This is a genomic window from Halobacterium sp. CBA1126 (genome assembly GCF_009741975.1).
Lineage (GTDB): Archaea > Halobacteriota > Halobacteria > Halobacteriales > Halobacteriaceae > Halobacterium.
Window position 1 is genome coordinate 1 of record NZ_WPCF01000007.1, and the last position, 45351, is coordinate 45351.

The 45351-nt window shown below is 69.7% G+C and carries 44 protein-coding genes, 1 tRNA gene and 5 pseudogenes; 30 read left to right on the plus strand and 20 right to left on the minus strand.

Features of this window, described 5'->3' with window-relative positions; genetic code table 11:
* Together GJ634_RS01700 and GJ634_RS01705 are read left to right on the plus strand one after the other, a co-directional pair.
* On the plus strand, positions 1 to 764 hold a 764-nt coding region (locus tag GJ634_RS01700), incomplete at its 5' end, for an electron transfer flavoprotein subunit beta/FixA family protein (RefSeq protein WP_157500208.1).
* Positions 761 to 1738, plus strand: coding sequence for an electron transfer flavoprotein subunit alpha/FixB family protein (locus GJ634_RS01705; protein WP_157500209.1), 978 nt, complete (start codon positions 761 to 763; stop codon positions 1736 to 1738). The genes GJ634_RS01700 and GJ634_RS01705, both read left to right, overlap by 4 nt.
* A gap of 15 nt (positions 1739 to 1753) precedes the next feature.
* Here GJ634_RS01705 and GJ634_RS01710 read toward each other — a convergent pair whose 3' ends face one another.
* Positions 1754 to 2983 carry an acyl-CoA thioesterase/BAAT N-terminal domain-containing protein gene (locus tag GJ634_RS01710; protein WP_157500210.1) on the minus strand — a complete coding sequence of 410 codons (1230 nt, stop codon included), beginning with the start codon at positions 2981 to 2983 and terminating at the stop codon, positions 1754 to 1756.
* A 326-nt stretch (positions 2984 to 3309) separates the two neighbouring features.
* Between GJ634_RS01710 and GJ634_RS01715 the strand changes: the two genes are divergently transcribed.
* Positions 3310 to 4152, plus strand: coding sequence for a polyprenyl synthetase family protein (locus tag GJ634_RS01715; RefSeq protein WP_157500211.1), 843 nt, complete (start codon positions 3310 to 3312; stop codon positions 4150 to 4152).
* Here the strand turns inward: GJ634_RS01715 and GJ634_RS01720 are convergent.
* Positions 4149 to 5246 carry a DUF373 family protein gene (locus GJ634_RS01720; protein WP_157500212.1) on the minus strand — a complete coding sequence of 366 codons (1098 nt, stop codon included), beginning with the start codon at positions 5244 to 5246 and terminating at the stop codon, positions 4149 to 4151. The genes GJ634_RS01715 and GJ634_RS01720 overlap by 4 nt on opposite strands.
* A gap of 119 nt (positions 5247 to 5365) precedes the next feature.
* On the opposite strand from GJ634_RS01720, the gene GJ634_RS01725 reads away from it, so the two are divergent.
* Positions 5366 to 6361, plus strand: a complete 996-nt coding sequence (locus GJ634_RS01725) for a radical SAM protein (RefSeq protein ID WP_157500213.1) — start codon at positions 5366 to 5368, stop codon at positions 6359 to 6361.
* A 156-nt stretch (positions 6362 to 6517) separates the two neighbouring features.
* Here the strand turns inward: GJ634_RS01725 and GJ634_RS01730 are convergent, their stop codons facing one another.
* Together GJ634_RS01730 and prf1 are read right to left on the minus strand one after the other, a co-directional pair.
* The gene (locus tag GJ634_RS01730) at positions 6518 to 6787 is read right to left on the minus strand and encodes a hypothetical protein (RefSeq protein ID WP_157500214.1); all 270 of its coding nucleotides are present in this window, start codon (positions 6785 to 6787) and stop codon (positions 6518 to 6520) included.
* A gap of 333 nt (positions 6788 to 7120) precedes the next feature.
* Entirely contained in the window at positions 7121 to 8371 is a 1251-nt protein-coding gene (prf1, locus tag GJ634_RS01735) for a peptide chain release factor aRF-1 (RefSeq protein WP_157500215.1), read from the minus strand.
* A gap of 137 nt (positions 8372 to 8508) precedes the next feature.
* Between prf1 and GJ634_RS01740 the strand changes: the two genes are divergently transcribed.
* The gene (locus tag GJ634_RS01740; protein ID WP_157500216.1) at positions 8509 to 9351 is read left to right on the plus strand and encodes a MinD/ParA family protein; all 843 of its coding nucleotides are present in this window, start codon (positions 8509 to 8511) and stop codon (positions 9349 to 9351) included.
* 147 nt (positions 9352 to 9498) lie between these two features.
* On the opposite strand, the pseudogene argS reads toward GJ634_RS01740, so the two are convergent.
* Positions 9499 to 11252: pseudogene (gene argS, locus GJ634_RS01745) on the minus strand (arginine--tRNA ligase).
* A 66-nt stretch (positions 11253 to 11318) separates the two neighbouring features.
* On the opposite strand from argS, the gene twy1 reads away from it, so the two are divergent.
* From twy1 to ribB, 3 genes are all read left to right on the plus strand, one after another.
* Positions 11319 to 12323, plus strand: a complete 1005-nt coding sequence (gene twy1 / locus GJ634_RS01750; protein WP_394350862.1) for a 4-demethylwyosine synthase TYW1 — start codon at positions 11319 to 11321, stop codon at positions 12321 to 12323.
* A gap of 67 nt (positions 12324 to 12390) precedes the next feature.
* Positions 12391 to 13098: a DUF120 domain-containing protein gene (locus GJ634_RS01755; protein WP_157500218.1), complete on the plus strand. Its 708-nt coding sequence runs from the start codon at positions 12391 to 12393 to the stop codon at positions 13096 to 13098.
* Positions 13082 to 13744, plus strand: a complete 663-nt coding sequence (ribB, locus tag GJ634_RS01760) for a 3,4-dihydroxy-2-butanone-4-phosphate synthase (RefSeq protein WP_394350863.1) — start codon at positions 13082 to 13084, stop codon at positions 13742 to 13744. The genes GJ634_RS01755 and ribB overlap by 17 nt, the downstream gene beginning before the upstream one ends.
* 18 nt (positions 13745 to 13762) lie before the next feature.
* On the opposite strand, the gene GJ634_RS01765 is transcribed toward ribB, so the two are convergent.
* Positions 13763 to 14203, minus strand: coding sequence for a hypothetical protein (locus tag GJ634_RS01765; RefSeq protein ID WP_157500220.1), 441 nt, complete (start codon positions 14201 to 14203; stop codon positions 13763 to 13765).
* 123 nt (positions 14204 to 14326) lie between these two features.
* Entirely contained in the window at positions 14327 to 15778 is a 1452-nt protein-coding gene (locus GJ634_RS01770; RefSeq protein ID WP_157500221.1) for a Na+/H+ antiporter NhaC family protein, read from the minus strand.
* 143 nt (positions 15779 to 15921) lie between these two features.
* Between GJ634_RS01770 and GJ634_RS01775 the strand changes: the two genes are divergently transcribed.
* Entirely contained in the window at positions 15922 to 16848 is a 927-nt protein-coding gene (locus GJ634_RS01775) for a branched-chain amino acid transaminase (protein ID WP_157500222.1), read from the plus strand.
* Here GJ634_RS01775 and GJ634_RS01780 read toward each other — a convergent pair whose 3' ends face one another.
* On the minus strand, positions 16849 to 17457 hold the full coding sequence (locus GJ634_RS01780) for a DUF502 domain-containing protein (RefSeq protein WP_157500223.1): 609 nt from the start codon (positions 17455 to 17457) through the stop codon (positions 16849 to 16851).
* Between the two features lie 48 nt (positions 17458 to 17505).
* Positions 17506 to 18345, minus strand: a complete 840-nt coding sequence (locus GJ634_RS01785; RefSeq protein WP_157500224.1) for a proline dehydrogenase family protein — start codon at positions 18343 to 18345, stop codon at positions 17506 to 17508.
* Positions 18346 to 18435: 90 nt separating this feature from the next.
* Here GJ634_RS01785 and GJ634_RS01790 point away from each other — a divergent pair.
* From GJ634_RS01790 to GJ634_RS01825, 8 genes and pseudogenes are all read left to right on the plus strand, one after another.
* Positions 18436 to 18979, plus strand: a pseudogene (locus GJ634_RS01790) (CDP-2,3-bis-(O-geranylgeranyl)-sn-glycerol synthase).
* Positions 18980 to 19312: 333 nt separating this feature from the next.
* Positions 19313 to 19753, plus strand: a complete 441-nt coding sequence (locus GJ634_RS01795; protein WP_157500225.1) for a hypothetical protein — start codon at positions 19313 to 19315, stop codon at positions 19751 to 19753.
* The gene (locus GJ634_RS15805) at positions 19750 to 19944 is read left to right on the plus strand and encodes a helix-turn-helix transcriptional regulator (RefSeq protein ID WP_331713943.1); all 195 of its coding nucleotides are present in this window, start codon (positions 19750 to 19752) and stop codon (positions 19942 to 19944) included. The genes GJ634_RS01795 and GJ634_RS15805 overlap by 4 nt, the downstream gene beginning before the upstream one ends.
* A gap of 42 nt (positions 19945 to 19986) precedes the next feature.
* Positions 19987 to 20508 carry an orotate phosphoribosyltransferase gene (pyrE, locus tag GJ634_RS01805; RefSeq protein ID WP_157500226.1) on the plus strand — a complete coding sequence of 174 codons (522 nt, stop codon included), beginning with the start codon at positions 19987 to 19989 and terminating at the stop codon, positions 20506 to 20508.
* Between the two features lie 96 nt (positions 20509 to 20604).
* Positions 20605 to 21318: a phosphoribosyltransferase family protein gene (locus tag GJ634_RS01810; RefSeq protein WP_157500227.1), complete on the plus strand. Its 714-nt coding sequence runs from the start codon at positions 20605 to 20607 to the stop codon at positions 21316 to 21318.
* 131 nt (positions 21319 to 21449) lie between these two features.
* Complete coding sequence (locus GJ634_RS01815) at positions 21450 to 22886, plus strand: NCS2 family permease (protein ID WP_157500228.1); 1437 nt, start codon at positions 21450 to 21452, stop codon at positions 22884 to 22886.
* Positions 22887 to 22935: 49 nt separating this feature from the next.
* Positions 22936 to 23181, plus strand: a complete 246-nt coding sequence (locus GJ634_RS01820; protein ID WP_331713944.1) for a glutathione S-transferase N-terminal domain-containing protein — start codon at positions 22936 to 22938, stop codon at positions 23179 to 23181.
* A gap of 61 nt (positions 23182 to 23242) precedes the next feature.
* Positions 23243 to 23611 (plus strand): STAS/SEC14 domain-containing protein, encoded by a 369-nt coding sequence (locus GJ634_RS01825; RefSeq protein ID WP_157500230.1) that lies wholly within the window; start codon positions 23243 to 23245, stop codon positions 23609 to 23611.
* A gap of 4 nt (positions 23612 to 23615) precedes the next feature.
* Here GJ634_RS01825 and GJ634_RS01830 read toward each other — a convergent pair whose 3' ends face one another.
* Positions 23616 to 24578, minus strand: coding sequence for a transcriptional regulator (locus GJ634_RS01830; protein WP_157500231.1), 963 nt, complete (start codon positions 24576 to 24578; stop codon positions 23616 to 23618).
* Between the two features lie 129 nt (positions 24579 to 24707).
* Between GJ634_RS01830 and GJ634_RS01835 the strand changes: the two genes are divergently transcribed.
* Both GJ634_RS01835 and GJ634_RS01840 read left to right on the plus strand, forming a co-directional pair.
* On the plus strand, positions 24708 to 25970 hold the full coding sequence (locus GJ634_RS01835; protein WP_157500233.1) for a tRNA(Ile)(2)-agmatinylcytidine synthase: 1263 nt from the start codon (positions 24708 to 24710) through the stop codon (positions 25968 to 25970).
* 93 nt (positions 25971 to 26063) lie between these two features.
* A complete protein-coding gene (locus GJ634_RS01840) occupies positions 26064 to 26279 on the plus strand; it encodes a hypothetical protein (protein WP_157500235.1) in 216 nt (71 codons plus the stop codon).
* Here GJ634_RS01840 and GJ634_RS01845 read toward each other — a convergent pair.
* Both GJ634_RS01845 and GJ634_RS01850 read right to left on the minus strand, forming a co-directional pair.
* A pseudogene (locus GJ634_RS01845) lies at positions 26280 to 27163 on the minus strand (pyridoxal-phosphate dependent enzyme).
* A 188-nt stretch (positions 27164 to 27351) separates the two neighbouring features.
* Positions 27352 to 28308, minus strand: coding sequence for a succinylglutamate desuccinylase/aspartoacylase family protein (locus GJ634_RS01850; RefSeq protein ID WP_157500237.1), 957 nt, complete (start codon positions 28306 to 28308; stop codon positions 27352 to 27354).
* 85 nt (positions 28309 to 28393) lie between these two features.
* Between GJ634_RS01850 and GJ634_RS01855 the strand changes: the two genes are divergently transcribed.
* A complete protein-coding gene (locus tag GJ634_RS01855) occupies positions 28394 to 28681 on the plus strand; it encodes a hypothetical protein (protein WP_157500239.1) in 288 nt (95 codons plus the stop codon).
* A 50-nt stretch (positions 28682 to 28731) separates the two neighbouring features.
* Positions 28732 to 29328, plus strand: coding sequence for a hypothetical protein (locus GJ634_RS01860; protein WP_157500241.1), 597 nt, complete (start codon positions 28732 to 28734; stop codon positions 29326 to 29328).
* Here GJ634_RS01860 and GJ634_RS01865 read toward each other — a convergent pair whose 3' ends face one another.
* Positions 29329 to 30522: a potassium channel family protein gene (locus GJ634_RS01865; protein ID WP_157500243.1), complete on the minus strand. Its 1194-nt coding sequence runs from the start codon at positions 30520 to 30522 to the stop codon at positions 29329 to 29331.
* A gap of 173 nt (positions 30523 to 30695) precedes the next feature.
* Here GJ634_RS01865 and citZ point away from each other — a divergent pair, with 173 nt between their 5' ends.
* Entirely contained in the window at positions 30696 to 31832 is a 1137-nt protein-coding gene (gene citZ, locus GJ634_RS01870) for a citrate synthase (protein WP_157500245.1), read from the plus strand.
* A 207-nt stretch (positions 31833 to 32039) separates the two neighbouring features.
* Positions 32040 to 33269, plus strand: coding sequence for a threonine ammonia-lyase (gene ilvA, locus GJ634_RS01875; protein WP_157500247.1), 1230 nt, complete (start codon positions 32040 to 32042; stop codon positions 33267 to 33269).
* Here ilvA and GJ634_RS01880 read toward each other — a convergent pair whose 3' ends face one another.
* A complete protein-coding gene (locus GJ634_RS01880; protein ID WP_157500248.1) occupies positions 33270 to 34112 on the minus strand; it encodes a hypothetical protein in 843 nt (280 codons plus the stop codon).
* Positions 34113 to 34204: 92 nt separating this feature from the next.
* On the opposite strand from GJ634_RS01880, the pseudogene GJ634_RS01885 reads away from it, so the two are divergent.
* From GJ634_RS01885 to thsB, 5 genes and pseudogenes are all read left to right on the plus strand, one after another.
* Positions 34205 to 34586, plus strand: a pseudogene (locus GJ634_RS01885) (RidA family protein).
* On the plus strand, positions 34587 to 34775 hold the full coding sequence (locus GJ634_RS01890; RefSeq protein ID WP_157500250.1) for a hypothetical protein: 189 nt from the start codon (positions 34587 to 34589) through the stop codon (positions 34773 to 34775). It begins immediately after the preceding pseudogene.
* 46 nt (positions 34776 to 34821) lie between these two features.
* A tRNA-Ser gene (locus GJ634_RS01895) sits at positions 34822 to 34903 on the plus strand.
* A gap of 308 nt (positions 34904 to 35211) precedes the next feature.
* Positions 35212 to 35433 carry a TRAM domain-containing protein gene (locus GJ634_RS01900; protein WP_157500251.1) on the plus strand — a complete coding sequence of 74 codons (222 nt, stop codon included), beginning with the start codon at positions 35212 to 35214 and terminating at the stop codon, positions 35431 to 35433.
* Between the two features lie 170 nt (positions 35434 to 35603).
* Positions 35604 to 37274 carry a thermosome subunit beta gene (gene thsB / locus GJ634_RS01905; RefSeq protein WP_394350864.1) on the plus strand — a complete coding sequence of 557 codons (1671 nt, stop codon included), beginning with the start codon at positions 35604 to 35606 and terminating at the stop codon, positions 37272 to 37274.
* A gap of 336 nt (positions 37275 to 37610) precedes the next feature.
* On the opposite strand, the gene lrp is transcribed toward thsB, so the two are convergent.
* Positions 37611 to 38072: an HTH-type transcriptional regulator Lrp gene (gene lrp / locus GJ634_RS01910; protein ID WP_157500253.1), complete on the minus strand. Its 462-nt coding sequence runs from the start codon at positions 38070 to 38072 to the stop codon at positions 37611 to 37613.
* A 124-nt stretch (positions 38073 to 38196) separates the two neighbouring features.
* On the opposite strand from lrp, the pseudogene glnA reads away from it, so the two are divergent.
* Positions 38197 to 39572, plus strand: a pseudogene (glnA, locus tag GJ634_RS01915) (type I glutamate--ammonia ligase).
* Positions 39573 to 39659: 87 nt separating this feature from the next.
* Here the strand turns inward: glnA and GJ634_RS01920 are convergent.
* The 5 genes from GJ634_RS01920 to GJ634_RS16340 all read right to left on the minus strand — a co-directional run bounded on the left by GJ634_RS01920 (position 39660) and on the right by GJ634_RS16340 (position 44735).
* Complete coding sequence (locus GJ634_RS01920) at positions 39660 to 40829, minus strand: YihY/virulence factor BrkB family protein (protein WP_331713945.1); 1170 nt, start codon at positions 40827 to 40829, stop codon at positions 39660 to 39662.
* Between the two features lie 49 nt (positions 40830 to 40878).
* Entirely contained in the window at positions 40879 to 41997 is a 1119-nt protein-coding gene (locus GJ634_RS01925) for a tRNA (guanine(26)-N(2))-dimethyltransferase (protein ID WP_157500257.1), read from the minus strand.
* A gap of 207 nt (positions 41998 to 42204) precedes the next feature.
* Positions 42205 to 43509 (minus strand): malate synthase AceB, encoded by a 1305-nt coding sequence (gene aceB / locus GJ634_RS01930; protein WP_157500259.1) that lies wholly within the window; start codon positions 43507 to 43509, stop codon positions 42205 to 42207.
* A 46-nt stretch (positions 43510 to 43555) separates the two neighbouring features.
* Positions 43556 to 44611 (minus strand): oxaloacetate decarboxylase, encoded by a 1056-nt coding sequence (locus GJ634_RS01935; protein ID WP_157500261.1) that lies wholly within the window; start codon positions 44609 to 44611, stop codon positions 43556 to 43558.
* Complete coding sequence (locus tag GJ634_RS16340) at positions 44604 to 44735, minus strand: hypothetical protein (protein WP_269449504.1); 132 nt, start codon at positions 44733 to 44735, stop codon at positions 44604 to 44606. The genes GJ634_RS01935 and GJ634_RS16340 overlap by 8 nt, the downstream gene beginning before the upstream one ends.
* Before the next feature lie 236 nt (positions 44736 to 44971).
* On the opposite strand from GJ634_RS16340, the gene GJ634_RS01940 reads away from it, so the two are divergent.
* Entirely contained in the window at positions 44972 to 45310 is a 339-nt protein-coding gene (locus GJ634_RS01940) for a hypothetical protein (RefSeq protein WP_331713946.1), read from the plus strand.
* Positions 45311 to 45351: the final 41 nt, after the last annotated feature.

Sequence of the window (45351 nt, forward strand, 5' to 3'; positions counted from 1 at the left end):
AGGACGACTTCGAAATCTCGGGCACGGAGGTCGAGGAGCAGTTCCTCGACTACGACCTCAACGAGTGGGACGACTACGCCGTCGAGGAGGCCGTCCAGCTCGCGGAGGGCCGGCGACGACGTGGGAGGGTCGTCGCGGTCTCCATCGGTCCGGAGCGCAGCGAGGAGACGATTCGGATGGCGCTCGCGAAGGGCGCCGACCGCGCGGTCCGCGTCTGGGACGACGCCATCGAGGACGTCGAACTGCTGGACGTGGAGACGAAGGCCGAACTGCTCGCGGCCGTCGTGGAGGCCGAGGACCCCGACCTCGTGCTCTCGGGCGTGCAGGCCAACGACGACAGCTTCGGCGCGACCGGCGTCGCGCTCGCGGAGACGGTCGGCGTCGAGTGGGCGGCGGTCGTGAACGCCCTCGACACCGAGGCGGTGCTCGATGAGGGCGTCGCCTCGGTCCGCCGCGAACTCGAGGGCGGCGTCGAGGAGCTCACGGACGTGGAGCTCCCGGCCGTGCTCACCATCCAGACGGGCATCAACGAGCCGCGGTACGCCAGCCTCCGGGGCATCCGGCAGGCCCAGTCGAAGGAGATCGACGTGCAGAGCCTCGCCGACCTCGGGCTCGGCGCCGAGGACGTCGCGTCGAGCCTCGACGTCACGGCGATGTACGAGCCCGAGACCGAGAGCGACGCCCGGTACCTCGACGGCGACGCCGGCGAGCAGGCCGCGAAGCTCGCTGACGTCCTCCGCGAGAAGGGGGTGGTCGGCGAATGAGCGCCGACGTCCTCGTCGTCGCCGACCACCGGCGCGGGGAGCTCCGGGACGTCAGCCTCGAACTGCTGACCGCGGGCCGCGAGCTCGCGGACGCCGCGGGCGGCGACCTCCACGCGGCCGTGATTTCGGGGAACGTCGAGTCGTTCGCCGACCGGCTGAACCGCGAGGGCGTCGACCGGATTCACACCGTGGACTACGGCGAGGAGTTCAACCACGACGTCTACGTGCAGGCCGTCGAGGCGCTCGCCGGCGACCTCGACCCCGAGTTCCTCGTCGTGCCGAACAGCGTCAACGGGCTCGACTACGCGCCCGCCGTCGCCACGCGGCTCGGCCGCCCGTACGTCTCCGACGCCGTCGACCTCGACTACAGCGAGGGCACGCTCGAGGTCACCCGCGAGATGTACGGCTCGAAGGTCGAGACGACAATCGACGTCGCCGAGGGGCCGTTCGCGGTCTCCATCCGGGGCGGCGAGTGGCCGCCCGCGGACGGCGTCGGCGACGCCGAGGTCTCCGCGTTCGACGTGACCGTCGACGAGGACGCGGTGCGGTCCAACGTGAAGGGCTTCGAGGAGGTCGGCGGCGGCGACGTCGACATCACGGACGCGGACTTCCTCGTCTCCATCGGCCGCGGCATCGAGGAGGAGGAGAACCTCGAACTCGTCGAGGAACTCGCCGAGGTGACCGGCGCCACCCTCTCGTCGTCGCGTCCCATCGTGGACAACGGGTGGCTGCCGAAGAACCGGCAGGTCGGGCAGTCCGGCAAGCAGGTCACCCCGGACGTCTACCTCGCCATCGGCATCTCGGGCGCGGTCCAGCACGTCGCCGGGATGAAGGGCGCGGACACCATCATCGCGGTGAACACAGACCCGAACGCCCCCATCTTCGACATCGCGGACTACGGCGTCGTCGGCGACCTCTTCGACGTCGTGCCCGCGCTCATCGAAGAGTTCGGCGGCGAGCCGCCGAACGTCTGAGCTAATTCTTCTCCGCTAACTGTTCTGCAGTCCGTCTTCGAGCGTATCCAGCACTGCCGGCCACGCGTCTTCGCTGGCGCGGACGGTGCCGCGCGGGGTGCCGCCGACGCGGTCGACGTCCGCGATGCCGCCGAGCGGCGCGTACGGCGTGCCGATGAGGTGACCGCAGTTCTCGTAGCTGCGGTGCTCGTAGCCGTGGGGGAAGTCGTGGGCGTCGAGGCGGTCGACGACGGCGTCGGAGAGCCGGCTGGCGTTCCAGACGCGGTCGTCCCGCCCGGAGAGCAGCAGGACGGGGCCGGCGGCGTTCTCGACGGGCGGGACGGTCCCGGCGAGGTCGCGGTCGTCGAGGTCGGTGGCGGCGGGGCGTCCGTCGGCCTCGATGTGGGGGACGGGGTCGCCGTCGCGCGTCCACGCGGGTTCGCCGCTGGGGGTGTCCCACGGGACGCCGCTGCCGGCGTAGGCGACGACGGCGCCGACCCAGTCGCAGTAGGCGGCGAGCAGGAGCGCGAACTCGGCGCCGCGCGAGGCGCCGACGAGGCCGACCCGACTGCCAGCGACGTCGGACTGGTCGCGCAGCCAGTCGGCGCCGTCGTCGCCGTACGACAGCGGGACGCGCTCGAGTTCGTCCGGGAGCGCGTCGTGGGCCTCGCCGAAGTACGTGAGCGCGAGGGCGGCGTACCCGTGGGTCGCGAGCAGTTTCGCGGTGCCGTCGCCGCGGCGGCCGCCGGCGCCGTGGAGCTCTATCACGCCGGGGTGGGGGCCGTCGCCCGGCGGGAGGTAGAGCGTGCCGACGAGGCCGTCGCGCTCGACGGGCCGTACTTCGACGTCGGCGTCGTGGAGGACGCGCGTGACGGTCCGGGTCGTCTCCGCGTCGTCGGCGGTCGCGCGGAGGGTGACGTCGACGTGCTGGCGTCCGCTGAGCCGCGCGAACGGCGCGTCTGTGTCGCTGCGCATCGACCACAGCCACCCCATCGGTTCGACGCCGTCGTAGCTCCCGGCGTCGGGCGCGTGCTCGGTGCAGTCGACGACGCCGTCGCCGTCGGCGGTGAACGTCGCTTCGGAACTCCACTCGACGCCGTCGACGTCTTCGAGCGACGCCGCGAGCGTCACTGGCTCGCCGGGCTCCGCGCCAGTGACGCGGACGGCGATGGGTTCGTCGCTCGGGCTGGCGTCGCGGGCCTCGATGGCGAGCGACCGGTCGGCAGCGTCGCGCGTAGTCGCCGCTGGCTGTCTGTCGTCTGTCATGGTGTCGTGACGGTCTCGGCTGGCGTGCGATGCGATGGACCAGAGTGTGCGTGGTGCTGTGACGACTCTTCTGGCTATACGGGCGTCCGCAAAAAGAATTATGAAAAATATTGAGTTTCTTCTTCACTTACATATTCGCAGCGCGCCGCAAAAGAACTTTTTCGGGATTCGTTGACAATTCCGTCTGGAGAGGACAGTTCGGCGCTGGCTGCGGCCGGTCGAGCGCCGTCGCCGGCTGGGTTCTGTCGGCCGAGAGCCGACGCGTACGCGGCGCGGACTGCCGAATCCCGTCACGTATTTCCGCGCGAGTCCCCGACTGTCGGGTAATGGAGTACGTGGAGGCGCACCGCGCCGCCATCGAGCAGCGGCTCGCCGAGACCGTCGCGGCCGTCGAGCCCTCGGAGCTCAGCGACGAGCTCGAACACGTCGTGCTGGCGGGCGGCAAGCGCGTGCGGCCGACGCTCACCGTCCTCGTCTGCGAGGCCGCGGGCGGGGACAGCGAGGACGCCATGGACTTCGCGGTCGGCGTCGAACTCGTCCACAACGCCTCCCTCGTCGTCGACGACATCATCGACCAGTCCGCGCTCCGCCGCGGGAAGGCCAGCGCGTGGGCGGAGTTCGACCACGGCCCCGCGCTCGTCGCGTCGAACGGCCTGCTCGGGGAGGCGTTCGCCCTGTTCTCACGGGACCCCCGGGCGATGGAGTGCGTCACGGACGCGCTCGTGGAACTCGGCGAGGGCGAGGCCATCGAACTCGTCGACCGCCCGGAGACCGAGGCCGAGTACATGGAGCTCGCGCGCCGGAAGACGGGCGCGCTGTTCCGCGCGGCGGCCGAGCTCGGTGCGGTCGCCGCGGACGCCGACGGCCGCTCCGTGGAGGCGCTCGGGGAGTACGCCGAGCGCGTCGGCGTCGCGTTCCAGATCCGGGACGACGTCCTCGACGCCACCGCCGCCAGCGAGGACCTCGGGAAGCCGGCGGGCATCGACGAGGAGCTCGACCGGCCGAGCATCGTGCAGGTGACGGACCGCTCGCCCGCGGAACTGAACGCGCTCGCCGAGCGGGAGAGCGAGCGCGCGATGGACGCCCTCGACAGCCTCGACCTCCCCGCCGGGGAGGCTTACGACTACCTCGAGTACCTCGCTGAGTTCGTCGTCTCGCGGGAAGCCTAGGCGGCGTCAGGGCCGCCCTTCCGGTCCGCGCGCCACGACTCGACGACCGCGAACGTCAGCGTCGACAGCACGCTCACCAGCGTCCCCGCCGTCAGCACCGCCGCGAGTTCGGTGAGCGTGACGTACCCGAGGAAGTACGCCGACAGCATGTGGAGGACGGCGGCGATGGAGAGCACGTAGAAGGGGGCGTTGAGGTACCGCCAGCGGAACCGGTCGGCGAGGTACTCGTCGGTCACCTGTCCGAGACTCGTCGTGAGGCCGGCCGCCGCGAACCACCGGACGGCGCCGTACGTGAGCGCCGCGACGACCGTCGATGGCGCCAGCGACCCCGCGGTCGCCTCGCGGACGGCCGAGAGTTCGTTGACGCCCTCGACGCCGCCGATGACGAGCAGCGCGGCCGCGACGACGTACGTGATGAGCGTGACCCGGCCCGTGTACAGCCCCGAGCGCACGCGCTCGACGGCCTCGTCGACGGTGGACTCGAGACCGAGCCCGCGGAACAGCGCGTACAGGCCGACCGCCGCCGAGGAGACGCCGAGCACCGCCCCCGGCAAGCCGAGCACGTCCGCGAGCACCGCCAGCGGGTAGATGAGCAGGAGGATGCCCAGCGGCACCAGTAGCGTCCCGCGGGTCTCGGGGTCGTTCATCACCTGCTTGAGCGTGTAGTACATCGACTCGAGGTCCTGGGCCTGCCGCACGACCACGCGCTTGACGGCGTCGATGGGCACCCGCGAGCGGATGACCGGGACGACGGACTCGTCCTGGGCGCCGTCCGTGACGACCACCGCGCGAACGGGGTCGTCGCTCTGGACGCTCGCCAATACTTCGTCGACTTCGCGGCCGACCTTCCGGTTGGCGGCGACGTCCCCGCGTTCGAGGCCCGTGACGGCGGCGACCTCTACCTCCTCGTCGGTGCTGTACTGGTCGTGGAGGTGGACGCCCTCGAAGAGGACGTTCACGTCGCTGTCCTCGGGGTCGGCTTCCGCCAGCGACACCGCGGCGTGTTCGACCTCGTTGCGCCCGACCACCGGCGTCGGCACGCCGGTCTTCCGGCCGAGGTCGTCGTCGAGGTCCACGCACAGCACGAGCAGCATTCGCCGAACGGTACGGGAGGGCGGTATAACTGCTTTCGGGAGCGCCGGCCGAACCGGACGTCCGTCAACCCGGATTCGCACGCTTTTTCAGCCCTCGGGGAGTAGACGTGTTCCAACGAATGATTTCGAAGGGCTGCGAGCAGTGCGCGAAGGGCGGGAAGATGGTGCTCTTCGTCTACGGGTACTGCGACCAGCGCGACTGCTTCTACTGCCCGCTGGGCGAGAACCGGAAGAACGTCCAGCAGGTGTACGCCAACGAGCGTCCCGTCGAGGACGACGAGGACATCGTCCAGGAGGCGAAGCTGATGGACGCGCTCGGCACCTCGATTACGGGCGGCGAGCCGCAGGAAGTGCTGGACCGCACCTGCCGGTACCTCCGCCTGCTGAAAGACGAGTTCGGCGAGGACCACCACACGCACCTCTACACGGGCATCACGGGCGGCCGCGAGAACGTGCGCCGCCTGAGCGAGGCGGGCCTCGACGAGATCCGGTTCCACCCGCCGTACGAGCAGTGGGGCGACCTCCACGGCACCGAGTGGGAGGAAATCCTCTACACCGCCCGCGAGGAGGGCCTGACGCCCGCGTTCGAGATTCCCGGCATCCGCGCGGAGCCGGAGTTCCTCGAGTTCCTCGACGAGGGCGCCGCGGAGTTCTGCAACGTCAACGAGTTCGAGATGAGCGACGGGAACTACGAGCGCATGCAGGAGGCGGGCTACGAGCTCCAGGAGGACCACATGAGCGCGGTCGATGGCTCGAAGGAGGCCATCCTCGAGGAGATGGCCGACCACGAGAAGGTGTACTTCTGCACGAGCGTCTTCAAGGACGCCGCCCAGCACCGCTCGCGCCTGAAGCGCATGGCGCGGAACGTCCGCCGGGAGTTCGACGACGTCACCGAGGACGGCACGCTCGTCTACGGGAAGACCACTGTCAGCCCGCAGCGCATCCGGGACCTCGGCGTCCCCGAGGAGTTCTACACGGTGAAGTCCGACCACGTCGAGGTGGCGTGGTGGCTGCTCGAGGAGATGGTCGAAGAGGGGGACATCGACAGCGGCGAGATCGTCGAGCAGTACCCGACGTACGACGGGCAGGTAGTCGAGCGGACGCCGCTGGCGTAGCGGGCTTTTTTAGCGTAGATTTTTGCGGCCGAGCGCAGCGAGGCCGGAAAAAGGTACACGTGGCAGGTAGTCGAGCGGACGCCGCTGGCGTAGCTCCACGTCTCTTCTCCGGTACTCTCTGACGTCGAAAAGCGGTCGCAGCGGCCGGCCCGCGCTTCAGGTCGAGATCGGGTCGCGGTGCCAACCGGGGTCGTGGCCCGTGCGCTCGATGAGGTCCGAGCGGCAGGCCGGACAGAAGTCGGGAACGGACGAGTCGCTCCGGGGAACGTACACCGCGCCGCCACACTCCACGCACGCGTCGTCGACGACGGTCGCACAGTCCGCGCAGACGTTGAAGTCGTCGACTGTCAAATCTCGAAGGGGTTCGAGTTGTTTGTCCAGGACGTACTCGTCGATGACCGTCTGACAGTTTTGGCACGGTTTCATGGCGATGCGTCTTGTCCCATGTGACCGAGTGGCAAGTACCTGTCCCTGCCGGCGAAACGGCGGTCCGGTGAACTGCCGCGGAGGAAGCATCCGCGAGCGGGGGTTCTCTGAACCCCCGCGAAGCGGTTCACTTCGCGACCGAGCGTAGCGAGGGAGCGAAGGCCGACGACTGAACGGAGTCGTTCGAGAGAGCGAAGCTCTCTCGTGATGACGAGAGACGCCGCTGGCGTCTCTCGAACCACGAAGCGAAGTGAAGGCGGAGTGCTTTTTCCGCAAGTTTTTGCCGAACGGGGGTCGCCTGCGGCGACCCCCGTGCAGCGCAAAAAGTGCGCCTTAGACGCCCGTGCTGTACCGCAGCAGGCCGGCGATGCCGCCGAAGGCGGTGAGCAGCTGTTCGCCCTTCTCGAAGTCGGTGGAGATGAAGTGGGTGTCCGTGCCGCGCTGTTCGGCGATCTCCATGAGGTGGTCGATGGCGTCGTCGCGCTCGTCGACTTCGGCGTCCTCGCCGCACTCCGAGCAGGTGTGTTCGGGGGTGTCGGCGCGCTGGCTGACGAGTTCGCGTTCCTCGTGGCCGTTCGGGCACTCGTAGGTGACGACGTCCTTCCGGAGGTCCTCGGAGATGAGCAGCGTCTCCACGGAGCCCATGACGAGGTTCTTCCGCGTGGGCTCGAAGCCGTAGGTGGCGAGGTCGCCGCCGTTGAGCTCCTGGAAGAACTCCTCCATGTCGGACTTGTCGTCCATCAGGTCGGCTTCCGCGAGCGTGTCCTGCGCGCGGTCGACGAGCTCCTTCAGGCCGGACTCGTCGGTGTAGGAGACGTCGAACTTCCCGAGGACGTGGTCCTGGAGCTCGTGGTGGAGGTAGTCGCCGTCGAGGAACTCGTCTTTCGTCGGCGACGGGCCGCCGACGAGGATGCCGTCGAGTTCGTGGCGCTTCGGGACGAAGAGGTCGTCGGCCATCCCGGCGACCTCCTGGTAGAAGTTGTCGATGGCTTCCAGCCGGAGGCGGGCGAACCGCTGTGCGGACTGGCCGCCCTTCCGCTGCTTGCCGGGGACGAGGCTGGACGCGGACTTGACGGCCTCGATGCGCTTGCCCTTCAGCCAGCCGACGTTGGCTTCGCGGCGATCGAGGACGATGAGCCCGTAGAGGCCCTTGTCCCCGAGCATCTCCTCGAGGGGTTCGGTGAGGAACTCGTCGTCACAGTGGTAGCGGAACGACTGGATCTCCTGTGGCGGGGACTCCAGGACCTCCGTCACCATCTCCGTGCGGCCGCCGCCGGTGTCGACCGCGCCGGAGAAGACGACGAGGCCGTTCTCGGGCGGGAACGTGTCGTAGTACCGCAGCCGGTCCTTGATTGACTTCAGCGCGTCCTGGACGTTCGTCCGGGTCTGCTTGGACTTGATGTTGGAGGCTTCCGAGTGCTCCTGCGTGACGTGGGCGACGACGTCCGAGATCTGCTTGTCCGGGGGGATGTAGATGGTCACCAGCTGGGTGCCGCTCCCGGTGTAGTCCTTCAGGTCCTCGATGACCTTCTGGAACTCGTACTTCCGGCGGTCCTCGGACGGTGCGCCCTCCTGCTCGCTCATTACCCGGAGATAGCCGGCGTGCGCGTAAGTAACCTTTGACCTCCGGGTTTCGGGGCGCCGGCCAGCGGCGGGGCGTCGGACGCTCGCACGCCGAATCCCGCCCAACGCTTTAAGGCCCGCTCTGCGTACGCGGGAGTATGACTGGACGCGTGTTCGCCGTCGCCTCCGGGAAGGGCGGCGTCGGCAAGACGACGACTGCCGTGAACCTCGCGGCGGTGATGGCGGAGGCGGACCGCTCGGTCGTGCTCGTGGACTACGACCTCGGGATGGCGAACGTCGGCGCCGTCCTCGACGTGGAGCCCGCGGAGGCGACGCTCCACGACGTGCTCGCCGGGGACGCGGACGCGCTGGACGCCGTAGCGGAAGCGCCCGGGGAGTTCGACGCGATGGTCGGCGGCACGGACATCGAGGACTTCGGGCGCGCGGACCCGTCGAAGCTCCGCGAAGTCGCCGAGGACCTCCGCGAGGAGTACGACGTCACCATCGTGGACACGGGCGGCGGCCTCAGCCACGACACGACCGTCCCGCTCGGCCTCGCCGACGACGTACTGTTGGTGTCGACGCCGCAGGTCGCGGCGCTGGAGAACACCGCGAAGACCCTGGACCTCGTCGAGCGCGTCGGCGGCGACGTCGAGGGCCTGATTCTGACCCGGGTCGGCGGGGCGGCCGTCGACGTCGACGAGGCCGTCGAGCGCGTCGACGCGCCGCTGCTCGGGACGATTCCCGAGGACGGCGCGGTCGCCGACAGCGAGGCGGCGGGCGAGCCGCTGGTCGTCTACGCGCCCGAGAACCCGGCCGCGCAGTCGTACCGGGAACTCGGCTACGAGCTCCTCGGCGAGTCGCCGCCGGTGTCGTTCCGGGACGGCGACGAGGACGGCGAGGTGTCCGCGGGCGCGGCGTTCGCGGAGGTCGCCGACGAGCAGGCGGAGGCGGACAACGAGTCGCTGCTGTCGCGGCTGACGGGCGGCCGGCTCGGCTGAACGGGAACAATTAAGCGAGTACGGCCGCGGAGTGTCGACCATGGCAAACGAGAACTCCGTCTCGACCGGCTGGCTGGTCGTCTACGTCGTGGTCGCGTTGCTCGTCGTCTACGGGTCGCTGGTGTTCGTCGGCGCGCTGTAACTGTTCTACATCGACTCCGGGGCTTCGATGCCGAGGACGTCCAGCGCGTTCGCCAGCGTGCGCCGCGCCGCGGTCACGAGCGCGAGGCGCGCGGCCGCCACGTCGTCGTCGACGTCCTCGCCGAGGACGTGCCGCGAGCGGTAGAACGCGTTGAACACGTCCACGAACTCGCGCGCGAACGTCGCGACCTGGTGTGGTTCGCGTTCGGCGGCGGCTTCCTCGACGACGCCCGGGAACCGCGCGATGGCCTTCAGGAGGTCGCGCTCCTCGGGCGTGTCGAGGAGGCCGGCGTCTAGTTCGGGCTTGAGGCCGTCGGCTTCCGCCGCGATGCCGCAGGCGCGGGCGTGGGCGTACTGGACGTAGGGCGCGCTCTGCCCCTCGAAGTCGAGGGCGTCCTCCCAGTCGAACGTGATGGCCTTCGTGGGCTGCTTGGAGACGATGTCGTAGCGCACCGCGCCGATGCCGACCTGCCGGGCGATGCGTTCGACGTCCTCGTCGGTGAGGTCGTCGCCGCGGATGCGGTCGTCCAGCCGGGAGCGGACGGCCTCCTCGGCGCGCGCGACGGCCTCGTCGAGCAGGTCGTCCATGTCGACGCCCGTCCCCTGCCGGGTGCTCATCGACTCGCCGCCCGGGAGGTTCACCCACGCGTAGAACACCTCTTCGAGGCGGTCCGTGTCGTTCCCGAGGATGTCGAGGGCGGCGTTGAGCTTGTTCGCGTGCAGCTCCTGGTCCTCGCCGAGCACCGTGATGGCGTAGTCGAACGCCTCGAACTTCCACTCGTGGTGGGCGAGGTCCCGCGTCGTGTACAGCGTGGTGTCGTCCGAGCGCAGGAAGACGAACGACTGCTCGATGTCCCACGCTTCGAGGTCGAGCTGCCACGCGCCCTCCTCGCGGAAGGCGTGCTCGGAGTCCCGGAGGTCGTCGACGACGTCGTGCGTGGAGCCGTCACGGAGGAACCGCGTCTCCTTGACGAACTCGTCGAACTCCGCGGGGAGGCGCCCGAGGGTCTCCCGCATCCCGCCGAGCACCTGGTCGACGACGGTCTCGACGCGCTCGTAGGTCTCCTCGTCGCCGGCGTCCAGCCCCTCGATGATGGCCGCAATCTCTTCTTCGGCCTCCTCGACGGCCTCGGGGTCGCCCTCCTCGAGGAACTCGTTGCCCTTCCGGTAGTAGCGCACGAGCTCGTAGTCGGGCTTCTCGCGCTCGGGCTCGGGGAGGTCGCGCTCGTCGAAGGTCTCGTACGCCCACGTGAACACGGCCATCTGGCGGCCGGCGTCGTTGACGTAGTACTCGCGGGTGACGTCGTGGCCGGCGTAGTCGAGGACGCGAGCGAGCGCGTCGCCGAGAATCGGGTTGCGGGCGCGGCCGACGTGGACGGGCCCCGTGGGGTTCGCGCTCGTGTGCTCGACGACGACCGACTGGCCGGTGTCCGGGAGCCGGCCCCACTCCTCGGACTGGGCGTCGGCGAGCGCGCCGTCGAAGTACGCCTCGCTGGGCGAGAAGTTCACGTACGGGCCCTGCGTGGACGCCTCGGCGACGTACTCGGCGTCCGAGAGGTCGACGCGTCGGCGATTTCGGCGGCGACCTCCGGCGGCGGCGCCTGCGCCTCGCCGGCGAGTCGGAACGCCACGCTGGACGCGAGCACGGCGGGCACGTCCGCGGGCGGTTCCTCGATGCCGAGGTCCTCGGTCGGGTAGCCGAGGTCGCCGAGGGCGGCGTCGAGGGCCGCCTCGACTTCGCGGCGGAAAGCGATGAACATGCTCGCCCGTTCGACGCGACGGCTAAAGGGATTTCCGAAGCGGCCGGGCGCGCTCGCTTCCGGGGGATGGGGCCGAGCGCCACGCTTTTCCACGCGCTCGGCGAACGCAGTGGTATGCCGAAGCAGGTGGACGACCCGGACTACCACCACGACAACCATACCGCCGCCCAGACCTGCGGGTGGACGGCGAACTCCCTGCGCGGCGAGGGCACCTGTTACAAGCACGCGTTCTACGGCATCCGCTCGCACCGCTGCATCCAGATGACGCCCGTGGTGCGGTGCAACGAGCGCTGCGTGTTCTGCTGGCGCGACCACGCCGGCCACACGTACGAGCTCGACGGCGTGGAGTGGGACGACCCGGAGGCGGTCGTGGACGCCTCCATCGAGCTCCAGAAGAAGCTCCTCTCGGGGTTCGGCGGCAACGACGACGTTCCGAGAGAACGCTTCGAGGAGGCGATGAACCCCCGCCACGTCGCCATCTCGCTGGACGGCGAGCCCACGCTGTACCCGTACCTCCCGGAGCTGCTGGAGGAGTTCCACGACCGCGGGCTGACGACGTTCCTCGTGTCGAACGGCACCCGGCCCGAGGTCCTCGAAGAGTGCGACCCGACGCAGCTGTACGTCTCCGTGGACGCCCCCGAGCGCGCGACGTTCGACGACGTCGTGGGCGCGACCGAGGACGACGCGTGGGAGAAGCTCGTGGACACGATGGACGTCCTCCGGGAAAAGAAGGCGACGCGGACGGTGCTGCGGACGACGCTCGTCGGCGGCGAGAACATGCAGAATCCGGACTGGTACGCTGGGTTCTACGACCGCGCGGACCCGGACTTCGTGGAGCTGAAGGCGTACATGCACGTCGGCGACTCCCGGGACCGCCTCGACCGCGAGGCGATGCCGAGCCACGAGGACGTCGTCGAGTTCGCGGAGGCGGTGCAGGAGCACATGCCCGAGCACACCGTGTTGCGCGACCAGGAGGTCTCGCGGGTGGCGCTGCTCGCCCGCGAGGAAGACACGTGGGTGCCGAAGCTCGAGGCGGACTCGGAGTTCTGGGCGGGCTCGACCGCCGACTGACGCCCTCACTTTCGAGACGCGTTCCACTTCCGGTATCCTTATGCGGCGCGCGCCCGAATCTGTGGCCATGTCGCAAGCCACGGGCACGCGCGAGGTCGGGTACGACGAGCTCGCCGTGCTGAAGCTCCTCGCGCTCGACGGCGCGCGCCGCGGCGAGGTGAAGGTCTCCTGCGGGGACCTCGCGGGCCGCCTCGACGCCTCCAACCAGACCGCCTCCCGCCGCCTCCAGGCGCTCGAGGACGCGGGCCTCGTCGAACGCGACCTCGTCAACGACGGCCAGTGGGTCGCCATCACGGACGCCGGCGAGCGCACCCTCGAACGCGAGTACGAGGACTACCGCCGCATCTTCGAGGACGCCGACGAGCTCGCCCTCGAGGGGTCGGTCACCAGCGGGATGGGCGAGGGACGCCACTATATCAGCCTCCCCGGCTACATGCGCCAGTTCGAGGAGAAGCTCGGCTACGAGCCGTACCTCGGCACCCTCAACGTCGAGCTCACCGCCGAGAGCCAGCGCGCGCGCTCCGCGCTGGAGGCGATGGACGGCGTCCGCATCGAGGGCTGGGAGGACGAGGAGCGCACCTACGGCCCGGCGACGTGCTACCACGCCACCGTCGAGAACGCGGACGGCGACGCGTTCTCGCCGGCGCACGTCATCGTCCCGGACCGCACCCACCACGACGAGACGCAGGTCGAGCTCATCGCGCCGGAGAAGCTCCGCGAGGAACTCGGCCTGCTCGACGGCGACGAGGTGACTGTCCGTGTCGAAGAGCAGTAACGCCACACGCGTCGAGGCGGCGGTCGCGGCGTTCCGCGCCGGCGACCCCGTGCTCGTCCACGACGCCGCCGACCGCGAGGGCGAGGTCGACCTCGTCTACCCCGCGGAAGCGGTCACGCCCGACGACGTCGCGCGCCTCCGCAACGACGCCGGCGGCCTCATCTGCGTCGCGGTCGGCGAGGCCGCCGCGGACGCCTTCGACCTCCCGTTCCTCGCGGACGTCATCGACCACCCCGCGGCGGACCACGGCCACCTCGGCTACGACGACCGCTCGTCGTTCTCGCTGCCCGTGAACCACCGCGACACGTTCACCGGCATCACGGACGACGACCGCGCGCTCACCATCACCGAGCTCGCGGCCGCGACCGCCGACCCCGCGAGCGTCGACTTCGCCGCGGAGTTCCGCGCGCCCGGCCACGTCCACGTGCTCCGCGCCGCGCCCTCGCTGGACGACCGGCAGGGCCACACGGAACTCGCGGTCGCGCTCGCCGAAGAGGCCGGCGTCGCGCCCGCCGCGGTCGTCTGCGAGATGCTCGACGCCGACACCGGCGGCGCGCTCTCGGTCGCGGACGCGAAGGCGTACGCCGACCGCGAGGGCTTCGTCTACGTCGAAGGCAGCGACCTGCTGGCGGCGTTCGCCGAGTAAGCAGCCCGAGCGACTCCTTCACCCGTCGCAGGGACTCTCCTGTCTGAGTAGCCGGCGGCCCGCTTCTCGGAGTCGCTGGCGCGCTTGCCGGCCGACGCTGGCGAACCCGAGCGTAGCCGCGCACAGAACCGATGCGACTCGGAGGCCGGTCGCCGTCCACGGGTTCGGTGTCGGTCCGGCTATCGCGATCACCAACAGCAGGTGGGCGGCGAGGTGCGTGAGGAAGTACACTGCGCTCTCGCGGACCGACGGCCGAAACCCCGCGGTCCAGAGCGCCGCCGCGGCGACGACGGAGAACGCGAACGCCGCCGTCGGGCTGGAGACGGGGAGCCGGACCGCGAGTGCGTCGTGGACGCCGAGCCAGAGCCCCGCCAGCGAGGCCCCGACGAGAAACCAGAACGCGACGAGCCGTCCCAGCGACGCGGACTGGCTGGGCGCGGCCGACTCGGAGTCGCGCAATCCACTCGAGGGGCGCATCGTTGCGTAGCCACTGCGTCCAAGCGTATGAACCCACGTGCAGTTCGCAGGGCGCGAAACTGGCCCGTAGAACGGCGACATCGCGTTCCGGGGCCGCTTCTCGGGCTAGTCGTCGGCTGGCGCCGGGGCGTCGGCCGGCTCGCTCTTCTGGGTGTAGCCGTGGCCGGTCAGCGCCATCGCGAACAGCACGAGCGGCGAGAGGATGCCGAAGAAGTAGAACGGCACCCACCACCACGAGATGGCGCCCGGCGCGCTGTAGAGCGCGCTCGTCATGAAGACGGCGCCGGCGTGCCACGGGAAGAACGGCCCGGTCGGCGTTCCGGCGGCTTCGACGGCCCGGGAGAGGTCCGTCTCGGGGAGGTCGTACTCCTCGTAGAGGTTCCGGAGGCTGAGCCCCGGGACGACGATGGACATGTACTGCTGGGCGGAGAACGCGTTCGTCACTATCGCGGAGATGCCGGTGCCGGCGACGAGGCTGCCGGGCGACCAGACGGCCTGCGTGAGGTGGTGGGCGAGCGTCGCGAGCACGCCCGTGCCCTCGAGCAGGCCGCCGAGCGCGAGCGCGGCGACCACCACGGCGATGGTCCACGCCGAGCCCGCGATGCCGCCGGCGGTCAGGAGGCCGTTGACGAGTTCGCTCCCGGTGGCGGGGTCGGTGCCGTTGAGGAAGATGGTCCACGCCGCGGTGAAGCTCACGCCCTGCACGACGACGGTGGTGAGCGCGCCCGCGAAGATGCCCGCGATCAGCGAGGGCAGCGGCGGGTAGCCGCGAATCGCGAGGCCGAACGTCACGACGAGCGGCAGGAACACGAGCGGGCCGAGCGCGTACGAGTCCGCGAGCGGGCCGCTGATGGCGGCGATGTCGGGGCTCCCGCCTTCGAGGAAGTACACGCCGAGGACGGCGTACGCGACGACGGAGAGGCCGAACGCGATCGCGGTGCCGGTCCGCATCGCCTTGATGTGGTCGTAGAGGTTGGCGTTGGTGACGGCGGCCGCGAGGTTCGTGGTGTCCGAGAGGGGGCTCTGCTTGTCGCCGGCGTACGCGCCGGAGACGATGGCGCCCGCGGTCATCGCCAGCGGGACGCCGAGCCCTTCGCCGATGCCGACGAACGCGACGCCGAGCGTCCCGACGGTGGTCCACGAGGAGCCGATGGCGAACGCGACGATGGCGGCGAGTACGGCCGTCACGGGCAGGAAGACCACGGGCGTGAGCGTGCCGAGTCCGTAGTACATCAGGCCGGGGATGGTGCCGGCGCTGATCCACGTGGCGATGAGCCCGTAGATGACGAACAGGATGAGAATCGCCTGCAGGCCCATGCGGAGGCCGGAGGCGGCGGCGTCGTAGACGCCGTCCCAGTCGTAGCCGAACCGGTAGCGCGCGAACAGTCCGGTGAAGGCGATGCTCCAGAGCAGGGGTGCGTGCGGCGCGAGGCCGAGGTAGCCGGAGCCGACGCCGAGCGCGACGACGACGGCGAGAATCGGCACGAGCGCCTCGCCGAGGCTCGGGCGGCGAGCCTCGTCGATGTCCTCGTACGCGAGGGGTGCGTGGTCGCTCATCGCCAGCTTGTAATTCTCTTCGGTAATTAAGCGTCTCGGTTGGATTATCCTCGGACATTCGCGCCGGTTTTCGAATTCGCCGGCAACGACTGCCGGTCGCCGGCACTCGTGGTTTTATGATACGGCCCGCCCTTCCCGGGAGTATGAGCGGATTCGACGACATGGACGTCGACACCATCTGGATGAACGGCGAGTTCGTGGACTGGGACGACGCCCAGATCCACGTCCTCACGCACGCGCTCCACTACGGCAGCGGCGTCTTCGAGGGCGTCCGCGCGTACGACACCGCCAACGGCCCCGCGCTGTTCCGCTGGGACGAACACCTCGACCGGCTGTTCGCGTCCGCGAAGCCCTACGACCTCGACATCGACTTCACCCGCGAGGAGCTCACGGAGGCGACCGTCGAACTCCTCGACCGGCAGGACCTCGCGTCCTGTTACGTCCGCCCCATCGCGTACTTCGGCTACAACTCGCTGGGCGTCTCCCCGAAGGACTGCCCGACCGAGGTCGCCGTCGCGGCGTGGCCGTGGGGGACGTACCTCGGCGAGGAAGCCCTCGAGGAGGGCGTCGAAGTGATGGTCTCCTCGTGGCGCAAGCACGCCTCCAGCCAGATTCCGACCAACGCCAAGACCACCGGCCTCTACGTCAACTCCATGCTCGCCGGCGAGGAAGCCCGGCGCAACGGCTTCACGGAGGCCATCGTCCTCAACAAGGAGGGCAACGTCGCCGAGGGCCCCGGCGAGAACCTCTTCCTCGTGCGGGACGGCGAGATCTTCACGCCCGGGCTCTCCGAGAGCATCCTCGACGGCATCACCCGCGACACCGTCATCACGCTCGCCGAGGAGCGCGGCTACACCGTCCACGACAACGCCTCCATCTCGCGGGGCGAACTCAACACCGCCGACGAGCTGTTCTTCACGGGGTCGGCCGCCGAGGTCACGCCCATCCGCAAGGTCGACAACGTCGTCATCGGCTCGGGCACTCGCGGCCCGGTCACGGAGGAGCTCCAGCAGGCGTTCTTCGACGTCGTCGAGACCGGCGACCGCGAGGAGTGGTTCCACTACGTCTGACTACTCCTCGTCGTCGTTGTCGTCGTCGCTGACGAACGGCTCCGGGACGTCGCGCTTGTTCTCCCCGAACCCCGCGCTGAGCACGCGCGTCAGCGCGTCCTCCGTGGACTCCTCGGCGTCCTCGATGTCCTCGGGCTCCAGCTCCATCACGAACCCGGAGGTGATGTTCGGCGCGGTCGGCATGAACACCACCTCGCGGCCGTCGCTGGTCGTCTTCCCCGTCTTGAACGCGGTCAGCCGCATCCCCTCCCACGGCTCGACCTTCACCGGCTTCTGGAACTCGTCGGCGCCCCCCGACAGCACCGTCTCCACGGCCATCTTCGAGGCGTTGTAGACGATGCGCAGCCCCGGCAGCCGGTTGATGAGGTCGTCCAGGACCTCCTCGGCGAACGTCCCGAGCGCGGTCCGCATCAGGTAGCCCACCGAGAACACCAGCAGCACGAAGATGACGACCGTCAGGGCCACCGCGACCACCGGGTCGTCGACGTTCGTCGCGAGCAGCGAGAACCGCGCGATGAGCGAGAACAGCCAGTACAGGACGTACAGCGTGACCAGAATCGGCGCGAGCACGACGAGCCCGCTCGCGAAGTCCCGCTTCCACGAGGTCATACGGGAGTCCACTGAGCGCCGACGTATAGGGATTTCGAGACGACCGCCCTACCGCCCCAGAACCGCCCGCAGCGCGAACAGCAGGTTCTCCTTGCGCTCCATCGCGCGCCGGTAGAAGTACGAGAACCACTTCCCGCCGTACGGCACGTACTGGTAGACCTCGACGCCGTCGGCCGCGAGGTCGACCTGCGCGTCGTCGCGGACGCCCATCAGCATCTGGACCTCGTAGTCGGTGCCGTACTCGTCGTGGAGGTCGCGGGCGAGCGAAATCATCTCCGGGTCGTGGCTGCCCACCGCGACGCCACCGTCGAACTCCCGGAACATGTACTCGAGGTCCTCCCGGTAGGCCTCGTTCACGCGCTCCTTGCGCTTGTACGCCAGCGACTTCGGCTCGTCGTACGCGCCCTTCACGAGCCGCACCTTCCCCGGGAGGCCCGCGAGCCGCTCGAGGTCCCCCTCCGTGCGCTTGAGGTTCGCCTGCACGCAGACGCCGACGCCGCCGCCGTACTCCGTCGTCAGCTCCTCGTAGGCGTCCAGCGTCGCGTCCGTCGTCTCGTGGTCCTCCATGTCCACCCACGTGAACACGTCGTGCTCGTCGGCCACCGCGACGATGCCCGCGAGGTTCTCCGCGAACACGTCCTCGCCGACGTCCAGCCCGATCTGGGAGGGCTTCACCGAGATGCAGGCGTCCACGCCGCTGCTCTCGATGTCCCGAACGAGGTTCTCGTACGCCGCGGCGTCCTCGTCCGCCGGCGGCCGCTCCGCGTAGTGCTCCCCGAGCAGGTTCAGGATGGCCTTCACGCCGCGGTCGTTCAGCGCCGCGGCGTGCTCGACGGCCTCCGCGGGCGTCTCCCCCGCGACGAACTTGCTCGCGACGGGCGGTATCATACCCGGATTTCGGGCGCCGCGTTCCTTAAACGGCGCGGCTCCCCCGGCGGAACCCGCGGGTTTTTCCGCCGGCCGCGTCCACCCCCACGCATGGGTCTCGCAGCGACGGTCGCGACCGCAGTCTGGGTGATGCTGCCCGCCTACGTCCCCAACAACGCCGCGGTGCTCGCGGGCGGCGGCCGCCCCATCGACGGCGGCCGCACGTGGGGCGGCAAGCGCGTGCTCGGCGACGGGAAGACGTGGCGCGGCACCGCCGTCGGAACCCTCGCCGCGTCGCGCTCGCGCTCGCCCTGAACGCCGTCGAACACGCCGCCAGCGACGCGCTCGACGTCGCGCTCCCGGCGTTCCCACCCGCCGCGATGGTCGCGCTCCCCGCCGGCGCGATGCTCGGCGACGTCCTCGCCTCCTTCCTCAAGCGCCGCACCGGCCGCGAACGCGGCGCCGCCTTCCCCCTCCTCGACCAGCTCGACTTCGTCGTCGTCGCGCTCGCGCTCGCCGCCGTCGCCGCCCCCGCGTGGTTCGGCGCCACCTTCACCCTCGACGTCGTCGTCGCCATCCTCGTGCTCACCCCGCTGCTGCACGTCCTCACCAACGGCATCGCTACCTGCTCGGCCTGAAGCACGAGCCGTGGTGAGCGACCGTTTGCGCTGCGTTCGGCGCGCTTCGCGCGCCTCACTCGGCAAAAGCTCGGCCAAAAGCACTCCACGGCTCCAGCGCACCGCTTCGCGGTGCTTAGTCGCTCGTCGGCCCGCGCTCCCTCACTGTGTCCGGTCGCGGAGTGAACCGCTTCGTTCGGGTTCTTCGAACCGCTCACGGGTCACTCCGTTCCCCGTTCGCGCAAACCGAGGCGCTCGTCCCTCGCGCCTCGTGCCGCTCACTCGCGGATGCCTGTCACTGCTGGTCTCATCGCCGACAGAGTTAACACGGAGTGTAAGGTATACTTTACTGTAAAGCGAACTTTCCACCCATGTACGAGACAGACGACCCCTCCATCGAGCAACGGACGCGCTACCGCGAGTGGATGAACCGCTCGGTCGGCGCCGGCACCCTCGGGTTCTTCCTCGCGGTCGCCGTCAGCGTCCTCGCCAGCGGCCCCGTCACCGACTGGGTGCTGTTCGCCGGCCTCGGCGCCTACTACCTCGGGTACATCGGCTACCTCGCCGTCTGGCAGCGCACCGGCGTCCGCCACTTCGACGAACGCGAGGCCGAGATCGAGCGCCGCGCCGCCAGCCTCACCGCGGTGTTCGTCGTCAGCGTGACCATCTTCGGGCTCCCCGGCCTCGTCGTCGTTCAGGGGACCGACGTCGCCACCGTCCCCGCGTTCGTCGAGGGCGTCGTCTGGGGGTACATGGGGCTGGTGCTCGTGTTCCTCGGGCTCTACGGGTACGTGGAGCGGCGGTACTCGTGAACAACGACGTCCGCGAACGCCGGGAGGCCGAGGGGCTGAGCCAGGGCGAGCTCGGCGACGCCGTCGGCGTCTCCCGCCAGACCATCAACGCCATCGAGCGCGACCGCTACGACCCGTCGCTGGAGCTGGCGTTCGCGCTCGCGGACTTCTTCGACTGCCGGGTCGAGGACCTCTTCGACCCCGACGGCTGACGACCGCACCCCTTTTGGTGGGGTGGCCCGCCAACTCCGGTAATGACCGACGACCTCGTGCAGCTGCTCCGGGACGCGGACGCCGTGAAGTTCGGCGAGTTCGAGCTCTCCCACGGCGGCACCTCGGAGTACTACGTCGACAAGTACCTCTTCGAGACCGACCCCGACTGCCTGCGCGCCATCGCGGAGGCGTTCGCCGAGCGCCTCGACGCGGACGCGAAACTCGGCGGCGTCGCGCTCGGCGGCGTGCCGCTGGCCGCCGCCACCGCGGTCGAAGCCGACGTGCCGTACGTCATCGCGCGCAAGCAGGCCAAGGAGTACGGCACGGGCAACCGCATCGAGGGGCGCCTCGAGGACGGCGAGGAGGTCGTCGTCGTGGAGGACATCGCGACGACCGGGCAGTCCGCCGTCGACGCCGTGGAGGCGCTCCGTGACGCTGGCGCGGAAGTGAACCGGGCGCTGCTCGTGGTGGACCGCGAGGAGGGCGGCCGGGAACTGCTCGCCGAGCACGGCGTCGAGATGGAGGCGCTCGTGACGGCCAGCGACCTGCTGGACGCCGAGTGAGCGGCGGCCGCGCGCCCGCCAGATGAGCGCGTTTGTGGTTTCTTCCCACGCAGAGCCTTTCGGGGTATTCAAGTTTGTGGAAACTTGTGGGTCTGTATGAACCGAGCAGAGAAGGCCGCCCTCCAGCTGCGCGCGGTCGACGTGCTGCGGACGCTGAAGGAGACCCGGACGTACGACGAGCTCTCCGCGGAGACGGGCCTCCCGGCGGGCGACCTCAACCGCTACGTGAACGGCCACGTGCTCCCGAGCGCCGAGCGCGCCCGCGAGGTCGTCGACGACGCCGGCGCCGACCTCCTCCGCGAGGAACTCGAAGCCCGCGTGCGCCTCGACGACGAGGGGTACGTCGACAACTCCGGGGTCGTCTTCGACCAGTCGTTCCTCGATCTGGTGGCGCCGGTCGCCGCCGAGACGTTCGACTTCGAGCGCCCGGACGTCGTGCTCACCGCGGCCACCGACGGCATCACGCTCGCGGCGTCGCTGGCGTCGTACTACGGCGCGCGCTGCGCGTACGCCAAGAAGTCCAAGGAGACTGCCGTCGAGGAGTTCATCGAGGCGCGCAAGCGCTTCGCCTCCGGCATCGAGCTCACCTACTACCTCCCCGAGTCCGCCGTCGACGCCGGCGAGACCGTCCTCGTCGTCGACGACCTCATCCGGTCGGGCGAGACCCAGGAGATCCTGCTGGACATCGCGGACGCCGCTGACGCGGACGTCACCGGCGTGTTCACGCTCATCGCGGTCGGCGACGACGGCGTCGAGCGCGCCCGCGAGCTCACCGACGCCCCGGTCGGCGCGCTCGCCGAGCTCGAATAGCGCGCTCGCACCCGAATTTAGGCACGAACGTGTATTTTCTGTACGGTTCTTCATCCCCAGACGGCACACCCTTCCAACGTGCATAACAACGCTTAAGCGGGCGGTGTAGTTATGCCCGAACGTGCATCATAATGGGGCTCGCTGACTACTTCGGCTTCGACGAACACGACACGGACCTGCGCACCGAGGTCATCGCGGGCGTGACGACGTTCCTCACGATGTCCTACATCGTCGTCGTCAACCCCGCGGTGATGACCCAGGTGACTCAGGACGGCAAGGTCGTCAAACCCGGCATCGCGCTCGCGAACCACAGCTACGCCGAGACGGTCCAGATGCTGGCCGTCGTGACGCTGCTGGCGTCGGCGGTCGCCATGCTCGTGATGGCGTTCTACGCGAACCGCCCGTTCGGGCTCGCGCCCGGCCTCGGCCTGAACGCGTTCTTCGCGTTCACCGTCGTCGGCGCGCTCGGCATCCCGTGGCAGACCGCGCTCGCCGCCGTCGTCACCGAGGGCGTCGTCTTCATCCTCCTCACCGCGGTCGGCGCCCGCGAGTACGTCATCAACCTCTTCCCCGAGCCCGTGAAGTTCGCGGTCGGGACCGGTATCGGCCTCTTCCTTGCCATCATCGGCCTCGAAGCGATGGGGGTCATCGTCGGCGACGCCGGCACCATCCTCGCGCTCGGCAACCTCGCGCAGAACCCGGTCGCCGTCCTCTCCATCGTCGGCCTGTTCTTCACGCTCGCGCTGTACGCCCGCGGTATCACCGGGAGCATCATCCTCGGCATCCTCTCGACCACCGTCGCCGGCGCCGTCCTCACGTTCGCCGGCGTCGTGGAACCCGGCGTCCTCATCGACGGGTTCGTCCGCAACGGCGGCTTCGCCGCCAGCCAGCTCCCGCAGGCCCAGTACGACATCACGCCGCTGGCCGGCGCGTTCGTCGCCGGCTTCCAGAACGTCGAGGCGCTGAGCTTCGCGCTCATCGTGTTCACGTTCTTCTTCGTGGACTTCTTCGACACCGCGGGCACGCTCGTCGGCGTCGGGCAGGCCGGCGGCTTCCTCAACGACGAGGGCGACCTCCCGGACGCCGACAAGCCCCTGATGGCCGACGCGGTCGGCACCACCGTCGGCGGCATGCTCGGCACCTCGACGGTCACCACGTACATCGAGTCCGCGACCGGCATCGAGGAGGGCGGCCGCACCGGTATGGTCGCGCTCGTCGTCGCCGTCCTCTTCCTGCTGTCGCTGGTGGTCGTCCCGCTCGCCGCCGCGGTTCCCCAGTACGCCAGCCACATCGCGCTCGTCGTCGTCGCGCTGCTGATGCTCGGGAACGTCACCGCCGTCCAGTGGGACGACGTCACCCACTCCGTCCCCGCCGGCCTCACCATCCTCGTGATGCCGTTCACGTACTCCATCGCGTACGGCATCGCCGCCGGCATCGTCTCCTACCCGGTCGTGAAGGCCGCGACCGGCGAGTACGACGACGTCTCCCCCGGCCAGTGGCTGCTCGCGGTCGCGTTCGTCGTGTACTTCTTCGTGCGCACCAGCGGCGTCCTCCAGACCGTCGCCTAGGCCCGCCGCTACCCCGCTGCTCTTCCGCGTCGACGCCGTACTCGGGAGTGTGACACTCGAACTGTACGCGCTCCCGGGCTGCCCGTACTGCGCGAAGGTCAAGACCAAGCTCGACGAGCTCGACCTGGAGTACGTCGAACACGAGGTCCCGAGCTCGCACAGCCAGCGCACCGAAGTCGAGGAAGTCAGCGGCCAGACCGGCGTCCCCGTGCTCGTCGACGAGGAGCACGGCGTCGACGGGATGCCCGAGTCGGACGACATCGTCGACTACCTCGAGGAGACGTACGGCGCGTAGCGGCGTTCTGCTCTTCTCGCCGCCAGAAGCGACTTGCCGCCGGCGGCCGCAGTCCCCGACGATGTACGAGAAACTCGACCGGAGCAGCGGGCGCGTCGTCGGCTACCGCGTCCGGGACGAGCTCTCGGAGGCGGACGTCGAAGCGATGCTCGAGGACGTCGGAGAGACGATTCGCGAGGAGGGGTCGGCGCGGGTGTTGGTGTACATGCCGACCGTCCCGGTGCCGGACGTCGACGCGCTCGACGAGGACGTCGGCTTCTGGCTGCAGCACGGCGACGACGTCGAGAAGTACGCGGTCGTCGGCGACAACCGACTCCTGGAGTGGGTGACCGGCCTCGAGGACCGCGTCACCGGCGTCGACTTCGAGTACTTCGACGCGGCCGACCTCGACGACGCGTGGGCGTGGCTGCGCGAGGACGAGTCGGCGTAGCCAGCTACGCTTCCTGCGGGGCGCCGCGGTCCGCGAGCAGGTCCCGGAGGTCCTCGGAGTCCTCGACGTCCTCGAGTTCCTCGCGCTCCACGATGGCGGTGTCGTCGACGGAGTCACGGGAGGCCTCGTCGACGACGTAGACGGCGCTCGTTCGCGTGATGGCGCCGAGCGAACTCATGATGCGGGCGCGCTTGACCGCGGCCTCGGTAAAGGAGGAGTGGCCGGTCAGCATGCGGTCGGCGCCCGTGGCGTCCTCGCTGACGGCCTTGAACGGCGCGCGGTCCGTCGGGTGGACCTCGAAGCCGACGCGCGCGAGCACGGAGAGCACGGGCACGTCCTCGGGGTCGGCTTCGGGGTCCTCGGGGGTCGGCTCGGCGTCCCGGACGTCCTCGGCGCCGTCCATCACCGAGACGGGGGAGGTGAGGTCGCCGCCGAAGAGGTCCTCGAGCTCCATCGCGACGTCGATGCTGGCGTTCATCCCGTCCTCGTACTTCGAGACGGTGCGCCGGGAGACGCCGAGCTCGTTGGCGAGCTGGCCGAGGCTGAGGTCCTCGTTCTGGCGGCGGTCCGCGAGCACGTCGCCGTCGATGTTCACGTAGAGGCCGCCCGGGGCCGCGTAGATGAGCGGCGGGACGCCCTCCACGAAGAACTCCATCGCGGTGTCGGGGCTGAGCACGGGGACGCCGTGCCGGAAGTAGACGACGCCGGGCTTGAGCTCCTCGTCGCGGGTGCGGAGGCCGATGACCATCGGCGTCGCGTCGAGGTAGGTGCCGAGCCGCCGCATCTCCGCGCCGGTCGGCGCGTCGAAGGCGTCGATGTTGCCGAGAATCTTCACGAGGATGACGTCCTCGTCGCGGCGCGCGGCCACGTCGAAGCTCTTGGGCCGCGTCGCGCACCGGTCACTCACCGTGAACCCCGCGTCCGCGAGCATGGCGGTGACGTTCTCGATGAGTACCGACCGTGACATACTCGAGGATAAGCCGTCGGCGACATATATGCGTTGTGCCGATACGGCGCCGCTGCCCCGCGGTTTCGGTGATTCGACCGCGGGGTTCGACCGGAAGCGCGAAAAGCGGCGGGCCCCTACGCGGGAGCGATGACGGTCGTCGCCCTCGACGACACGGACTCCCGCGAGCGCGGGATGTGCACGACGTACGCCGCCCACCTCGTCGCCGAGCGGCTGCGCGAGCGCGGCGCGAGCGTCGAGCGCGCGCTGCTCGTGCGCCTGAACCCCGCCGTGGAGTACAAGACCCGCGGGAACGCCGCGCTCGCGGTCCACGCGGACGTCGACCCCGCGGTCGGGCTCGCGGTCGCGGAGGAAGTCGTCGCCGAGGCCGCCGAAACCGACGACCCCAGAACGAATCCGGGCGTGGTGGTCGCGCCCGACGCCGACGCCCCCGACCCAATCACGGAGTTCGCCGAGCGCGCGATGCGCGAGCACCTCGACCCCGGTGAAGCCAGCGCGCTCGCTGCCGCCCACGGCTACGAGACCGCGCAGTGGGAGAACGGCCGCGGCGTCGTCGGCGCGCTCGCCGCCGTCGGCGCGTGGTCCGCGTTCGGGGAGTGGACCCGCGAGCGCATCGACTACCGGGCACCCGAGCGCTGGGGGACCGAGCGCGACGTGGACGCCGAGAGCGTGTTCTCCGCGGCGGACGCCGCCTACCCCGACGCGTGGGACACCGTCGACCGCGAGGCGGACGAACTCGTCTGCGTGCCGCACACGCCCGGCCCAATCCTCTACGGCATCCGCGGCGAGGACGCCGAGACGGTCGCCGAGGTCGCGGACGCCATCGACAGCGAACCCGTCCACGCGAGCGAGCTGTTCGTCACGAATCAGGGGACCGACGCGCACCTCCGGGAAGCCAACCTCGCCGACCTCGAAGACGGCCGCGCGTACCGCGTCGCCGCGACGGTCGCCGGGGAGCCCGAGACGCGCCGCGGCGGCCACGTCTTCGTCCCCGTCGAGGACGACGGCGTCCGCGTGGAGTGCGCGGCGTTCGAGCCGACGAAGCGGTTCCGCGACCGCGTGCGGGCGCTCCGGCCCGGCGACCGCCTCACGGTCTGCGGCGAGGTGAGCGACGGCACCCTCAAACTGGAGAAGTTCGCCGTCCGCGACCTCGACGCGACCGAACTCGCGACCCCGCAGTGTCCAGACTGCGGGACGTCGATGGAGAGCGCGGGCGCGGACCAGGGCTACCGCTGCCGGGACTGCGGGACGGCCGCGCCCGGGAAGGTCGAGCGCGAGGTCGACCGCGACCTCGAACGCGGCTGGTACGAGGTGCCGCCGTGCGCGCGCCGCCACGTCGCCAAGCCCCTGATTCGCGGCGGCTGGGACGCGCCGGTCCACCCAGAGCGGTAGCCCGCGGCCCGACGCCCGCGGCGACTTCGACGTATGTCAATCTTTGACGGGCAGCCACAACGCTTTATTCCGGTGGGTGGCGTAACTGCAACCATGCGCCCCGACCGCCGCAGTCCCGACGAGGGTGGCGTCGCCAGCGAGACGACCGACAGCGACACCGCTGCGGGGCGACTCGCTGCGCACGTCGAAGTGCAGGACGGCGAGCGGGCGTGCACGCTGTTCCCCGCGGACGCCGACGGCGACGAGCTCGTCACCACGTGGGTGACCGCCGAGGACGACGCGTTCGTCTCCCTCGCGGACTGGCGGTAGTCACTCCTTCAGGCCGCTGCCCGTCAGCGCCACGGCCACGTCGCCCGCGAGGCCGCGCTCGCGGTAGGCCTCGAGGCCGGCGACGGCGACGGCGCTCGTCGGCTCGACGTAGAACCCGCGCTCGTGTAACGCCGACAGCGCCGCCTCCGTCTCCCCGGCAGTGCACGCGACGGCGTCGCCGTCCGTCGCGTCGATGGCCGCGAGAATCTGGTCCGTCCGCGCGGGCTCGGCGATCTGGATGCCGTCCGCGACGTCGTTCGTGCCGGCGCGCTCGGCGCCGTGGAGTTCCTCGACGATCGGCGCGACGCCCGCCGCCTGCACGCCGAGCAGCCGCGGCACCGAATCCGTCCAGCCCGCCTCGCGCAGCGCCGCGAAGCCGCGGTACGCGCCGAGGAACAGGGTCCCGTGCCCGAGCGGTAACACCACCGCGTCCGGCACCGTCCAGTCGCGCTGGGCCGCGAGCTCCAGCGCGAACGTCGACGTGCCCGCGTAGAACGCCGGGTTCCACGCGTGGCTCGCGTACCACGCGTCCCCGCCGACCGCTTCCCGAACACAGGCGTCGGTGACGTCCTGCCGGCTCCCCTCGACGCGGACCGCGGTCGCGCCCGCCGCTTCGATGGCGTCGAGCTTCGACTGCTTCGCGTCTGCGGGCACGTAGATGTCGGCGTCGACGCGGCCCGCGCGGCGTACTGCGCGATGGCCGCGCCCGCGTTCCCCGAGGAGTCCTCGACGACGCGCTCGACGCCCATCTCGGCCGCGCGGGAGAGCGTCAGCGCCGCGCCCCGGTCCTTGTAGCTCCCCGACGGGAACACGTAGTCGAGCTTGAACTGGGCGTCCCACTCGGGGGCGTCCGCCAGCGGCGTCCACCCCTCGCCGAGCGTCACCTCCTCGCCGACCGGGAGGAACTCCTCGAACGCCCACAGCCCCTCGCGCGGGTCGACGGCCGGGTCGTCGCCCGCCGGGAGCGGCCGCTCCGCGAAGTCCAGCGCGTGCCCGCACTCGCAGCGCCACGGCTCCTCGGGCCCGGACTCGTAGGCTCGGCCGCAGGAGCGGCACTCGAGGTTCGCCGGCATCAGTACTTGTCGACGTCCGTGCCGACCGAGCAGACGTACTCGCCGGTGGCGACCTGCGGGAGCCGCCGGGAGCGCCAGAAGATGCCGTCGTTGTCGGCGGTGACCGTGGCCTTCAGCGTGCCGAAGACGTCGGTCACCTCGAAGAGCGTGTCGCCGGCGCGCACCGTCTCGCCGAGGTCGCGCTCGTACTCGACGATGCCGCCGACGGGGGAGCCGTAGCGGTCGAAGTCCTTCGCGCGGGTCTGGCGCTCGGTCTCGACGTCGCCGTCGAGGAAGCCGTAGTACCGGAGGACGTTGAACACGCCGTCGACGCCGTACCGGATGGACTCCTCGTCGAAGCCGACCGCGCCGCCGAGCTCGGGGTCGACGGTGGGGATGCCCTCGGAGGGCGCGGTGCGCGCGAGCTGGCCCTCCGGGCCCTTCTGGTCGAGGACGTGCCCCGTCCCGAACGCCTTCGCGAGTTCGAGGCAGTCGCCGTGGAGTCGGTGGTGGCGGCCGCAGCGCACGCGCACCTCGTTTATCATCCGGGAAGTAGAGCCCTGGTGGAGGTCGAGGATGAGGTCGGCGTCCTCGGCGGCGGAGAACGTGGCGTGGGCGATGCGCTCGGAGGAGGAGCCGTTCGCGCTGCCGGGGTACGCGCGGTTGAGCTTCGTGTCGTCGATGGGGTTGCGGTGTTCGGCGACCTGGAACGCGTGGAAGTTCGTGATGCCGACGATCCGAATCTCGCCCGCGAGCTCGGCGGGGTCGAGCTGGGGGACGACGCGGCGGAGCACGCCGACGCCGTTCAGTTCGTCGCCGTCGCTGGCGGCCTGCAGGTAGAGGGTCTTGCCGTCGCGTTCGCCGTTCACGACCGCGACCGGGAGGCCGGCCGCGGTGCCGTCCCGCATCTCGCCCACGGTGAGCCGACCGGTGTCGAACTCCCCGGGGTCCGCGGACGCCGTACCGAGCGTAGTCATTACGTAAATTCCACGCACGCGTGGCCTTGAGCGGTTCGGTCCCGGAATCGGCGCTGTTTTCACGCGGCGCGGCCAACCCCCGCGTATGTCCGAGCCGTCCGAGCGGCCGGCCGACGCGGCGTCCGACCGCCCCGGCGTCGACAACTTCGTGCGCGCGCTCGGCGTCGCGACGCAGGCGAAACGCGGGTTCGCGGTGGGCCTGCTGGTCGCCGTCGGGACGTACTACTTCTTCGTCGTCGCCTCCGGCGGGTCGCCGTACTCGACGCCGTACCTCGTCGCGCTGGCGGCCGTGCTCGCGTTCACGGTCGGCCTGCTCGCGACGTTCGCGTTCACCGCGGGCGCCGCCTACCGGCTCTACCGCGAACTCGAGTAGTCAGCCGCGCGGAGAAAACCTATTGTAGCCGCCTCCGCTCGTCTCCGAGAATGGCCGAGGACGACTTCCCGACCCGGCTCGCCGCGTACACGGGCGACGACGCCGACGACGGCGAGGGGCTGCCGTCGCCGTCCGCCGTCGTCGCGGGCGTGCTCGCGCCGCTGCGCGGCGCGGAGAAGTCCCCGGGCGGGGCGCGCTTCGCGGTCGCCGAGACCAGCCACGCGGAGAAGCGCTACGCGTTCACCACTCGGGTCGAACTCGCGAACACGGACTGCACCGCGCGGCTCGTCGTCAGGCGCGAGGACGGCTACGTGTACGCGCGCCACGCCGTCCGGCCGCTCGAGACCGGCGGCCTCCTCGCCCGTGTTCGGGGCGGCGGTTCGGGCTACGACGCCCTCGACGTCGACGCGGACGCAGTTTCGACGCTCGCGAAGCGCCGCCGGAAGGTGGTCGCGGACGGCGTCGACTCTCGGGTCGTCACGCCGCGAATCACCGACGACCCCGTCGGCTTCGAGTTGCGCTTCGAGACGGCCGACACCGCCGTCCTCTCGGTGACGGGCTACGCGGACGGCCGGGACTACCTCTCGGTGCCGCTGCCGGACCTCGCGCTGCGCGCGGTCGCCGCCGAGCGCGCCGTGCTGGACTGACTACGCCGACGCCAGCCCGCGGAGCCGGTCGGCGCTCGCGCGCGTCCCCTTCGCCAGCAGCACGTCCCCCGCGGCCACCTGCGTCTCCGGGCCGGGCTGGACCACCCACTCGTCGCTGTCCGCGTCCGGCCGCCGCACCGCGATGACGCGCATCCCCGTCTCGGTCGCGACCTCCTCGCCGCCGAGCGTCGCGCCGTCGAGCTCGCTGCCGGCTTCGACGGTCTCCCGGACGATGACCTCGTCGGACTCCTCGACGGCCTCCTGCACGACGACGTGGGTGTCCAGCCCGCGCAGGACGCCCTCGCTGATCTCCACTGCGGCGTCGCTGATGACCTCGGTCGCGGTGGCGATGTGGACGAGCCCGCGAAGCGAGACGGGGTCCTCGACGCGGCTCGCCGCCCGCAGCGTCCACGCCTCGAAGCGCGATTTGAGCGCGTCCACTTCGGCCTCCAGTTCGACGACTTCGGCGGCGAGGTCCGTCGAGTCGAAGAGCACCGCGCCGTACGCGAGGTCGACGGACAGCTCGCTCATGTTCTTCATCGTCACCACGGAGTCGACGGCGCGCTCGAGGTCGTCGATGCCCGGCTCGGGGACCGCGGGCGGCTCGTAGGCGTCGCCGGTCGCGGTCTCGTAGACGCCGCCGATGCGCTCGTCCGGCCCCCGGAGCAGGAGCACGTCGCCGGCGGTCAGTTCGGTGTCGCGGTCCGGGTTCAGCAGCCAGTCGCCGCCGCGCCGAATCGCGAGCACGCGCACCCCCGTCTCGGTCTCGAGGTTCACGTCCAGCAGCGTCCGGCCCGCGTACGCGGAGTCCGGTGCGAGTTCCGCGCGCACCAGCGACTCGACGGCCTCCGGGAGCGCCGCGCGGATGGCCTCGGGGACGCGGATGTCCTCGAGGACGACCTTCGCGATGTCGCCGGCGGCGTCGCTGATCTTCTCGGCGGCGCCGACGACGCCGAGCACGGGCGCCAGCGCCTCCGCGTCCTCCGGGTTGCGCGCCGCCATCAGGAGGCTCATCCGCGCGCGCAGCTGGAGGACGTCCATGCGCTCCTCGAGCTTGAGGACTTCCGCCGCCACGTCGTCGCTGCCGTGCAACACGGCCGAGTACGAGAGGTCGATGAGGAGCTCGGCGGTGTCTTTCATCTCCGCGAGGAGGGTCTTCACGCTCGCGGGCTCGTACTCGACGCGGCCGCTCATGTCACCGGGTTCGCTCCCGCTCCCGAAAAACGTTCGCGTCGGGTCGGCGCCCGCCCTACTTTGTTAATCGTTACCACGAAACGCGTTCGATTCGTTCGCTCGCGCAATATTTTCGTAGACGACCGTGAAGGAAACCGACACACATTAGGTAGAACCGTCAAGAACCCACACGCATGGCCGACGAACTCAAGAAGGGACTGGAGGGTGTGCTCGTCGCGGAGTCCGAGTTGAGCTACATCGACGGCGACGAGGGCAAACTCGTCTACCGCGGGTACACCATCGAGGACCTCGCGCGCGGCGCGAGCTACGAGGAGGTCCTCTACCTGCTCTGGCACGGCCGCCTCCCCAATCGGGAGGAACTCGAAGCGTTCAGCGAGGAGATGGCGGGCCACCGCGAGCTCGACGACGACGTCCGCGACCTCGTCGAGGACCTCGCGGCCGCCGACGAGGACCCGATGGCGGCGCTGCGCACGGCGGTCTCGGAGCTGTCCGCGTTCGACCCGGACGCCGACGCCGACCCCACGGACCGCGAGGCGAACCTCCGGAAGGGCAAGCGCATCACCGCGAAGATTCCGACCGTCGTCGCCGCGTTCACGCGCCTCCGCGAGGGCGACGACCCCGTCCCGCCCCGCGAGGACCTCGGCCACGCCGCGAACTTCCTCTACATGCTCAACGACGAGGAGCCCGACGACGTGCTCGCGGACGTCTTCGACCAGGCGCTCGTGCTCCACGCCGACCACGGGCTGAACGCGTCGACGTTCTCCTCGATGGTCACGTCCAGCACGCTCGCGGACCTCCACTCCGCGATCACGTCCGCGGTCGGCACCCTCGGCGGCAGCCTCCACGGCGGCGCGAACGCCAACGTCATGCGGATGCTCAAGGAGATCGACGACTCCGGGAAGGAGCCCGTCGAGTGGGTCGCCGACGCCCTCGACAGCGGGAAGCGCGTCGCCGGCTTCGGCCACCGCGTCTACAACGTCAAGGACCCCCGCGCGAAGATTCTCGGCGAGCGCAGCGAGGAGCTCGGCGAGGCCGCCGGCGACACGAAGTGGTACGAGATGAGCGTCGCCATCGAGGAGTACGTCAAAGAGGAGAAGGGGCTCGCGCCGAACGTCGACTTCTACTCCGCGTCGACGTACTACCAGATGGGCATCCCCGTCGACATCTACACCCCCATCTTCGCGATGTCCCGCGTCGGCGGCTGGATCGCCCACGTCCTCGAACAGTACGAGGACAACCGCCTCATCCGCCCACGCGCCCGCTACGTCGGCGAGGAAGACCAGGAGTTCGTGCCGCTGGACGAGCGGTAGACGCGACTGGTCACCTCGTCCGCCGCCCAGTTCTCTCGTCCTCCACACACGCCATCGACTCGTTCCCGCCCCGCACTTTCACTTTCACCGCGCTTTGGTCGGTTTTATCACCGTCCGGGTCCTCGTCGCAACTGTCACACGCTCCGTTCCCCGTATTCTTGGAGCGCACCACCAACCGTTAACAGCGGCAGCGCCGTATCCGGGAGCATGATCGGACTCGACGACGTGCTCGACGCCCGCGAGCGCGTCGCTGACGTGGCGCGACACACCCCGCTGGACTACTCGAACACGTTCTCCCGGATGACCGACGCGGAGGTCCACCTGAAACTGGAGTGCTTCCAGCGCACGGGCTCGTTCAAGATCCGCGGCGCCACCAACCGCGTCCGCACGCTCTCCGAGGCCGAGCGCGACGCGGGCGTCGTCACCGCCTCGGCGGGGAACCACGCGCAGGGCGTCGCGCTCGCGGCCTCCCGGTCGGGCGTCGACGCGAAGGTCGTGATGCCGGAGGCCGCCCCCATCTCGAAGATCAAGGCGACGAAGAGCTACGGCGCCGAGGTCGTCCTCCACGGCGTCGACTACGACGCCGCCCAGGCCCACGCCCACGAACTCGAAGACGAGGAGGGCCGAACCTACGTCCACGCCTTCGACGACGAGCGCGTGATGGCCGGACAGGGGACGCTCGGCCTCGAGATCGTCGACGAGCTCCCGGAACTCGACACCGTCGTCGTCCCCATCGGGGGCGGCGGGCTCATCGCGGGCGTGGCGACCGCCGTGAAGGCCCACGACCCCGACGTCCGCGTCGTCGGCGTGCAGGCTGAGGGCGCCTCCACGGTCGCCTCCTCGCTCCAGAAGGGCGAGCCCCAGGCCCTCGACTCCGTGGACACCATCGCGGACGGCATCGCCGTGCGCCGGGTCGGCGAGCGGACGTTCCCGGTCATCCGCGAGCGCGTCGACGAGGTGGTCACCGTCTCCGACGACGAGATCGCGACCGCGCTCGTGTTGCTGCTCGAACGCGGGAAGACCCTCGTCGAGGGCGCTGGCGCGACGCCGCTCGCGGCGCTCCTCGAGGGGAAGTTCGTCTACGACGAGGACGAGGTCGTCGTCCCCGCGCTCTGCGGCGGCAACATCGACCTCAACCTCCTCACGACGGTGGTCATGCGCGGGCTCGTCGACCAGGGCCGCTACGTGAAGATTCGCACCGTCCTGAAGGACCGCCCGGGCGCCCTCGACGACCTCATCGACGTCGTCGCCGGCGAGCGCGCGAACATCTACGCCATCCAGCACGACCGCACGAACCGCGACATCGCGATGAACGCCGCCGAAGTGGAGCTGGACCTCGAGACCCGCGGCCCCGAACACGTCGACGAACTCCTCGACCGCATCCGCGAGGCGGGCTTCGAGGTCACCGTGCTCAACGGCCCGCGCCCGCAGAACTGACTACGCGGGCACGACCGCGTACTCGACGGTGAGGAACTTCGCGCCCGCGAGCCACATCTCGTGGGTCGCCAGCGCCGTCGCCGCGCCCCCTGTCGGGTCCTCGACGACGGACGGCGGTTCCACGCTCCCGCCGGCTGGCCACACGCGGAACCGCTGGTCCGCGGGGAGCGCGAACCCGACCGGCGGCACGACCCAGTACAGCCCGGGGTCGCCGGGCGCTCCGGTGGTCAACTCCACGCCGGTCGCGTCGCCCGCGCCGAGGTGGCCGATGCGCAGCACCGTCGAGAGGTTGCCGCCGGGCAGCGGCGCCGCGATGTTCACGTACCGCTCGCCGTCGCGCTCGTGGCTCGCGTACAGCGCGACGAACGCCGCCGCCCCGGTCTCGTCCGTGCGAATCCACGCCCGCGCGCCGTCCCGCGGGTCCGCTTCGCACTCGAGCGCGACGAACCGACTCGACAGCCGGCGCCAGTCCTCGTCGCCGGGCGCCGGGAGGTTCAACTGCCGGACGCGAGTCGTGACGGGAGCGGCGAGCGCCGCGCCCGTCCGGAACGGCCGGTGCCACCGCGCGCGGAGCAGCATCTCGTATTCGGCCGTGTGCTCGTAGAAGTCCCGCACCTCGGGCGCGACCCGACCGGGGTCGAAGCCGGGGCGCGCGAACTCCGCCATGTCGTTCATCTCGCCCGCGAGTTCGCCGTCGTCGGCGCCGAGGCCGCGCCGGTCCACGAACCCCGCGCCGATGCGGCTGCCGCCGGTCACGGGACTGAACGGCACGTCCCGCGCTCGCCACGCCGCGGCGCCGGCCAGCGACGCGGCGACGCCGGCGGCGACTGTTCGACCGCGCATACGCGCTCTTGGGCGCGGACCGACACGAGTCTGGCGGCGTCCGCCGAGCGCTGAGGCTGGTCTTTAATACGGCTGACCCCGACCCATCGGACATGAAACGCATCATCGACACCCCGGACGCCCCCGCCGCCGTCGGCGCGTACAGCCAGGCCACCACCGACGGCGACGTCGTCTTCACCGCCGGCCAGATTCCGATGACGCCGGATGGCGAACTCCTCGACGACGAACCCATCGCCACCCAGACCCGCCAGAGCCTCGAGAACGTCAAGGCCATCCTCGAAGCCGAGGGGCTCACCATGCAGGACGTGCTCAAGGTGTCGGTGTTCCTCGACGACATCGACGACTTCGAGGAGATGAACGACGCCTACGCCGAGTACTTCCAGGACAACCCGCCCGCGCGCTCGGCGCTCGAGGTCTCCGCGCTCCCGAAGCGCGGCCGTCGAGATCGAGGCCGTCGCCGCCCAGCGCGACTAGATGCGACGCGCCACGCTGGACACGCTGGCGTGGGGCGCCGTCGGCGCGCTGGCGTTCCTCGTGCTCGCACAGGCCTACCGGGCGCTCGCCGACGGCGGCGTCGGCTTTCTCCCGCTGCTCGGTGTCGCCGTCGTCGTCTTCGCGGCCTCGGCCGCGGTCGCCCGCGTCGCCGCCGACCGCCTCCACTGACGCGAAAAGAAGGGTTTAAACGACCGACCCGGGTAGGGTACGACGGGCCGGGATGGCCGAATGGCAAAGCGCACGCCTGGAAAGCGTGTCCCCTTACGGGGTTCAGGGTTCAAATCCCTGTCCCGGCGTTCTACCCGTACTCGCGCCGTCCAGCGACGGTTCTGTCGCTGGGCTCGATGGCTCTGTGAACGACGGCGGGATTTGAACCACGGCAGACCGAACGCAGTGAGGTCTGGCATTGGGTTCAAATCCCTGTCCCGGCGTCTTCTCGTGATACAGCGGCCGAAGCGGCGCGACGAGACGCGCCGCGAGGCGCAGAACTGTGCAGTCGCCGTAGGGATTTGAACTCTGGACGTCGCAGCCGCGCAGCGGAGCGAGCAGGAACGTCTTCTGTGCGGCCCCAGCGTTCTTCTCGCCGGCCGGCGAAGCACTCTGTATGAGTAACGGAGACAGTTCCGCACCGGTCGAGATGGGCGAGGAGTACGTGGTGGACGTCGAGAGCATCGGTGAGGAGGGCGACGGGGTCGCACACGTCGACGACTTCGTGGTGCTGGTGCCGGAGGGCGAGATGGGGGACCGCGTGCAGGTGCGCATCGACCGGGTGGAGTCCGACTACGCGATGGCCGAGGTGGTCGACCACGAGTCCGACGTCGCCTAACTTAAAGGCAGGTGCGCCGCCCGCGGCTCGTGTGAACGACTGTCACACTATTCGGGTTCTGTAGTCATTTTGCACGGGATTCAGGGCGTGTGGGGCGGGTCGCGGTGCGGTCGCCGACACGCCTCGATAGCAACTTTTATATAGAATCACAATCAATCCTTCGGATACCTATGGCACAACAACAGCAGCGGATGCAGGGTCAGCCCATGATCATCATGGGCGACGACGCCCAGCGCGTGAAGGACAAGGACGCCCAGGAGCACAACATCTCCGCGGCGCGAGCGGTCGCGGACGCCGTCCGCTCCACACTCGGCCCGAAAGGGATGGACAAGATGCTCGTCTCCTCGATGGGCGACGTCACCATCACGAACGACGGCGTCACCATCCTCCAGGAGATGGACATCGACAACCCGACCGCGGAGATGATCGTCGAAGTCGCCGAGACCCAGGAGGACGAGGCCGGCGACGGCACGACGACCGCGGTCGCCATCGCGGGCGAACTCCTCAAGAACGCCGAGGAGCTCCTCGAGCGCGACATCCACCCGACCGCCATCATCAAGGGGTACAACCTCGCCGCCGAACAGGCCCGCGAGGAAGTCGACAACGTCGCCATCGACGTCGACCCCGACGACGAGGACCTCATCCGCAGCGTCGCGGAGACCTCGATGACCGGCAAGGGCGCCGAGCTCGACAAGGAGCTGCTCTCCGGCATCATCTACGACGCCATCAACCAGGTCGCCGTCGAAGCCGCCGACGGCAGCACGGTCGTCGACGCCGCGAACATCAACGTCGAGACCCAGACCGGCCGCGCGGTCGGTGACTCCGAGCTCCTCGTCGGCGCCGCCGTCGACAAGGACCCGGTCCACGACGAGATGCCCACGGACGTCGAGGACGCGAAGATCCTCCTCCTCAACGAGGCCATCGAAGTCGAGGAAGCCGAAGCCGACACCTCCGTCAACATCGAGAGCCCCGACCAGCTCCAGCAGTTCCTCGACCAGGAAGAGGAACAGCTCAAGCAGAAGGTCCAGCAGATCAAGGACACGGGCGCCAACGTCGTCTTCTGCCAGAAGGGCATCGACGACATGGCCCAGCACTACCTCGCGAAGGAGGGCATCCTCGCGGTGCGCCGCACCAAGAAGTCCGACATCGAGTTCCTGACGAACGTCCTCAACGCGTCGGTCGTCACGGACCTCGACTCCGCGACCGAGGCCGACGTCGCCACCGGCTCCGTCTCTCGCGACAGCGAGGACGAGCTGTTCTACGTCGAAGGCGACGACGAGGACGCCCACGGCGTCACCATCCTCCTGCGCGGCTCCACCGACCACGTCGTCGACGAGCTCGAGCGCGGCGTCACTGACGCCCTCGACGTCTCCGCGCAGACGCTCTCGGACGGCCGCGTCCTCCCCGGCGGCGGCGCCATCGAAGTCGAAGTCGCCGACCGCCTCCGCGACTACGCGGACTCCGTCTCCGGCCGCGAGCAGCTCGCCGTCGAAGCGTTCGCGGACTCGCTGGAGCTCGTGCCGCGCGTGCTCGCCGAGAACGCCGGCCTCGACTCCATCGACACGCTCGTCGACCTGCGCTCCGCCCACGAATCCGGCGAGGAGCGCACCGGCCTGAACGTGCTCTCCGGCGACCTCGAGGACACCTTCGAAGCCGGTGTCGTCGAGCCCGCACACGCCAAAGAGCAGGCCGTCACGAGCGCCTCCGAGGCCGCGAACCTCGTGCTCAAAATCGACGACATCATCTCCGCCGGCGACCTCTCCACCGACAAGGGCGACGACGAAGGTGGCGCCGGCGGCATGGGCGGCGGTATGGGCGGCGGCATGGGCGGCATGATGTAAAATCGGTCTGAGACCGATTTTACAGCAGCCGACGGAGCTCCGCTCAGTCGGAATGATGTAGTACCTTTTTGCCACGCTCGGCGCGCTCGGCGCGCCGTCGCTGGCAAAAAGCTACGCTAAAAAGCGCCGTCACCCACCTTCGGTGGGTTCGCGCCCGAGCGCTCCGCGCTCGGTGAATCGCGCGGCTCCGCCGCGCGAATGCTACCCGTTCCGCGTCGCACCGCTTCCGCGTCGCTTCGCGCTGCACCGCTCGCTGGCTATCTCGTCTTTCTTTCGGCGCTCGTCGGGTAGCGGCGGCTCAGTCGTTCGGGTGGTCGTCGAAAGAGTGGGTCTGCGTTACTCGTCGTCGATGTCGAGCTCGAACTGCTGGTGTTCGGCGGCGGCGTTGAGCACGACGCTCGTGTTCGACTCCTTGATGTCGGCGTCCGCGAGCAGTTCCTTGATGAGCGAGTTCATGTCGTCGGTGTCGTGGAACTTCCCGACGGCGATGACGTCGTGGTCGCCGGTGACTTCGTAGACGGAGACCATCTGCTTGTGGTCGCGGAAGCGGTCCGTGATGTCCGGGAGCGCGCCGCCCTCGACCTTGAGCTGGATGATGGCGGTGACGTCGTAGCCGAGCTGGTCGTAGTCGACGACCGGCACGTACCCCTCGATGACGCCCGCTCCTTCCAAGTCCTTGAGGTGGTTGGAGACGGTAGTCACGGACACGTCGAGTTCGTCCGCGAGGCTGCGGAGGCTGGCGCGGCCGTCGGCGAGCAGTTCGTTGACGAGGTGCGCGTCGAGGTTCTCGTACGTCATACACTCCCCTACCGTCTCGGGGGTATAGAAGTTTACGAATGTTCAGTTATCGTTACGTCTCTCAAAATTACGCTAACCGCTACTGCTTTAATGGTGGATGTAGTCGTCTGCAGTGTCCACAGATATGACGAACGGGAATCCCAGCGGCGACCTGAACGCGACCGAGCAGGCGGTACTCGAAGAGATCGACGAACAGAACATCGACTTCCTCCGCCTCCAGTTCACGGACATCCTCGGCACCGTGAAGAACGTCTCCATCCCCGCCACGCAGGCGGAGAAGGCGTTCACCGACGGCATCTACTTCGACGGCTCGTCCATCGAGGGCTTCGTCCGCATCCAGGAGTCGGACATGCGCCTCGTCCCCGACCCGGACACGTTCTCCGTGCTCCCGTGGCGGACCCGCGACGACACCGAGGAGGGCGGCGCCGCGCGGCTCATCTGCGACGTCATCGACACCTCGACCGGCGAGCCCTTCGAGGGCGACCCGCGCCACGTGCTCAAGCAGGCCCTCGACCGCGCCGAGGAGATGGGGTACACCGTCAACGCCGCGCCCGAACCCGAGTTCTTCCTCTTCGAGGAGGACGAGGAAGGCCGCGCGACGACGAAGACCAACGACGCCGGCGGCTACTTCGACCTCGCGCCGAAGGACCTCGCGAGCGACGTGCGCCGCGACATCATCTACGGCCTCGAGGACATGGGCTTCGAGATCGAGGCCTCCCACCACGAGGTCGCGCAGGGCCAGCACGAGATCAACTTCGAGTACGACGACGCGCTCACCACGGCTGACAACGTCGGGACGTTCCGGACGGTCGTGCGCGCCATCGCCGCCCAGCACGACCTCCACGCGACGTTCATGCCCAAGCCCATCCCGCGCATCAACGGCTCCGGCATGCACACCCACATCTCGCTGTTCACCGAGGACGGCGAGAACGCGTTCCACGACGGCGACGACGAGTTCGACCTCTCGGAGACCGCCAAGCAGTTCACCGCCGGCGTCCTCGAGCACGCTCCGGCGCTGGCCGCGGTCACGAACCCGACCGTGAACTCCTACAAGCGCCTCGTCCCCGGCTACGAGGCGCCGGTGTACGTCGCGTGGTCGGACCGCAACCGCTCCGCGCTCATCCGCAAGCCCGCGGCCCGCGTGCCCGCCGCCAGCCGCATCGAGGCGCGCTTCCCGGACCCGTCGTGTAATCCGTACCTGGCGTTCGCGGCGCTCATCCACGCCGGCCTCGACGCATCGAGAAGGGCCTCGAGTGCCCGGACCCGGTCCGCGAGAACATCTACGAGTTCGACGAGCAGAAGCGCGAGGAGTACGGCATCGACACGCTGCCGTCGAACCTCGGCGAAGCCCTCGACGAGCTCGAGGACGACGAGGTCGTGCTGAACGCGCTCGGCGACCACGTCGCCGAGAAGTTCCTCGAGGCGAAGAACGCCGAGTACGACGACTACCGCGTCGACGTCTCCGACTGGGAGCTCGAGCGCTACCTCGAGAAGTTCTAGTCGGCTCCGCTCCGTCTCTTCTTTCGCGCCCGCCTCGCCAGCGGCGTCAGTCGCCGAGTCCGGGAATGCCGACGCCCCTGTCGAGGGTCATCGCCACGACCGGACGCGGTCGGCGATGCGGCCCGGTAAGCCGAGCGCGTCCACGCTCAGGCCGAACAACACCATCAGCACGTACAGCCCCAGCGTCGACAGCCACACCACCACCATCGCCAGAATCGACCAGCCGCCGCTCAGGTAGACGAACGCGCCGACGGTCATCAGGGTGCCGTACAGCAGCACGAGGTACGGTCCCCAGCCGCGGGCCTTCCCGCGGCGCAGGCGCTGGCGGACGTACTGCTTGAGGTCGGCTTCCAGCTCGGACTTTGAGACGGTCTTCGCGTCGAGCTCGGCGCGCAGCGCCTCGACTTCCGCGCCGAGCTCGGCGACGTCCGGCGCCTCGTTGGGTGGCTCCGGCTCGGGCTGCTCGTCGTCGTCGTCAGGTCGTCCCGACAGCACGGCGTTGAGTACCGCACCGAGGGTGATAACGATGCCGCCGAAGTACAGCCACGTCACCAGCAGCAGCGCGCCGCCGAGAATCCCGTACAGCTCGCCGCCGCCGACGTACGCGGCGTACACGCGGAACCCCTGCGCGAGCAGCGTCCACCCGACCGCGGCGAACAGCGCGCCCGGGAGCGCCTCACGGGCGCCCATCTCGACGTCCGGGAAGACGTAGTACGCGGGCAGGAACACCAGCGTGAGCGCGACCGGGAGCGTCACCGCGCTCGCGAGGTCGAGGTACGGCACGACCTCGAGGTACGGCACGACCACCGTCACCGCGATGGCGGCGCCGGCCGCCAGCGGCAGCGTCAACAGCACGACGGCGCCGTCGACGAGCTGTTCGAGCAGCGACTCCGCCTTCCGGGCGCCGTACACCTGCGAGAACGCGACGTCGAGGCCGCGGAACAGCTTGAGCGCGGACCACGTCAACAGCAGGAGGCTGACCGCGGTCGCGCCGGTGCGGCCGCGGTCGTTCGTCAGCGCGTCCCGGAGCGCCTGCTCGCCGGACGGCGCGAGGAACGCCTCCAGCGAGCCGACGACGGCGTCCGCGAGGCCGACGTCGCCGAGCGCGGTGCTGACCGCCACGGCGAGCACGAGCAGCGGGATCAGGGAGACGAACGCGTAGTAGGCGACGGCCGCCGAGAGGAACGTCACTTGCTCGTCGCTGGCCGTCTCGGCGACCCGTCGCGCGACCTCGACGGCGGACCCGATTCGTGTCACGTCACGGGCTTCGACGCGGTGGGTCATAAATCGGGCTACTGCGCGCCGCCTACTCGCGGACCGCGGCCTCGACGTCGGCGAGGTCGCCGTCGGTCTTGAACGTCGTGCCGCCGTACTGCGTGCGGGAGGCCGCCAGCCCCGCGTCCCGGAGTTCGTCGAGGAACTCGTCCATGCCGACCGCGGGCTCGGACCACCGCTTGTAGAGGCGGTGCTGGTCGAAGTGCGTCGGCTCGTGGAGCTCGTCCGCGATCGTGTCGAGGAGCTTCCGCGCGCGCTTCGCGGTGCCCATGTAGTCGGTGACGTGCTCGCGGACCTCGGCGACGAACGCCTCGTCGTGGGCGGGGCCGAGCCACAGCGGGCCCGCGGCCAGCACCTGCCGGCCGCCGCAGTGCGCGCACGTCTCCGGCGCGTCCGCGACGAGGCCGTACTCGTGCTCGCGGTGGAGGCACTCCTGGCAGTGGTAGACGTAGCCGAGCTCGTCGACGGCCTCGTTGGCCTCGGTCGCGGTGTGCGAGAGGTCCAGGTACGTGCGGACGTAGTGGTCGCTGACGTGGCTGAAGACGGGCGTGACGCCGACGTCGTAGCGCGCGGCGGTGCGCGCGAGCGCCGACAGCAGCACGCGCAGCCCCATCTCGGCGTGGTACTCCGTGTTCCGGGGGACCGCCGAGTACTTCCGGACGCCGGACTCGAAGTGCGCGCCGCACAGCGGCGCGGTGTCGGTGGCGGTGACGCAGACGAGGTTGCGGGCGTTCGCGAACGCCGCGTCAGCGAACGGAATCGGCGACCCGAACGGGTCGAGGTCCACCACGTCGAAGAACCGGCCGTCCTCGTGGAGGAGGCTGTTGACGTTCCGCTCGACGACCTCGCCGTCGAGGTCGTTGCGCGCGAGGTTCTCCCGCGCGAGTTCGACCGAGTCGGGGTCGAGGTCCGCGAGCGTCGCCGTCCAGCCGTTGTCGGCCGCGCGCACGCCGCGGACGCCGCTGGCCGCCATCGCGTCGAGGTACGTCTCCGCGCGCGGCTCGCGCTCGCGGTACGCCGACAGCGCCGCGACCGTCAGGTCGCGGTTGAGCTCCTGCGTCGGGTTGAAGAACACGCCCTCGGCGGCGCCCTCGCCGCCGCCGGACTCCCCGGGCACTTCGACGGTCACGCCGCCTTCCTCGACGAGCATACCGCTACTCCGAGCGACGCCGAAAAAAGCACGACGGTTGCGAGGGCGCGAAGCGCCCTCGGAGACGCGAGCGGCGACCGGAGGGAACCGCGAGCTACGGGAGGCACAGCCGCCTCGGAAGTACGACCCGCAAAAAGAGGGCGTCGCCGTTGATGCCGACGGCGAGCGGTGCGGCCGCGGGCGGGTGAGCACGTCCGCGTACGGCCGTCAGTTCCCGACGTTGGTGGCGCGTTCGACGACGTCGGTGCCGTACTTCTCTTCGAGTTCGTCGTGTTGGTCGGGGCGGTGCTCGTAGACGTCCTGGAAGAGTGTGATGGGGGTTTGGGCGGCCTGGTAGGTGGCTTCGTCCCACATGCGGTCTTTGCTGAGGTCGACGGTGACGCCGTCGACGTCGAGGGTGGCGGACTGGGTCATCGCGATGGCGCCCTTGCCCGCTTCCTTGGCGGCTTCGAACTCCTCCATGGAGTCGACGATGTCGCTCATGCTGGGGACGTAGGCGGTGCGGTCGAGCAGCTCCTCGCGGAGTTCGTCGTCGTCGAGTTCGCGTTCGTCGCCGCCGACGCGGAGCACGTAGCCGTCGCCGGACGCCTCGAGGTCGAGGTCGTCGCCGTCGTAGACCTGGCGGCCGTCCTCGGCGTCGAGTTCGACCTCGCGGCCGCCGACGTCGAGCAGCCACGACCCGGACTCGGGCGGGAGCGGCGCGGTGTTGGCGACTTCGACCTGCGCGGGGGTCAGCGACCAGATGCCGGTCATCCCCTTCGCGCGGTTCTCGCGCATGCGCTCGCGGTAGCCGTCGACGTCGCGGATGTCGTCGTAGGGGCCGTCGACGGCGACGAGGCCGGCGGCGCTGGCGCCCCGGGAGGTGTTGTGGCGCAACTCGGGCCACTCGGGGAGTTCGCCGGTGGGCGTCATCGCGCGCATGTCTTTGGTGTAGTCGACTTCGCCGTCGACGAGCAGGAACATGCGTTCGAGGGTGTTCGACGGTTTGCCCATCTCCTCGCGGAGGTCGCCCATCGCGAGTTCGGCCTCGCCGCTCTCGACGATGACCGACATCGAGAGACTCCCCTCCTCGAGGCCGTGCTCGTGCTCGACGACGGTGATGGCCTCGTCGGCCTTCTTCCAGTCGTCGATATCACCGACCTCCGGGATGACGAAGCCGTCGATGTGGTCGACGGCGCCGCCGTCGGGGTCGGCGATGGTGAGCATCTGCTGGAAGCCGCGGTAGCGCGTGCTGGGGCTGTCGCGGTGCCACACCACGCGCGGGTGAATCTCCCCCGGGAAGTCGTCGCCGCGCTCGGCGACCACGTCCACGATGTTCTCGGCGCCCTCCGCGCGCATCGACGGCGCGGTGGCGTCCTCGTTGTCCGGCACCCAGACGTCGGGCGCTTCGATGCCGCGGAGCTCCGCGGCGCTGCGCAGCATCTTCGCGGAGTCGTCCTCGCCTTCGACCGCGGTCGGCGTCGTGAAGAACGTGCGCACGAACTCGCGGTCGTACTGTCGGTTCGTACTCATGGTCCCGTCATGTGTCGCATCCCATATTAATCATCGTCGTGACTCGTCAGTCGTCCTGGTTGGGTTCCGCCGCCGCTTCGTCGGCGGTGATGGGGTCGCTCTGGTCCTCGGTGAACCCCTCTGACTCCTCCATGCGCCGGCGGGCTTCGGGGTCGAATTGGGTCTCGATGTCCTGGTAGCGGCTGACCAGCGAGAGGTCGTGGTGGGACTCGGTCTCGTGGCCGAGGTAGCGGTCCTCGAGGTCGAACTGCGCCTGCTCGGCGTTCTCGGCGATGTTCTCCATGTCCTCGTAGACGGCGTGGGCGCCCGAGTGGAGCCCGTAGAGGGTGATGAAGATGTACTCGTAGCCGAGGTCGCCGAGCTCCTCGAAGGTCAGCGGGTCGTCCTGTTCGCTCCACGCGAACGACGACGAGTAGTTGAACGCCAGGTCGAGGTCCGGGTGGGTCTCGTGGATGGTCTCGGCGTACTCGACGGCGTCCTCGCGGGACGGGTCGGGCATCTCCGGCCAGACGAGGTCGGCGCCGGCGTCCGCGTAGATGCGGCCGCGCTCGAGGTGGTCCTCCCAGTCGCCGTTCGCGGAGCCGTACGAGTCGATGCGCGCGATGATGACGGTGTCCTCGGACTGCTTGGCGTCGACGGCGGCCTCGAACCGGGAGCGGGCCTTCTCCTGGGAGACGACCTCCTTCCCGGCGATGTGGCCGCAGCGCTTCGGCGTCGTCTGGTCCTCGATGTGGATCGCGGCGACGCCGGCCTTCTCGTACTCGCGGACCGCGCGCCGGACGTTGTGGACGCCGCCGTAGCCGGTGTCGGCGTCCGCGACGACGGGCAGGTCGGTGGCGTCGACGATGCGCTTGGCGTTCTCGACCATCTCGGTCATCGACACCATCTCGAGGTCCGGGAAGCCGAACTGCCCGAGGACCGTCGAGTAGCCGCTCATGTAGACGGCGTCGTGGCCGGCGCGCTCGGCGAGCCGCGCGTCGAGGGCGTGGTAGAGCCCGGGCGCGAACACGTAGGGGTCGTCGTTCGCGAGCAGCTCGCGGAACTCGCGGCCGGCTGCGTTGTCGATGTCTCGGTGCGTGTAGTCGGGGTAGTCGTCACTCATCAGTTGGCTCCGTGTGTCGGTGGCTCCAGACGGTCTCTGACAGCGATTCTTCCTCGTCGGCGTCGCCGCGGAGGTCCGGGACGACGGGGGCGCCGGTGTTCTCTATGTCGGTGTAGGTGGACATGGTGGGGTCTCTGTGGGTGGTCGCGGTGGTCGGTAGCCGGTGCGAGCGGGCGTCGTGTGGCGTACTGCGTGCATCGCATTCGGTGAGGGGACGAGCTACCGCATAAAGTTAATGAATAATAATGTAATATGGGTCGAATGGCATTAACAATAATTAAGGAATCAGTTTGACACGTCACTACGTACCACGGGCCCGCGACCGAACCTGCTAAACCACGCGCCACCCAACAGAGGGTCGTGCCCGAGGTCGACGACTGGCGGACCGCGCTCGCCGACGCCGGCGAGCTCACCGCCCCCATCGTAGAACGCCTCCTCGCCGACCACGGCGACCGCGGCCAGCGCGCCGTCGAGGCCGCCAGCGAGGGCCGCGTCAAACAGTACAACGACTTCACCGTCGTCGTCGGCCACGAAGACGAGTACATCGTCGAAGGCGGCAACTGCAACTGCCAGGACGCCCAGTACAACCTCGACCCCGACGAGTCCTGCTGGCACGCCATCGCCGTCGACGTCGCCGAACGCGTCGGCGAAGTCGACCACCACGACATGTACTACAGCGAAGTCCGAGACTTCCTGTAGCGACCTTTTACGCTGCGCTCGCTACGCTCGCTCGGTAAAAG

Excerpts from the sequence above, each read along its gene's own strand:
- GJ634_RS01880 (WP_157500248.1), bottom strand. The coding sequence starts at position 34,112 with ATGCGCGGTCGAACAGTCGCCGCCGGCGTCGCCGCGTCGCTGGCCGGC.
- ilvA (WP_157500247.1), top strand. The coding sequence starts at position 32,040 with ATGATCGGACTCGACGACGTGCTCGACGCCCGCGAGCGCGTCGCTGAC.
- prf1 (WP_157500215.1), bottom strand. The coding sequence starts at position 8,371 with ATGAGCGAGCAGGAGGGCGCACCGTCCGAGGACCGCCGGAAGTACGAG.
- GJ634_RS01705 (WP_157500209.1), top strand. The coding sequence starts at position 761 with ATGAGCGCCGACGTCCTCGTCGTCGCCGACCACCGGCGCGGGGAGCTC.
- GJ634_RS01720 (WP_157500212.1), bottom strand. The coding sequence starts at position 5,246 with ATGCTGCTCGTGCTGTGCGTGGACCTCGACGACGACCTCGGCCGGAAG.
- GJ634_RS01840 (WP_157500235.1), top strand. The coding sequence starts at position 26,064 with ATGCGCCCCGACCGCCGCAGTCCCGACGAGGGTGGCGTCGCCAGCGAG.
- citZ (WP_157500245.1), top strand. The coding sequence starts at position 30,696 with ATGGCCGACGAACTCAAGAAGGGACTGGAGGGTGTGCTCGTCGCGGAG.
- GJ634_RS01740 (WP_157500216.1), top strand. The coding sequence starts at position 8,509 with ATGACTGGACGCGTGTTCGCCGTCGCCTCCGGGAAGGGCGGCGTCGGC.
- GJ634_RS01865 (WP_157500243.1), bottom strand. The coding sequence starts at position 30,522 with ATGAGCGGCCGCGTCGAGTACGAGCCCGCGAGCGTGAAGACCCTCCTC.
- GJ634_RS16340 (WP_269449504.1), bottom strand. The coding sequence starts at position 44,735 with ATGTCCACCTACACCGACATAGAGAACACCGGCGCCCCCGTCGTCCCG.
- GJ634_RS01890 (WP_157500250.1), top strand. The coding sequence starts at position 34,587 with ATGCGACGCGCCACGCTGGACACGCTGGCGTGGGGCGCCGTCGGCGCG.
- GJ634_RS01755 (WP_157500218.1), top strand. The coding sequence starts at position 12,391 with ATGTCGCAAGCCACGGGCACGCGCGAGGTCGGGTACGACGAGCTCGCC.
- GJ634_RS01830 (WP_157500231.1), bottom strand. The coding sequence starts at position 24,578 with ATGTCACGGTCGGTACTCATCGAGAACGTCACCGCCATGCTCGCGGAC.
- GJ634_RS01850 (WP_157500237.1), bottom strand. The coding sequence starts at position 28,308 with ATGACTACGCTCGGTACGGCGTCCGCGGACCCCGGGGAGTTCGACACC.
- aceB (WP_157500259.1), bottom strand. The coding sequence starts at position 43,509 with ATGAGTACGAACCGACAGTACGACCGCGAGTTCGTGCGCACGTTCTTC.
- GJ634_RS01900 (WP_157500251.1), top strand. The coding sequence starts at position 35,212 with ATGAGTAACGGAGACAGTTCCGCACCGGTCGAGATGGGCGAGGAGTAC.
- GJ634_RS01795 (WP_157500225.1), top strand. The coding sequence starts at position 19,313 with ATGTACGAGACAGACGACCCCTCCATCGAGCAACGGACGCGCTACCGC.
- GJ634_RS01725 (WP_157500213.1), top strand. The coding sequence starts at position 5,366 with ATGATTTCGAAGGGCTGCGAGCAGTGCGCGAAGGGCGGGAAGATGGTG.
- GJ634_RS01810 (WP_157500227.1), top strand. The coding sequence starts at position 20,605 with ATGAACCGAGCAGAGAAGGCCGCCCTCCAGCTGCGCGCGGTCGACGTG.
- GJ634_RS01825 (WP_157500230.1), top strand. The coding sequence starts at position 23,243 with ATGTACGAGAAACTCGACCGGAGCAGCGGGCGCGTCGTCGGCTACCGC.
- GJ634_RS01835 (WP_157500233.1), top strand. The coding sequence starts at position 24,708 with ATGACGGTCGTCGCCCTCGACGACACGGACTCCCGCGAGCGCGGGATG.
- lrp (WP_157500253.1), bottom strand. The coding sequence starts at position 38,072 with ATGACGTACGAGAACCTCGACGCGCACCTCGTCAACGAACTGCTCGCC.
- pyrE (WP_157500226.1), top strand. The coding sequence starts at position 19,987 with ATGACCGACGACCTCGTGCAGCTGCTCCGGGACGCGGACGCCGTGAAG.
- GJ634_RS01710 (WP_157500210.1), bottom strand. The coding sequence starts at position 2,983 with ATGACAGACGACAGACAGCCAGCGGCGACTACGCGCGACGCTGCCGAC.
- GJ634_RS01780 (WP_157500223.1), bottom strand. The coding sequence starts at position 17,457 with ATGACCTCGTGGAAGCGGGACTTCGCGAGCGGGCTCGTCGTGCTCGCG.
- GJ634_RS01775 (WP_157500222.1), top strand. The coding sequence starts at position 15,922 with ATGAGCGGATTCGACGACATGGACGTCGACACCATCTGGATGAACGGC.
- GJ634_RS01730 (WP_157500214.1), bottom strand. The coding sequence starts at position 6,787 with ATGAAACCGTGCCAAAACTGTCAGACGGTCATCGACGAGTACGTCCTG.
- GJ634_RS01935 (WP_157500261.1), bottom strand. The coding sequence starts at position 44,611 with ATGAGTGACGACTACCCCGACTACACGCACCGAGACATCGACAACGCA.
- GJ634_RS01925 (WP_157500257.1), bottom strand. The coding sequence starts at position 41,997 with ATGCTCGTCGAGGAAGGCGGCGTGACCGTCGAAGTGCCCGGGGAGTCC.
- GJ634_RS01770 (WP_157500221.1), bottom strand. The coding sequence starts at position 15,778 with ATGAGCGACCACGCACCCCTCGCGTACGAGGACATCGACGAGGCTCGC.
- thsB (WP_394350864.1), top strand. The coding sequence starts at position 35,604 with ATGGCACAACAACAGCAGCGGATGCAGGGTCAGCCCATGATCATCATG.
- GJ634_RS01815 (WP_157500228.1), top strand. The coding sequence starts at position 21,450 with ATGGGGCTCGCTGACTACTTCGGCTTCGACGAACACGACACGGACCTG.
- GJ634_RS01715 (WP_157500211.1), top strand. The coding sequence starts at position 3,310 with ATGGAGTACGTGGAGGCGCACCGCGCCGCCATCGAGCAGCGGCTCGCC.
- GJ634_RS01855 (WP_157500239.1), top strand. The coding sequence starts at position 28,394 with ATGTCCGAGCCGTCCGAGCGGCCGGCCGACGCGGCGTCCGACCGCCCC.
- GJ634_RS01860 (WP_157500241.1), top strand. The coding sequence starts at position 28,732 with ATGGCCGAGGACGACTTCCCGACCCGGCTCGCCGCGTACACGGGCGAC.
- GJ634_RS01785 (WP_157500224.1), bottom strand. The coding sequence starts at position 18,345 with ATGATACCGCCCGTCGCGAGCAAGTTCGTCGCGGGGGAGACGCCCGCG.
- twy1 (WP_394350862.1), top strand. The coding sequence starts at position 11,319 with ATGGGGCCGAGCGCCACGCTTTTCCACGCGCTCGGCGAACGCAGTGGT.